Here is a 42496-nt window from a genome sequence, read left to right on the forward strand (position 1 = left end):
GGCGGGGCCGAGGGCGGCGGAGAGGCAGACGTGCCGCCCCGCGCCCAGGGCGTGGTGCAGGGCGGCGTCGAGACGCTCCAGGTCGCGGTTGTCGGCGACGACCACCACCGCGCCCCGGCCGCCGGCCACCGTGGCGGCGACGGCCTCGGCGTAGCGCGCGGGCCAGTCCTCCCCCGGCAGCGCCGAGAAGACCGCCCGGGGGCCCCGTCCGTCGGTGAGCGCCCGGAGCAGGGCCGGCCCGGCCGGGTAGTCCCGCCAGGCGTCGGGCCCCGGCCCGGCCGGTGCGGCGGGATCGCCGTCGGAGGCGGCGGGATCGCCGTCGGAGGCGGCGGCGCGGGCGGCGACGTCCTTCTCCACCCGGGCGTGCCGGGGCGGGACGGCGAGGCGGAGCACGTCGGCGAGGCTGCCGGCGTAGCGGTCCGCGACCGCCCGGGCCAGCCGGGAGATCTCCGGCGCGAGCACCGGCTCGGGCGAGACGACCTTCTCCAGGTACGCCAGCCGACCGGTGTGCCCCGAGTCGTCGGCCCGCTCGAGTAGCCAGCCGTCGACGAGCTGCCCCGCGAAGCGGACCTTCACGCGTACGCCGGGGACGGCGGCGGCGTCCAGCTCGGCCGGCACGAGGTAGTCGAAGGGACGGTCCAGGTGGGCCAGGGGGACGTCGACGCAGACACGAGCGACCGGCGACCCGTCCGCGGGTCGCCGGTCGCTGCGCCTGGTGCCGGTCAGGCTCCCGCGGCCGACTTGAGGTCGGCGGCCCGGTCGGTGCTCTCCCAGGTCAGGTCCGGCAGCTCCCGGCCGAAGTGGCCGTAGGCGGCGGTCTGCTGGTAGATCGGGCGGAGCAGGTTGAGGTCCCGGATGATGGCGGCCGGGCGCAGGTCGAAGACCTCGGAGACGGCCTTCTCGATCGAGGCCACCGGCACGGTCTCGGTGCCGAACGTCTCGACGAAGAGGCTGACTGGGTGGGCCTTGCCGATCGCGTACGCGACCTGGACCTCGCACCGCTCGGCCAGGCCGGCGGCGACCACGTTCTTGGCCACCCAACGCGTCGCGTACGCCGCCGAGCGGTCCACCTTCGACGGGTCCTTGCCCGAGAACGCGCCGCCGCCGTGGCGGGCGTAGCCGCCGTAGGTGTCGACGATGATCTTGCGACCGGTCAGGCCGGCGTCGCCCATCGGCCCGCCGATCTCGAAGCGGCCGGTCGGGTTGACCAGCAGCCGGTAGCCCTCGGTGTCGAGACCGAGGCTCTCCAGCTCGGGGGCGATGACGTGCTCGCGCACGTCGGGGGTGAGCAGCGAGTCCAGCGAGATGTCCGCGGCGTGCTGGCTGGAGACGACCACCGTGTTGAGCCGGACGGGGCGCAGGCCCTCGTACTCGATGGTGACCTGGGTCTTGCCGTCGGGGCGCAGGTACGGGATCGTGCCGTCCTTGCGGACCTGGGAGAGCCGCCGGGCCAGCCGGTGGGCCAGGGCGATCGGCAGCGGCATCAGCTCCGGCGTCTCGGAGCAGGCGAAGCCGAACATCATGCCCTGGTCGCCGGCGCCCTGCGCGTCCAGCGCGCTCTCCGACGCCCCGGTACGCAGCTCGAAGGCGTTGTCGACGCCCTGCGCGATGTCCTCCGACTGGGCGCCGATGGAGACGCTGACGCCGCAGGAGGCGCCGTCGAAGCCCTTCTTCGAGGAGTCGTAGCCGATGCCGAGGATGGTCCGGCGGACGATGGTCGGGATGTCGGCGTACGCCTTGGTGGTCACCTCGCCCGCGATGTGCACCTGGCCGGTGGTGATCAGGGTCTCCACGGCGACGCGGCTGCGCGGGTCCTCGGCGAGCAGGGCGTCGAGGATACCGTCGCTGATCTGGTCAGCGATCTTGTCCGGGTGGCCTTCCGTGACCGATTCGGAAGTGAAGAGGCGGCGTGTCACGGCACTCCTAAATTGTGGAAGTCGTTCCGCGGCAGTGTAGTCATCCACGGCAGGGCCCGGCCCTCCGGTCGTGCCCGGTTCCAGCCGTCAGGAACGGCCTGGCAACCGGGCCACCACGAGGTCCCAGACGTCGTCGGCGAGATCCTCCTTGGACCGCTCGGGCATCCGGCTGACCGAGCCGTCCGCGCCGATGACCGTCGCGGCGTTGGTGTCGGCGCCGAAGACCTTGTCGGGCCCGACCTCGTTGATCACGATGAGGTCCGCCCGCTTGCGGGCGAGCTTGGCCCGGCCGTTGGCCTCGGCGTCGCCCGTCTCCGCGGCGAACACCACCAACACCTGCTCCGGGCGACGGCGCCGGCCCAGCTCGGCCGCGATGTCCGGGTTGGTGACGAGCTCGATGGTGGGCGCGCTGCCGTCGTCCGACTTCTTGATTTTGCCAGGCGCGTAGGTCGCGGGACGGAAATCGGCCGGAGCCGCCGCCATCACCACCGCGTCGGCCTCGTCCGCCGCCGTCAGTGTGGCGTCGCGCAGCTCGCCCGTGGTGCCGACCCGGACCACGTCGACGCCTGCCGGATCGGGCAGCGAGACGTTGGCCGAGATCAGGGTGACGCGGGCGCCGCGGGCCACCGCGCAGCGGGCGAAGGCGTAGCCCTGCTTGCCCGACGAGCGATTGCCGAGGAAGCGGACGGGGTCGAGCGGCTCGCGGGTGCCGCCGGCGGTCACCACCACGTGCCGTCCGGCGAGGTCGGCGGGGGCCGCGACGCCCCTCGCCAGGGCCCGGCGGGCGACCGCGAAGATCTCCGCCGGATCGGGCAGCCGGCCCTTGCCGGTGTCGGCGCCGGTGAGCCGGCCGACGGCGGGCTCGACGACGCGCACGCCCCGGGAGCGCAGCGTCGCGACGTTGGCGACGGTGGCCGGGTGCTCCCACATCTCGGTGTGCATGGCCGGGGCCAGCACGACCGGGCAGCGGGCGGTCAGCAGCGTGTTGGTGAGCAGGTCGTCGGCGAGGCCGTGGGCGGCCTTGGCCAGCAGGTCGGCGGTGGCCGGAGCGACCACCACCAGGTCGGCCTGCTGACCGAGCCGGACGTGCGGCACCTCGTGCACGTCCGACCAGACGTCGTCGGCGACGGGCTGGCCGGAGAGCGCGGCCCAGGTCGGGGCCCCGACGAAGCGCAACGCCGACGCGGTCGGCACGACCCGGACCTGGTGGCCCGACTCGGTGAGGAGTCGCAGCAGCTCACACGCCTTGTAGGCGGCGATGCCGCCGCCTACCCCGAGGACGATCCGGGGGGACATCGACGCGCGGCGGATTACGGCTGGTCGGTCGGCTCGGCGGTGAGCAGGCCCGCGTTGATCTCGCGCATGGCGATGGAGAGCGGCTTCTCCTGCGGGGTGGTCTCGACCAGGGGGCCCACGTATTCCAGCAGGCCCTCACCGAGCTGGCTGTAGTAGGCGTTGACCTGGCGTGCACGCTTGGCGGCGAAGATCACCAGCGCGTACTTCGAGGTCGTCTTCTCGAGAAGCTCGTCGATCGGCGGGTTGGTGATGCCTTCGGGGTTTGCGATGGATCCCACGAATTAACCTCTGCGTCTATCGCACCACGCGTGGCGGTGCTGGCGCTCAACCGCGCATGTGCGGCGGCGCCGAAGCCAGGAAAGAAGAACCGGACAAGCCTACCAGCTCGTCGACGACCCGCCCGGTCAGGTCGTGCGCGAGGGTGTGTTCGAAGGCGGCCAGCGTGACCTGCCGGGGGACGGTCCCCGGCGGGTGCAGCAGCACCAGCCGGGCGTCGGGCAGCACCGCGGAGACCCGCAGCGCGCCGGCGAGGTCGAGGCCGATCAGCACCGGCTGGCCGGCGGCGAGCCGGGACCGCAGCGGCGCGAGGGGGGTGCCCCGCCGGTGGGGGCCGGCCTTGCTCCACTCCAGCAGCTCCCCGGCGGCGACCATCCGGTCGAACTCGGCGGGGGCCAGGAAGAGCCGGTCGACGCCGTCCAGCTCGCGCTCCCGGCGCGGGCGCGTGGTGGCCGGCACCGGGATCCAGACGGATGGAGAACGCGCCCGGACGCGCTCGACGACACTCTCCGTGCCGGAGCCCGAAGGCCCCGTCAGGACAGTGAGCCGAGCCGCCGGGCGCGCCTCGTCATCCGTGCTCACTGCTTGTTTCTACACGCAGCCAGGCTCAGTTGGCGGCGAACTCTCCAAGCAGTGCCTTGCGCTGCTGCTCGCCGAGGCCACGCAGGCGACGGCTGTCGGCGATCTTGAGCTTCTCCATGATCTGGGTGGCCCGGATCTTGCCGATACCCGGCATCGCCTGCAGCACGGCGGAGACCTTGAGCTTGCCGACGACGTCGTCGGACTCGGCACGCTCGAGGACGGCTCCGAGGGTGGTCTTGCCCTGCTTGAGCTGCTCCTTCAGCTCAGCACGGGCCTTGCGGATCTCCGCGGCCTTCTCCAGCGCGGCAGCGCGCTGTTCCGGGGTCAGTGACGGGAGCGGCACCAGTTCTCCTCAGGTCCCTATCGCGACGGGCGGGACGCACCGCCGCATCTGTGAAACGTGGTGTCGCTGTGAACCAAGGGGTCCGTGGTTCCCAGCGCCGGGAAAACTAGCGGTAGACGGCGCATTCGGCAACGTGGGCGCGCGATGATCTTTACAAAGGTGACCGAGCCGTCAGTCAGTCACCAGCGGCGAGGGCGGCCCGGCAGTCGGTCAGGGCACGGTCGGCGGCGGCCCGCAGGGCGTCCGGATCAGGACCCGCGCCCAGCACCTCGCGCGAGTACGAGGGCAGCACGGCGGGCAGGGCGGAGCCGAAGACGACGCGCAGATCCGCCGCGGTGGCGCCCTGCGCGCCGAGCCCCGGGGCGAGCAGCGGACCGTTCACGGCGGAGAGGTCGTGGCCGGTGTCGCCGATCGTGGCGCCGACCACCAGCCCGACGCTGCCGAGCGGCTGCGCACCGGCGTTGAGCTGGGAAATCTCGTCGATGACGGCCTGCGCGACGGTGCGTCCGTCGGCGGTGCGGGCGCGCTGCACGGCGGCGCCCTCGGGGTTGGAGGTGAGGGCCAGCACGAAGACCCCGCCACCGTGCTCGGCGGCCAGTTCGAACATCGGCGCCAGCGCGCCGACACCGAGGTACGGGCTCGCGGTCACCGCGTCCACATGGACCGGGCTGGATGGGTCGAGGTACGCCGAGGCGTACGCGGCGACGGTCGAGCCGATGTCGCCGCGCTTGACGTCCAGTAGAACGAGCGAGCCGGCTTCGCGTAACTGTCGGATAGTTGACTCAAGAATCGCCACACCTTTCGAGCCGAACCGCTCGAAAAAGGCCGACTGCGGCTTGATCACCGCGACCCGGTCACCGAGGGCTTCCGCGACCGTCCGGGCGAACCGGTCAAGCCCCCGCACGTCGTCGTCGAGCCCCCAGCGGGCCAGCAGGCCCGGGTGCGGGTCGATGCCGACGCAGAGCGGTCCGCGCTCGGTCACCGCCCGGTGCAGTCGGGCGCCGAAGCTCTCCATCCGGTTCTCTCCCTCTCCTCGGCGCCCCGGGGCGGCCACCGCCCGGGAACGCTCCCGCGCGGGCGGCGCGCGCCGCCCGCGTACTCCCGCCGGAGCGTGACCGACCGCTCAGCCGGCCCGCACCGCGGCGGCGACCCCCGCGGCGATCCGGGCCACGTCGGCGTCGTCGGTGACGTACGGCGGCATGGTGTAGACCAGGTCGCGGAACGGCCGCAGCCAGACCCCCTCGGCCACGGCGGCGGCGGTCGCGGCGGGCAGGTCCACCTCGTGGTCCAGCTGGACCACGCCGATCGCGCCGAGCACCCGCACGTCGGTCACCCCCGGCGCGTCGCGCAACGGCTCCAGGCCGGCCCGCAGGCCCGCCTGCACCCTCGCCACCTGCCCCGCCCAGTCCCCGGCCCGCAGCAGGCCGAGGGAGGCGTTGGCGACCGCGCACGCCAACGGATTGCCCATGAACGTCGGGCCGTGCGCCAGCACCCCGCCGGCGGAGATGCCCCGGGCGACCTGCGCCGTGCAGAGCGTGGCGGCCAACGTCAGGTAGCCGCCGGTGAGCGCCTTGCCCACGCACATCACGTCGGGCGCCACCCCGGCGTGCTCGGCGGCGAACATGGCGCCCGTGCGGCCGAAGCCGGTGGCGATCTCGTCGAAGATCAGCAGCACCCCGTGGGCCCGGGTCACCTCGCGCAGCACCCGCAGGTAGTGCGGGTGGTGGAAGCGCATCCCGCCGGCGCCCTGGACCACCGGCTCCACGACGACCGCGGCCAGCTCCTGGGCGTGCCGCTCGACCGCCTCGACCAGGGCCGCCTCGTAGGCCGGGTCGGGCGGGGTGTCGAAACCGGCGGGCGGCACGGGGGCGAAGACCTGCCGGGGCAGCACGTCGCCCCAGAGGTGGTGCATGCCGCCCTCGGGGTCGCAGACGCTCATCGGGTGGAACGTGTCGCCGTGGTAGCCACCCCGCCAGGTGCCCAGCCGGCGGCGCTGCGGCCGGCCGGTGGCCCGCTGGTACTGCAGGCACATCTTGATCGCGACCTCGACGCCGACCGAGCCGGAGTCGGCCAGGAAGACGTGCTCCAGCCCGTCCGGGGCCAGCTCGACCAGGGTGGCCGCCAGGCGGACCGCCGGGGCGTGGGTGAGCCCGCCGAACATCACGTGGCTCATCCGGCCGAGCTGCTCGGTCACCGCCGCGTCGAGCGCCGGGTGCCGGTAGCCGTGGATCGCCGCCCACCACGACGACATCCCGTCGACCAGCTCCCGGCCGTCGGCCAGCCGCAGCCGTACGCCCTGGGCGCCCTCGACCACGTGGGGCGCGCTGGCCGGCGGCAGGGCCGCGTACGGGTGCCAGACGTGCGCCCGGTCGGCCGCCAGGATCTCCTCGGGGGTCACCCGCGCCTCCCCGTGGCGCGCACGGCGGCGCGGACCAGGGCCGGGCCCCGGTAGATGAAGCCGGTGTAGAGCTGCACCAGGGCGGCGCCGGCGTCGGACATCCGGGCCGCGGCGTCCGGGTCCACGATGCCCCCGACGCCGATCACCGGCAGCCGGCCGCCGGTCTCGCGGTGCACGAACGCGACCACCTCGCGGGCCCGGTCGGCGAGCGGCCGGCCCGACAGGCCGCCCGTCTGCGCGCCGCGCTCCCGGTCCGCCGGGGCGAGACCGTCGCGGGCCAGCGTGGTGTTGGTGGCGATCACCCCGGCGGCGCCCCGGGCCAGGCAGACCTCCAGCAGCTCGGCGATCGCCGGCTCGGTGAGGTCCGGGGCGATCTTCACCAGCACCGGCTTCTCCCCCACCAGCGCCGCCAGGATGGCGTCCAGGTGCGCCCGGTCCTGCAGCGAGCGCAGGCCCGGGGTGTTCGGCGAGGAGACGTTGACCGCGAAGTAGTCACCGTGCTCGCGCAACGCCCGGTACGAGGCGAGGTAGTCCGCCACCGCCCCGTCGAGCGGGGTCACCTTCGACTTGCCCAGCGAGATGCCCAGCGGCACCCCGATCGGACGGGGCAGCGCCGCGAGCCGGGCCGCGAGGGCCTCGGCGCCGGCGTTGTTGAAGCCCATCCGGTTCACCACGGCCTCGCTGTCGCGCAACCGGAACAGCCGGGGCCGGGGGTTGCCCGGCTGCGCGTGCGCGGTGACCGTGCCGACCTCGACGAAGCCGAAGCCCAGCGCCGGCCAGGCCGGCAGCGCCACGCCGTCCTTGTCCATGCCGGCCGCGAGCCCGACCGGATTGGGGAACTCGACGCCGAACACGGTGCGCGGCGCCCGGACGGCGTAGCGGGCCCGCAGCACGGCCAACGCCGCCGGCCGCCCGGACAGCCGCGCCAGCCGCCGCAGCGTCCACTCGTGCGCCGCCTCGGCGTCCCCGCCCCCGATCCGGAACAGTCCCGGCCGGACGACCCGCTCGAACATCACCGCGCGCTCGCCGGGGCGGTCACTCGGCGGCCCGCAGGGCGGCGTGCAGCTCCTGCAGCGGACGGACCTGCATGTCGCCCCGGATCCGCGCCTCGATGCCCATCACCGCCGCCGCCGCGCCCGGCACCGTGGTGATGCACGGGATGTCCGCCGTGACGGCGGCGCTGCGGATCTCGTAGCCGTCCGAGCGGGCGCTCGCGCCCGAGCCCTGCGGAGTGTTGATCACCAGCGCCACGTCGCCGCCGAGGATCAGCGACACGGCGTCCTCGCCCCCGCCGGACTCGTAGTGCTTGCGGATCTGCTCGCAGGCGATGCCGTGCCGGCGCAGCACCTCGGCGGTGCCGGTGGTGGCGACGATCTCGAACCCCAGGTCGGCCAGGCGCTTGATCGGGAAGATCATGCCGCGCTTGTCCCGGTTGGCGACCGAGACGAAGATCTTCCCGGCGGTCGGCAGCGAGCCGTACGCGGCCGACTGCGACTTGGCGAAGGCGTGCCCGAAGGCGATGTCGATGCCCATCACCTCGCCGGTGGACTTCATCTCCGGCCCGAGCAGCGAGTCCACGCCCTTGCCGGTGCGGGTGCGGAACCGCTTGAACGGCAGCACCGCCTCCTTGACCGCGATCGGGGCGCCGGCCGGCAGCGAGCCGCCGTCCCCGGTCGCCGGGAGCAGCCCCTCGGCGCGCAGCTCGGCGATGGTGGCGCCCAGCGCGATGCGGGCCGCCGCCTTCGCCAGCGGGACCGCCGTCGCCTTGGAGACGAAGGGCACCGTCCGGGACGCGCGGGGGTTCGCCTCCAGCACGTAGAGCATGTCGTCCTTCAGCGCGTACTGCACGTTGAGCAGGCCGCGCACGCCGACGCCGCGGGCGATCGCCTCGGTGTAGCGGCGCACCTGGGCCACGTGCGAGCTCGCCAGCGTGATCGGCGGCAGGGAGCAGGACGAGTCGCCGGAGTGGATGCCGGCCTCCTCGATGTGCTCCATCACCCCGCCGAGGTAGACCTCCCCGTCGGCGTCGCAGAGGGCGTCCACGTCGATCTCGATGGCGTCGTCGAGGAAGCGGTCGACCAGCACCGGGTGGTCCGGGGAGATCTCGGTGGCCCGCCCGATGTAGTCACGCAGCGTGGCGTCGTCGTAGACGATCTCCATGCCCCGCCCGCCCAGCACGTACGACGGCCGGACCAGCACCGGGTAGCCGATCTCGTCGGCGATCGCCTTCGCCTCGTCGTACGAGGTGGCCATGCCGTGCGCCGGGGCGCGCAGCCCGGCCCGGGCCAGCACCGCCCCGAACGCGCCCCGCTCCTCGGCCAGGTGGATCGACTCCGGCGAGGTGCCGACGACCGGCACGCCGGCGTCCTTCAGCCGCTGCGCCAGCCCCAGCGGCGTCTGCCCGCCGAGCTGGACGATCACCCCGACCACGCCCGGCCCGCCGGCCGCCCGCCCGGAGGAGTCCTCGGCGTGCCAGACCTCCAGCACGTCCTCGAACGTGAGCGGCTCGAAGTAGAGCCGGTCGGCGGTGTCGTAGTCGGTGGAGACGGTCTCCGGGTTGCAGTTGACCATCACGGTCTCGTAGCCGGAGCCCGCCGCCCCGCCGATCGGCGCGCTGCGCAGCGCCTGAACCGCGTGCACGCAGGAGTAGTCGAACTCGATGCCCTGACCGATCCGGTTCGGCCCGGAACCCAGGATCATCACCTTCGGCCGGGCCGACGGCACGACCTCCGTCTCCTGGTCGTACGTCGAGTAGTGGTAGGGCGTGGTCGCCTCGAACTCGGCGGCGCAGGTGTCCACCGTCTTGTAGACGGGGCGGACGTCGAGGCGGTGCCGCAGCGTGCGTACGCCGTCCTCGGCGGCCAGCTCCGGGCGCAGCGCGGCGAGCTGCCGGTCCGACAGGCCGGCCCGCTTCGCCCGGCGCAGCAGCTCCGCGTCGAGCACCGGGGCGTCCACGATCTCCGCGCGCAGCTCGACCAGCGCGGCGATCTGGTCCAGGAACCAGGGGTCGATCCCGCCGGACGCGGCGGTGACCTCCGCGATCGACGCGCCGAGGCGCAGCGCCCGCTCGACGGTGTAGAGCCGGCCGTCGTGCGGCACCCGCAGCGCGGCGAGGGTGTTCTCCCTCGTCGCGCCGGCCGGGTCCGGCAGCGTCCAGAAGCCGCCCGCCTTGGTCTCCAGCGAGCGCATCGCCTTGTTCAGCGCCTCGCTGAAGTTGCGGCCCAGGCTCATCGCCTCGCCGACGGACTTCATCGTGGTGGTCAGCTCCGGGTCGGCGCCCGGGAACTTCTCGAACGCGAACCGGGGGATCTTCACCACCACGTAGTCCAGGGTCGGCTCGAACGCCGCCGGGGTCTTGCGGGTGATGTCGTTGGGGATCTCGTCGAGGGTGTAGCCGATGGCCAGCTTCGCGGCGATCTTCGCGATCGGGAAGCCGGTCGCCTTGGAGGCCAGCGCCGACGACCGGGACACCCGGGGGTTCATCTCGATGACCACGATCCGGCCGTCGGCCGGGTTGACGGCGAACTGGATGTTGCAGCCGCCGGTGTCCACCCCGACCTCGCGCAGCACCGCGATGCCCAGGTCGCGCAGCTGCTGGTACTCGCGGTCGGTCAGCGTCATGGCCGGGGCGACCGTGACGCTGTCGCCGGTGTGCACGCCCATCGGGTCGATGTTCTCGATCGAGCACACCACCACGACGTTGTCGTGCCGGTCGCGCATGAGTTCGAGCTCGTACTCCTTCCAGCCGAGCACGCTCTCCTCGATGAGCACCTCGTGCACGGGGCTGGCGGCGAGCCCGTCGCCGGCGATGCGGGCGAGGTCCTCCGGGGTGTGCGCCATGCCGGAGCCGAGGCCGCCCATGGTGAACGACGGCCGGATCACCACCGGCAGGCCCAGCTCGGCGACGGTCGCCTCGACCTCCGCCATCGAGTGGCAGACCCGGGAGCGGGGCACCAGGCCCGTGGGGTCGTCGAGACCCAGGCGTACGCCGGCCTTGGCGACGATGTCCTTGAACAGCTGCCGGTCCTCGCCGCGGTTGATCGCCTCGATGTTGGCGCCGATCAGCTCCACGCCGTACTTGTCCAGCACGCCGGCCTCGTGCAGGGCGACGGCGGTGTTGAGGGCGGTCTGCCCGCCGAGGGTGGGCAGGATCGCGTCGGGGCGTTCCTTGGCGATCACCAGCTCGACGAACTCGGGGGTGATCGGCTCGACGTACGTGGCGTCGGCGAACTCCGGGTCCGTCATGATCGTCGCCGGGTTCGAGTTGACCAGGCTGACCCGGATCCCCTCGCTGCGCAGCACCCGGCAGGCCTGGGTGCCGGAGTAGTCGAACTCGCAGGCCTGCCCGATCACGATCGGCCCGGAGCCGATCACCAGGATGTGCTTGAGATCGGTCCGCTTAGGCATCTGTGCGCCCCTCGCTCTGGGTCCGGCCCTCGATGAGCTCGGCGAAGCGGTCGAAGAGGTAGTCCGCGTCGTGCGGACCGGCCGCCGCCTCCGGGTGATACTGGACGGTGAAGGCGGGCACGTCCCTGGCCCGCAGCCCCTCGACCACGTTGTCGTTGAGGCAGACGTGACTGACCTGGACGCCACCGAACTCGGTCTCGATCACCGCATCGGGTACGACCGCGCCGTGGCCCGCGCCGGGGACCTCGACGGCGAAGCCGTGGTTGTGGCTGGTCACCTCGACCTTGCCGGTGACCCGGTCGAGCACGGGCTGGTTGATCCCGCGGTGGCCGTAGCCGAGCTTGTACGTGCCGAAGCCCAGCGCCCGGCCGAGGATCTGGCTGCCGAAGCAGATCCCGAACAGCGGCACCCGCCGGCGCAGCACCTCCCGCGCCAGGGCCACCGGCCCGTCGGCGGTGGCCGGGTCGCCCGGACCGGGCGAGAGGAAGACCGCGTCGGCGCCGGTGGCGAGCAGGTCGTCGATGGTGGAGCCGGCCGGCAGCACGTGGGTAGTGACCCCGCGGGCGGCGAGCCGGCGCGCGACGTTGCGCTTGATGCCCAGGTCCAGCGCGGCGACCGTGAACCGGTGCTCGCCGGAGGCCGTCACCACGTACGGCTTGTCCGTGGTGACCTCGGCGGACAGGTCCGCCCCGACCATCTCCGGGGCCTGCCGCACCCGGGCCAGCAGCGCCCGGGGGTCGGTCTCGACGCTGGAGATGCCGACGCGCATCGCGCCGCGCTCGCGCAGGTGCCGGGTCAGCGCCCGGGTGTCGACGCCGCTGATGCCGACCACGCCCTCGGCAACCAGCCGCTCCTCCAGCCCGCCGGTGGCCCGCCAGTTCGAGCCGATGCGGGCCGGGTCGCGCACCACGTAGCCCGCGACCCAGATCCGGCCGGACTCGTCGTCCTCGTCGTTGACGCCGGTGTTGCCGATGTGCGGGGCGGTCTGCACCACCACCTGACGGTGGTAGGACGGGTCGGTCAGCGTCTCCTGGTAGCCGGTCATGCCGGTGCTGAAGACCGCCTCACCGAAGGTCTCCCCGACGCTGCCGTACGCCTCGCCGTGGAACGTCCGCCCGTCCTCCAGGACGAGGATCGCCGATCGTCTGCGGGTCATGCCGCGTCTCCTTCGATCCGGACTGCGGGGCTCCGCTCCGCTGCACTCCTCGCTCGGATCACTTGAGGGCCTTTCCGTCCAGGACCGTCGCCTCGCCGCGCAGGAAGGTCGCCACGATGCGACCTGGCAGCGTCATGCGGGCGTACGGGGTGTTGCGGCTACGGCTGGCCAGCTCCGCCAGCTCGATGGTGCGCCGGGCGGCCGGGTCGACCAGGGTCAGGTTCGCCGGCACGCCGGGTGCCGGGTCGAGGCCGTGCCCCTCCAGCCCGGCGATCCGGGCCGGGGTGCGCGACATCCGCTCGGCGATCAGGTCCCACTGCGGGCCGAGCACGTCGAGGGCGATCGACAGCGCCGTCTCCAGGCCGAGCATGCCCGGCCGGGCGTACGCCCACTCGCACTCCTTGTCCTCCACCGCGTGCGGGGCGTGATCGGTGGCGACGACGTCGATCACGCCGTCGACCAGAGCCGCCCGCAGCGCGGCGATGTCGGTCGCGGTACGCAGCGGCGGGTTGACCTTGTAGACCGGGTCGTAGGTCTCGGCACGCTCGTCGGTGAGCAGCAGGTGGTGCGGCGTGACCTCCGCCGTGACCCGGACGCCCCGGGCCTTCGCCTGGCGCAGCACCTCGACGCTGCCGGCGGTGGAGACGTGGCACACGTGCAGGCGGCTGCCGACGTGCTCGGCGAGCAGCACGTCCCGGGCGATGATCGCCTCCTCGGCGACCGCCGGCCAGCCGGTCAGGCCGAGGCGGGTCGACACCTCGCCCTCGTGCATCTGCGCGCCCTCGGTGAGCCGGGGCTCCTCGGCGTGCTGGGCGATGATCCCGTCGAACGCCTTCACGTACTCCAGCGCCCGGCGCATCAGCCTCGGGTCGGCGACGCAGTGCCCGTCGTCGGAGAAGATCCGCACCCGCGCCGCCGAGTCCGCCATCGCGCCCAGCTCGGCGAGGTGCTCACCGGCCAGGCCGACCGTGACCGCGCCGATCGGCTGCACGTCCACCAGCCCGGCCTCCCGGCCCAGCCGCCAGACCTGCTCGACGACGCCGGCGGTGTCGGCCACCGGCGAGGTGTTGGCCATCGCGCAGACCGCGGTGTAGCCGCCGAGCGCCGCCGCCCGGGACCCGGACTCGACGGTCTCGGCGTCCTCCCGGCCGGGCTCGCGCAGGTGGGTGTGCAGGTCGACCAGGCCGGGCAGGGCCACCAGCCCGGTGCCGTCGACGACGGTCGCCTCCGGCGCGTCCAGTCCGGCGCCGACGGCCGCGACGACGCCGTCGCGGATCAGCACGTCGGTCGGCGCGGCGCCGACGACGCTGACGTTGGAGATCAGGTACGAGCTCACCGGTTGTTCCCCCCGAGCAGCAGGTAGAGGACGGCCATCCGCACGGAGACCCCGTTGGCGACCTGTTCGACGATGGTGGAGCGGGGCGAGTCGGCGACCTCGGGCGTGATCTCCATCCCCCGGTTCATCGGTCCGGGGTGCATGACGATCGCGTGCTCGGGCAGCCGACGCATCCGCGGGCCGTCCAGCCCGTAGCGGCGGGCGTACTCGCGGGCGGACGGGAAGTAGGAGGCGTTCATCCGCTCGCGCTGCACCCGCAACATCATCACCACGTCCGACTGCGGCAGCACCGCGTCGAGGTCGTAGGAGACGTCGGTGCCGGGCGCGAGCGCCTGCGCGATGTGCACGGGGATCAGCGTCGGCGGCCCGACCAGGGTCACCTTGGCGCCGAGCGTGGACAGCAGCAGGACGTTGGAGCGGGCCACCCGGCTGTGCAGGACGTCCCCGACCACCGCGACCGACAGGCCGGCCAGCCGCCCCAGCCGGGAGCGCATCGTGTACGCGTCGAGCAGCGCCTGGGTGGGATGCTCGTGGGTGCCGTCGCCGGCGTTGACCACCGAACCGTCGACCCAGCCGGCGAGCCGGTGCGGGGCGCCGGAGGCGGGATGCCGGACGACCACGGCGTCGGCCCCCATCGCCTGCAGGGTCAGCGCGGTGTCCTTCAGGCTCTCGCCCTTGGTCACGCTGGAGCCCTTGGCCGAGAAGTTGATCACGTCGGCGCTGAGCCGCTTCGCCGCAGCCTCGAAGGAGATCCGGGTACGGGTGGAGTCCTCGTAGAAGAGGTTCACCACGGTGCGTCCCCGCAGCGCGGGCAGCTTCTTGACCTCCCGGCCGGCGACGGTGGCCATCTCGGCGGCCGTGTCCAGGATCTCGGTGGCGGTGGCGGCGTCCAGGTCGGCGCCCGAGAGCAGGTGGCGGATCACTGGCTCTGCCGCCTTTCGTTCGCGACGGGGCTCCGCTGCGCTGCACTCCTCGCGCTCACCGGGGCCTGCCTTTCGCTCGCGGCTGCGGGGCTCCGCTGCGCTGCAGTCCTCGCGCTCACCGGTTCCCCCCGTACAGCTTGACCTCGTCGACGCCGTCGATCTCGGCGAGGGTGACCTTCACGCTCTCCGCCAGCGAGGTCGGGATGTTCTTGCCGACGTAGTCGGCGCGGATCGGCAGCTCGCGGTGGCCGCGGTCGACCAGCACGGCGAGCTGGACCGACGCCGGCCGCCCGACGTCGTTGAGCGCGTCGAGCGCGGCCCGCACCGTGCGGCCGGAGAAGAGCACGTCGTCGACGAGGACGACCCGCTTGCCGTCGATGCCGCCGGGCGGCACCTGGGTCGGCCCGACCGCGCGGGTGGCGTGCCGGCGCAGGTCGTCGCGGTAGAGGGTGATGTCGAGCACGCCGACCGGGACGGTCACGTCCTCGAAGGTGCTGATCCGGGCGGCGAGCCGCCTCGCGAGCGGGGCGCCCCGGGTGGGGATGCCCAGCAGGACCGTGTTCTCGGCCCCCTGGGTCTTCTCCAGGATCTGGTGGGCGATGCGGTCGACCACGCGCTGGACGTCGGCGCTGGCGAGGATCACCTTCACCGAGGGTTGTCGCGGCGGCGACGACGGGGCAGTCGGTGGGTAGGCCACGGCGGACCTCCTTCCCCGCCTCACGGGACGGGTCGTTAAAGGACGTCGGATGCCGGTAGCGGGACGCGAGCGGCCCGTACCGGGGCTTCACGCCACGTTACCAGTGGTCACCGCCCTGACCGTCGCCGGCCACTGACCCATTGGTCAGCCCGGCGAAATGGGGACAACTCCCCCGGTGATCCCAACGGTAAGGTCACGACCACTTGACCAGTTGTGCCAATCCCCGTACCGTCACGCTCCGTAGCGATCGCTGGGAGAACCCCGAGCAGCACTGGGAGTGTTTAATGCCCTCTGAATACGCCAAGTCTCTGGGCGCCCGCCTGCGCTCCATCCGCCAGCAGCAGGGCCTCTCCCTGCAGGGTGTGGAGGAGAAGTCGAACGGGCGGTGGAAGGCGGTGGTGGTCGGCTCCTACGAGCGCGGCGACCGCGCCGTCACGGTGTCACGCCTGGCGGAGCTGGCCGACTTCTACCGCGTACCCGTCTCGGAGCTGCTGCCCGACGGCAGCGGGGTTCGCCACGAGCCCACCAGCAAGATCGTCCTCGACCTGGAGCGGCTCTACGACGAGGCCTCCGAGGACCTGGCCTACGTCGCCCGGTACGCACGCGCCATCCAACAGCAGCGCGGCGACTACAACGGCCGCGTGCTCTCCATCCGCGCCGACGACCTGCGCGCGCTCGCGATCGTCTACGACGCCTCGCCGTCCGGCCTGATCGAGCGGCTCACCGAGCACGGTGTGCTGGTCGCCGACCCGCGGGCGTTCTTCGCCAGCTGACCGCGACCGGAAGAAGGGGCCCGTGCCGACGGCACGGGCCCCTTCTCGTGATCGTTCGTGTCGCGTCCCCGCCGGTGTGACGCGGCTCGGGTGTGACGTGCGCCGCGTCAGCGGGTGGCGTACTCGGCGATGCGGCCGAGGATGCCGTTGAGGAAGCGCGGCGAGTCGTCGGTCGACATCTGCCGGGCCAGCTCGACGGCCTCGCTGATGGCCACCGCGTCGTCGATCTCGTCGACGTAGAGCAGCTCGTAGACCGCGATGCGGGCGAGGTTGCGGTCGACCGCCGGCATCCGGTCCAGCGTCCACCCCTCGGCGTAGCTGGCGATCACCTCGTCGATCCGGTCGAGGTGGGCGGCGACGCCCTCGACGAGGCTCACCGCGTATCCCAGGTGCTCGGGTCGGGGCTTCTCGATCCGCTCGATGTAGCCGGCGAGCACCTCGACCGGCGGACGATCCCGCAGGTCGGCCTCGAAGAGCACGTCCAGCGCCCGCTTGCGCGCCTTGCGGCGCGCCGGCATCTGCTGCTTGGGACCCTCGGCCATCAGGCGCGGCCGAGGTAACGGCCGTCGCGGGTGTCGACCTTGATCTTCTCGCCGGTGGTGATGAAGAGCGGCACCTGCACGGTCGCGCCGGTCTCGACGGTGGCCGGCTTGTTGCCGCCGGTCGACCGGTCGCCCTGCAGACCCGGCTCGGTGTAGGTGACCTCCAGCACGACGCTGGTCGGCAGCTCGATGTAGAGCGGGACGCTCTCGTGGATGGCCACGGTCGCCTCGGCCTCGGGGAGCAGGTAGTTCGCCGCGTCGCCGACCGTGGCACCCAGCACGTTGATCTGGTCGAACGTCTCCAGGTCCATGAAGACGTAGTCCTCGCCGTCGGCGTAGAGGTACTGCATGGTGCGCTTGTCCACGGTCGCGGTCTCGACCTTGGTGCCCGCGTTGAAGGTCTTGTCGACCACCTTGCCGGACAGCACGTTCTTCAGCGTGGTACGCACGAACGCACCACCCTTACCGGGCTTGACGTGCTGGAACTCCACGACGGCCCAGAGCTCTCCGTCGAGGTTGAGTACCAGGCCGTTCTTCAGGTCGTTGGTGGTGGCCATTTCCTGCCTTGATCATCAATTGGCGGACAGACCTGGCAAGTCTACTAGTTACGTCGAGCGCCGCTGCCCGCCGCTGCCCGCCGCTGCCCGCCGCTGTCCGCGCTGCCCGCCGTCGCCCGCCCCGGCGGTCCGGCGCGCGTCCCGCCGTCCGCCACCCGCCACCCGCCACCGCCTGCGACGCTGCCGCACTCCCTCGGGGGACGCTGCCACTTCCCGCGGCCACCCGCCGCTTCGCCGGGATTTCCCACCAATGCCTCGCCGGAACTCCCACCCGCGCTTCACCGGGATTCCCCACCCCACCCGCGACTGCTCCGCACCACTGTCCCGCCGCCGACGCCCTCGCGGGCGCCCGGATGACACCTCACGCAATGCGGTCACTCTCCGCACGCGCCCGCGCCGCCGGACCGGACGACCCACGCTCACTTTGCTCTGCAGCCACGGACGCACCGGTTACCATGAGTAACCTTTCGGCTCAGGCAGCGATCGACTGCGGAAGGCAGAACCGCAGGTCAAGGCTCTGGTGCGGATGTGGCTGCAGAGCAAAGCGCCCGAGAGGCACGCAGCACCCGGCGCAGCTTCAGTTACTGACAGCAACAGAGGGATGTGTGACCCTGTGTCACGTCACCCACGGATCGCGCCGATCGCGGGGCCGCTCGGCCGCGCCGGAGACGCTGAGCACACCGGCCCTTTCGGATCACGGACGCGCAGAGGCGGGCCCCCGACGTCAGCCGGCCCGGGCGGCCAGATGGTGCAGGGCCAGGCGGTAGCCGTCGACACCGAGGCCACAGATCACCCCGGTCGCCACCGCCGACACCACGGAGTGGCGCCGGAACTCCTCGCGGGCGTGGATGTTGGAGATGTGCACCTCGATCAGCGACCCGCGCAGCATGGCGCAGGCGTCCCGGACCGCGTACGAGTAGTGCGACCAGGCGGCGGGGTTGAGCACCACGGCCGCGCCCTCGTCGGCGGCGGTGTGCAGCCAGCCCAGCAGCTCGTGCTCGGCGTCGGTCTGCCGCACGGTCACCTCGAGGCCGAGTTCCCGCCCGGTCGACTCGCAGAGCGTCACCAGGTCCGCGTAGCTGGTGACGCCGTAGACGTCCGGCTGCCGGGTGCCGAGCCGGCCGAGGTTCGGTCCGTTCAGCACGTAGACCTTCACGCCGCCACCTCCCGGTAGGCCGCCTCCAGCAGCTCGTCGTCCGGGCCCTCCAGGATCGCGGGCCGGGCCAGCCCGTCGAGCACCACGAAACGCAGTTGGCTGCCCCGGGCCTTCTTGTCCACCCGCATCGTGGCCAGCAGCCCCGGCCACGCCTCGGCCGGGTAGCTGGTGGGCAGGCCGAGCGCCGACATCGCCGTGCGGTGCCGCTCGGCGGTGGGGGCGTCCAACCGGCCGGCCAACCGGGCCAACTCACCGGCGTAGACGACGCCGACCGAAACCGCGTGGCCGTGCCGCCAGCGGTAGTCCTCCGCCTTCTCGATCGCGTGGGCCAGGGTGTGGCCGTAGTTGAGCACCTCCCGCACGCCCGACTCCCGCAGGTCGCCCGAGACCACGTCGGACTTCACCCGGATCGCCCGCTCGATCAGCTCCCGCGTCACCGGCCCCGTCGGATCGGTGGCCGCCGCCCGGTCCCGCTCCACCAGGTCGAGGATCGCCGGGTCGGCGATGAAGCCGCACTTGACCACCTCGGCGAGGCCGGCGGCCAGGTCGGCCTGCGGGAGGCTGTCCAGCGTCGCCAGGTCGGCGAGGACGCCGACCGGCGGATGGAACGCCCCGACCAGGTTCTTGCCGACGCCGGTGTTGATCCCGGTCTTGCCACCCACCGCCGCGTCGACCATGCCCAGCAGCGAGGTCGCCACCGGAACCCAGCGCACCCCCCGCAGCCAGCAGGCCGCGACGAAGCCGGCCAAGTCCGTCACGGCGCCGCCGCCGACGCCCACCACCGCGTCGGTACGGGTGAAACCCGCCTCGCCCAGCCGGTCCCAGCAGGTCGCCGCGACGTCGATGCGCTTGCCCGCCTCGGCGTCCGGCACCTCGATGAGCAGCGGTGCGACGCCGACGGCGCGCAGCCGGCCGCCGATCGCGTCGGCCAGTTCCTTCAGCGGGTGCGCGTGCAGCACCGCCACCCGGGTCGCGTCCGGCAGCAGCCCGGGCAGCGCGTCGAGCAGGTCGCGTCCCACCAGCACGTCGTACGGGCGCTCGCCGCCGACCGGGATCCGGGTCACCTCGTCCATCGCGGGCAGCCTAGTCCAGCCGGCCGATGCGAGGTGGGAACTGTCCACTTCGTGGCCGCCGGTTCGAAGCGGGCGGGAAGTGTCCGGATTCGATCGGTGGCCGGGCGGCGGACCGCGTCGGAGAGCGGGCCGCCCGGGTGGGCCACCTCGAGAGCGGGCCGCCCGGGTGGGCCACGTCGAGAGCCGGCCGATGCCGGACGGCACGCGCCGGGCGAGCGGGCCACGGGGCCGCAGCTGGTGGCTCAGCGCTTGAGCTGCGCGGCGATCTCGGCGGCGATCTCGGCCGGGGACCGCCCGTCGGTGACGACCGTGGTGGTGGCCACCTCCGCGTAGAGCGGTCGGCGCTGGTCCAGCAGGTACTTCAGCGTCGCCCGCGGGTTGATCGCCAGCAGCGGGCGGCCCGCGCCGAGCCCGACCCGCTTGACCGCATCGGACAACTCGACGGAGAGGTACACCACCGGGTGCCCGACCAGGGCGGCCCGGTTCTCCTCGGCCAGGACCGCGCCGCCGCCGAGGGCGAGCACGCCGTCGCACGAGGCCAGCGCCGCCGCCACCGCCGCCCGTTCGAGGGTACGGAAGTGGTCCTCACCCTCGTCGATGAAGATCTCGGGGATCGGCTTGCCGGCCAGCCGCACGATGTCGAGGTCGGTGTCGCGAAACCCCGCCCCCAGCAGCTCGGCCAAGGCCAACCCGACGGTGGTCTTGCCGGAGCCGGGCGCCCCGACCAGCACGCAGACCGGCGCCATCAGCGGCACCGCCGGCCGGCCGCCAGCCCCGCCCGCCGCCCCGCGCTCACCGGATCACCAGCGCGTCGAGGTAGCCGGCCAGGTTGCGGCGGATCTCGGCGACGGAGTCGCCGCCGAACTTCTCGGTGGCCGCCTCGGCCAGCACCAGCGCCACCATCGCCTCGGCGACGACGGCCGCGGCGGGTACGGCGCAGACGTCCGAGCGCTGGTTGATCGCGGTGGCGGGCTCGCCGGTGGTGACGTCCACCGTGGCCAGCGCCCGGTTCAGCGACGAGATCGGCTTCATGGCGGCCTTCACCCGGAGCGGCTCGCCGGTGGTGATGCCGCCCTCCAGCCCGCCGGCCCGGTCGGTGACCCGGCGCACACCGGTGGCGGTGGGAATGATCTCGTCGTGCGCCTCGGAGCCACGGGAGCGCGCCTGCTCCCAACCGTCACCGATCTCCACGCCCTTGATGGCCTGGATCGACATCAGGGCGGTGGCGAGCCGGGCGTCGAGCTTGCGGTCCCACTGCACGTGGCTGCCCAGGCCCGGTGGCACCCCGTACGCCAGCACCTCGACCACGCCGCCCAGGGTGTCGGCGGCCTTCTTCGCGGCATCGACCTCGGCGACCATCCGGGCGCTGGCCTCCGGATCGAGGCAGCGCAGCGGGTCGGCGTCGATGCGGGCGGCGTCGGCGGGCGTCGGGCGCAGGCCGGGCTTGGCGGCGACCGGGCCCAACTCCACCACGTGCGAGACGATCTCGACGCCGAGGGCCTGCCGGAGCAGCGCCTTGGCGACCGTGCCGACGGCGACCCGGGCGGCGGTCTCCCGCGCGCTGGCCCGTTCCAGGATCGGCCGGGCGTCGGTGTGGCCGTACTTCTGCATGCCGGCCAGGTCGGCGTGGCCCGGACGCGGGCGGGTGAGCGGCGCGTTGCGGGCCTGACTGGCGAGTTCCTCCGGGTCGACCGGGTCGGCGGCCATGACGGTGCGCCACTTGGGCCACTCGGAGTTGCCGACGCGGATCGCGACCGGGCTGCCGATGCTCACCCCGTGCCGGAGCCCGCCGATGATCTCGACCTCGTCCTGCTCGAACGACATCCGCGCGCCCCGGCCGTAGCCGAGCCGGCGCCGGGCCAGCTCACCGGCGATCTCCCCGGTGGTCACCTCGATGCCGGCGGGTACGCCCTCCAGCATCGCGACGAGGGCGGGACCGTGCGATTCCCCTGCAGTCAACCAGCGCAACACAGCGGTCAGTCTGTCACGCCCGGTGGCCGCCGGCGTGCGGTGCCCGCCGCGTCCCGCCCTGCGGACGCCGCCCGGGGCCGGGACGCGCGGCCGGCGCGCCCGCACGACCGCGCCCACCAACGGGTGAACTCAGATGCCCCGGCCGCGCTTGTGCAGGGTGCGCAGCACCGCGTCGGCGCGGACCATCCGCCCGGCCACCGCGAGCGCCAGGTACGCCCGTGGCTCCCGGGGGTTGCGCCGGATGGTCTGCCGGGCCCAGCGCAGCGCGCCCCGCCGGTCGCCGGACGCGGCGCGGGCGAAGGCGATCTGCCCGGTGACCCGCGCCTCCCCGGCCGGCTGGGTGCCGAACTCGGGGTAGCGCTCCAGCAGCCACTGCAACGCCTCGGAGATGGTGTCCCAGCGCTGCGCGAAGTAGGACCGCTTGTGCCAGCGCACCAGCACGTACGGCGTGCGCAGGTTGACCAGCGGCGCGCTGCGGGCGGCCCGGAGCAGGAACTCGTAGTCCTCGGCGTAGCTGCCCGGGATCTCCTCGTCGACCAGCCCGAACCCGTCGCGTAGCGCGGCGGCCCGGATCAGGAAGGTCGACGGGTGCAGCTCCGTCATCCGGTCGCGCAGCAGGTCGGCCAGGCTGACCGAGTCCTTCGGCAGCACCCGGTCGACGGTGTGCCCGTCGTAGCTGACGCGGATGCCGCAGCTGACGAACTCGGCGGCGGGGTGGGCGGCGAGCGCCTCGACCTGGGCCCGCAGCTTGCCGGGCAGCCACTCGTCGTCGTCGTCGCAGAACGCGACGAGCTCACCGGTGGCGGCGAGGACGCCGCAGTTGCGCGCGCCGGCCAGGCCGGGCGCGCGACCGTTGCGGATCACCCGGACCAGCCGGTCCGGGCGGGACAGCTCGGCCAGCGAGGCGTCGGGCTCGGACTGGTCGTAGACCACCACCACCTCGATCGGGCCGGGGTGGTCCTGGTCGAGGATGGCGCGTACGGCGACCCGCAGCAGCTCCGGGCGGTCCCGGGTGGGCACCACCGCGCTCACGCTCGGGTGTTCGGTCATCGCCGCTCTCCGTTCCGGTCCGGCCGTGCCCATGGCCGCCACCTCGTCCGCTGCCGCCGTCCGGTCGACGCGGCCACCAGGTCCTCCACGATCCGTCCCACCTGCTCGACCGCCGCGCGGCGTGCCTCGGACGCGTCCGGGTCGGCCGCGACGGCGAACCGGGACGGGTCGGCGAGGCCGGCGGTGAGCGCCTCGAACAGCGCCTCCCGGGTCTCGGCCAGCGCCACCATGCCGGCGGCGCCGAGGCGCCGGGCGAACAACTGCTGGTGGTCGTCGACGTGCTCGCCCCGGGTGGGGTCCCGGGGTACGACGATCGGCAGGTGACCGTGGCGGCGGGCCTCCAGGATGGTGGCCGGGCCGCCGTGGCAGACCACGAGGTCGGCCTCGGCCATCGCGCTCTGGAGCTCGTCGTGGCCGAGGAAGGGCACCGAACCGGGCACCGCGGGGGGCCGGGTGTGTCCGTGCTGGACGGTCAGCCCGACCTCCGCGGCGACGGCGGGGTGCCATTCCTCCAGCCAGCCGACCAGGCGGTCGAAGGGGTGCTTGTCGGTGCCGACCGCGACCAGCAGCCGGGCGCGGGCGAGGTCGGCGGACTCGCGCGGTCGGGGCACCCGGTTGGCGGGCGCCGGGCGGGGACGGCCGGGGGCGACCCGGTGCGCGGGGGCGGTTCCGGTGCTCTCGGCGTTCACAGCAGGGTCCCCACGACGGTGGCCTCCGGGTACTGCCGGCGCTGCTCGTCCCACTGCACGAGCATCGCGGAGAGGAACGGGCGGCAGAGCCGGGCGGTCAGGGTCGGGGTGTCGATGCGGTCGTACACCTCGATGTAGACGGTCGGCACGCGCCGGAGCCGGGCCAGCACCACGAACGGGACAGCCACCCCGGCGCCGGTGGTCACCACGGCGGCGACCCGGCGCGAGCGCAGCACCCGCCAGGCGAGGACGGCGTTGCGCAGCAGGTTCGGCACGTTGCGGGTGGTCGGGTGGTGCGCCGGGACGAGTTCCTCGCCGGCCAGCAGCGAGAGCGCCTCGGGTGTGTCGAAGGTGACCCAGCACCGCCGCCAGCGTTCGTACCACGGGCGCAGGGCGAGCAGTTGGGCCAGGTGGCCGCCGCTGGAGCCCACCAGGAGCAGGATCCCGGGCTCGCCGGCACCCTCTGTTGTCGTTTCCACGCGACTCCCCACAAGTTCGCTTGGACGTTCGGTGGTCGCCACGCGACAGCAGATCACACGTCCCCAGCCTGGTGAAATAGGGCGACCGGGCGACAAGTCGATCTCCGCGGGTGGCGGATCGGGCATGTCGTGCCGACCATCGACATCGACAATCGTCACGACCTGGAGTTTTCTCGTCACGGTGCGGAGCCGGCGGTGAGCCGCCGGCTCCGGCGTTTTCGGCGGATCAACCGCTTTGTCGTTTCTCGACGACGTCCAGCAGGGCGGGATGCAGCGCGGCGTTCCAGCCGGCGCCGGCGTCGGCGAGCCGCCAGGTGCGCAGCCACATCTCCAGCAGGTAGGCGTCGGCCACCAGCCGCCGGGCGGCGGGGGCGAGCCCGAGGTCGTCGCCGTGGCGGTCGAGCTGGGCGTCGACGGCCCGCGCCGCCGCCGCGGCCGGCTCGCCCCGCAGCACCAGCGCCCGCTGGAACGCGTCGTGCACAAGGTCGAAGCCGAGCGGCACGTCCGGGCCGCTGTGCTCCCAGTCCCAGGCGACGAGGTGCCCGTCGTGCACGCCGAGGTTCCAGGGCACCCAGTCGCCGTGCCAGTGCCCGAACTCGACGGCCGTGTCGCCGTGCCGGTCGGCAAGGGCCGCCACGGCGGCGACCGCCCGGGCCCCGTCCGGCGTGTCGGCGGCGGCGCGGGCGGCCTCGGCGGCGAGCCGGCGGGCGAACGACGACCCGGCCAGCGGACGCGGCGGTGCCGGCGGGCGGCCCCGGCGGGCCACCGCGAGCAGCGCCGCCAGCCGCGGCGGGTCGTCGACCGGCACCCCCCGCACGGCCGGCGGCAGCGGCTCGACCAGGGCGACGACCCGACCCGCCTCGGTCGACTCGGCGAGCAGCCGGGGCGCCGCTGGGTGATCGGGCACGCCGGTCACCGCCGGCAGCTCGCGCAGCGCCGCCGCCTCGGCGGTCACCAGCGCCCGGGTGGCCCCGTTCCAGCCGATCTTCGCGTAGCCCAGGGCCCGGCCGTCCGCGCCGAACAGCTGCAGGGTGGGCTTGTGGTTCGGGTCGGGCGGGCGGACCCCGCAGGCCGCGTGGACCGACGGCACACCGAGCGCGGCGCCCAGCCGCCCGGCCAGCAGCGCCTCCTCGGGCGCGACCCGGTCGGGCAGCGACACCGTCAGCCGGGGGAACGGCGCCAGGTCCACCGCGCCGACCCGCGCCAGCACGCCGAGCGCGGCCCGCACCGCCCGCACCTTCGGCGGGCGCAGCGCGTTGTACGCCAGCAGCGAGGCGGCCGTGGCCCGGGGCGCGCCCAGCGGCAGCAGGAACCGGGCCCGGGCGAGCGACGGGACGACCGCGTACCGGGCGACGGCGCGGTGCCCCGGTGGCGGCGGAGCACCGACGGTCAGGGCGATCCGCTCGTCGCCGAACACGGCCCGGGTGACCCAGCCCAGCCCGTCGGTGCGCGACCGGGGATCGGTGGCGATCGTGACCCGCGCCGTCACGGGGCGCGGTCCGGCCAGTCGAGCGCCAGCCCCAGCCGCTGCCGCAAGGCGTCGTTGTACGGGCGGTAGTACTCGGTCAGCTCGGCGCGCACGGCCGGCTCGAGCGGCGCCGAGCGGCGGTCGTTGTAGACCTTGAAGTCGGGCAGGTCGTGCGGGGGCAGCCCGAGGAAGTCCAGCGTCCGGCGGTAGGTCGACCGGGCGTCGCGGTAGAGGTCCTCGCTGGGCAGGAAGAGGATCTGCTCCCGGTCGAAGCGCTCCAGCCAGGGCTCCAGGTGCTCCAGGTAGCGCCCCCGGGCCCGGTAGGTGTACCAGTCGTACGGCTCGCTGAAGTACTCCGGCTCGGCGATCAGCCGTTCCCGCTCCCCCGCCGTACGCTCCTGCTCGGCGGCCAGCGCGGCGGCGAAGTCGAGCGGCTCGATGCCGTGCGTGCGCCGCTCCTTCCAGTGCGAGTACGCCCGCTCCACCGGGTCGCGCAGCAGCACGATCAGCCGCACCGACGGCATCAGCGCGGCGACCCGCTGCGCCGCCAGGGGGTGGAACATGTACAGCGGGGCCGCCTCGCCCACGCGCACCGGCCCGCCGTGCCGCTTCTCCAGCGCCTCCCGGTGACGCCGGGTCGGGAAGTGCGAGCGGTACCAGGCCTCGCCGCGCCCCCAGTGCTCCTCGAAGTAGTGCGAGGACTTGGTGTTCCACGCCGGGAAGAGCCGGGGCACCAGCGGATGCTGGATGAGGTAGTTCCACAGCGAGGTGGTGCCGCCCCGCTTGGTGCCGATGATGAGGAAGTCCGGCAGCGGCCGCCGGTCGCTGGTCCGTACCCCGTAGTCGACGAGCGACTCCCGCACCCGCTCCGTCACCTGGGTCGGTACGAGCTGCTTCACCCGGTCTCGGATGGACGGCACGACGAACCTCACCTGCCCTTCGATTCCTCCGGGACGGGCCCGGTGGCGGCCGGGGCCGCCTCCTGCCGCCCACGGACCTGCACCATGGTCACCCGGATGCGGTGCCGCACCCGGGGCAACGTCAACAAGCCGACGCAGCCGGCGGCCAGCACGCCCAGGGCCACGGCCAGGCCGCCGATCCCCCGGCCGCCGGCCAGCACCCCGATCCCCGCCGCGGCCCCGACCCCGGTCACGGTGGCCGCTCCGGCCCGCAGCATCGCCGCGTCGACCAGCGGCTGGCCGACCACGACCCGGGCGCACCCGACCGCCGTGAGATTCTCGGTGGCGATGCCGAGCGCCCAGGCCAGCGCCGCTCCGGTGGCACCGTGCGCCGGGATCAGCCACAGGCCGAGGGAGACCGTGACCAGCAGCCCGGCCAGCGTGGCGGCCAGGTGCAACCCGCTGCGCCCGCCCATCAGCAGCAGGCTCTGCACGTTGCCGACCCCGGTGTTGATCAGCATGGCCAACGCGAGCACGGTCATCGCGGGGACGCCGGCGGTGAACTCCGGCCCGAAGAGCTGGAGGAAGGCCAGCCCGAAGACGGCGAGCAGCAGGTAGACCGGCCACGAGAGCACCAGTCCCCAGGTGGTCAGTTGCCGGTGCACCGCCGCCGCCGCGGCCCGGTCCCCGCGCCCCAACAGGCGGGACAGTTGCGGCGACACCGCCACCCGCAGCCCCTGCATGGCCAACTGCCCGGCGAGGATGTAACGCCCGACGGCGCCGAACACACCGGCGTCGGCCGGCCCCGCGAGCACCGACGTGAGCAGCACGCCCACCCACATGTTGCCGGCGTCGATGGCGGCCGACGCGGCCCGGGGCAGCGCGAAGCGCCAGAACGCAGCCCAGTCCCCTCGCTGCGGTCGCAGCGCCGCTCCCCGGCCGACGCCGAGCGGGCCGGCCACCAGCGTCAGGCAGGCCAGCAGGGCCAGCGCCGCCGGCACGAGCCAGCCGCTCATGCCGGCCAGCAGGCCCCCGCCGGCCACGGCCGCCGCGCCGACGAGCACGGGCCGGGCCACCGGGAGCAGGAAGAACTGCACCCCGACGTACGCCCGGATCGGGCGTACGCAGCGCAGCGCGGCGAGCAGCAGCGTCATCGCCACCACCACCGGCACCGCGGCGAAACTGACCGTCAGCAGGGCCGTGGCGTCGACGCCGGAGCCGCCGAGCAGGCGCGGGGCGAGCGCGTCGGCGGCGAGCACCCCGCCCGCGGCGACGGCGACGGCGACCAGCAGCGGCGGGAGCAGCGCCACCGGCAGCATCCGGGCGGCGTCGCCCCGCGCGCCGAGGCGCCGGCGCGGCAGCGCCCACATCAGCCCCGTCTCCGCGCCGAGGGTGCACACGGCGGTGGCGACGGTGACCACCCCGATCGCGGCGAAGAACGCCCCGGAGCCGACCGTGCCGTAGCCGCGGGTGATGACGACCGCGAGCAGGAAGCCGAAGAGCCCGCTGGTGGCCGCACCGATGAGCCCGGCGACGCCGCTGCGGACGCTGCGCCGCGTCTCCGTGTCGGCGGCGCCGGCCGGCGAACCGCCCGCCCCGTCGGGTGCGCCGGCGTGGGCCTGCCCGTCCGGTGTGCGGGCCGGGCGGGGACCGGACGGCGGGCGGGTGGCGGCGGTCATACGGGCACCGCTTCCGGGCGCACGGGGCGGGGGCGTGGAAGGCGCGCGGAGGTCTCCCGTTCGGTGAGCGCCATCGCGAAGGCGACCGCGAAGAAGGCGACCGCGAGATTCTGGTTGGCCATGCCGTAGAAGGGGATCTGCACCAGGCAGACCACCGGCACCACGGCCAGCCACTGCCCGGCGGCGGACGTGGCGCGGGCGCAGATCAGCGCGGCGGCCACGAACCAGGCGAGGAAGCACAGCAGCGCCGGGACGCCGTGGCTGAACAGCACCATCCACAGCTGTCCCTGGGTGCCGATCGGCGCCTGGGCGCTGACGGTGTCGACGTTCACCGGCGCGCCGTAGCCGAGCCAGGGCGACTCCCGTACCCGTCGGATCACCTCGACGTAGAGGGAGAGCCGGTCGGTGTTGGTGTCGCTGGACTCGACCCGGTTGCCGATCAGCTGGGTGACCGGGATGAACAGGGTGGTGAGGCCCCCGGTGACCACCACTGCGACGATCGACGCGGCCACCCGGACGTTGCCACGCAGGGCGGCCCGCACGCCGAGCACCGCCAGCCCGACGCCGAGGCTGAGGAACATCGCCCGGTTGAGCGTGAGGAAGGCCGGGACCAGCGACAGCGGCAGCGACGCCAGCAGCGCCCAGCGCAGCACGCCGCGCCGGCGAAGCATGGTGAAGGCGACCACGCAGGGCAGCGTCATGGCGTACGCGCTGCCGTAGTTGTTGGTGTACGCGAACGGCGCGGCCGGCCGGTAGATCGGGTTCAGCGACCGGGCGCTGTATTCCGCGGTGGTGAGGTGGACCATGTCCTGGATGAACGGGGTGTTGGCCACGCCGCCGGGAAGCAGCACCTCCACCGGGGTGGTCAGCGCGAACCGGGGGGCCAGCACGCCCAGCCAGCCGAGCGCGACGAGCGCGAACCAGAAGGCGCACAGCGGTACGAGCACCGCGGCCTGGTCGGGGCGTTCCCGGGCGACCGCGTAGACGTAGACGCCGACCACGAGCGCGGTGAGGTAGAAGGCGAGCCGCAGGGCGAACGTCAGCACCGAGGCCGGCGTCTGCAGCTGGGTGGCGCTGACCACCACGACGGCCAGGAACAGCAGCCAGATCCCGGCCGCCGGGGGCAGCGGGATCCGTCCCCGGATGACCAGCAGCGCGAACAGCAGCGCCCCGAGCAGGGGCCACCCGAGGTAGAAGGCGCCGGCCGCCCACCACACCGGCACCATGCCGAACATCAACACCAGCGGCCAGAGCGGCAACCGCGGCGGGGTCGGCGGCGGCAGCGACACGACGCCGCCCGGGCCGCCGGCCGGCTCGGTCGTCGCCGGGGCGCGGGTGACCGGCACGGATCAGCCCCGGCCGCTGCTGGTCAACACGAAGCCGAGCGGGGTGACCCCGGCGGCGCGCAGCCGCTCCACGAGCCGGCGCAGGTCGCCCTGCCGGGTGCGGTCCTGCTCGACCACGACGACCGCCGTGCCCTGCCGGGCGACGGCGACCCCACGCTCGTCGGACTCGGCCGGCGGGGCGTTGAACAACACCAGGCTGTGGTCGGCGCCCTGCCGCCAGGTGCCGAACCGGACGCTGCCCGCGCCCACGGAGACCGGGTCGGTGCTCGGCACCTTGCTCGCGGCGCCGGTCACCGTCGAGGTGACCCGGGGCAGGGTGAGCGTGGCGTCCGGGTCGGTGGACGGGCGGGCGCCGACCGGGTGCGGCGACGGGCGACGGGCGGCGGGCGGTTCCGCCGGGGCACCGCTCTTGCCGTCCGTCGCCGACCCGCCCGGCCGGGGCTTCGGAACGACCGGGCGCGACGGGTCGGCGGTGGCGGGCAGCCGCTCCCGGTCGGCGAGCACGGTCGTGCGCAGCCGGTCGGCACGCCCGCTGTCGTCGGCGACGAAGACCTCCCGGCCGACGGCCGCCAGCGCCACCGCCAGGCCGGCGGTGATGGCCGTGGGGTCCTCCTCCCGGGAGGTCAGCAGCGACACCCGCGCCGGCTGGCGCACCCGCTCCGCGATGGCCATGGCCACGTACCGGATGTCGGCGTCGACCGCCTCCTTGCGGCCGCGCCACCGGCGGCTGCGGACCGTGCCGAGCAGCGGCAGCCCGGTGGCGTCCCGGCCGTCGTCGACCGACCGGATCCGCCGGTCCATCGACTCCCAGGCGTACGCGAGCACCACGCCGAGCAGCGTCCCGCCGAGCAGGCCGGCGAGCACGTAGAGCGGGCCGTTGCCGGCGGAGGAGGCCAGGGCCCGCTCGGCGGTCTGGGTGACCCAGCCGGGGTTGACGTCGACGGCGGCGATCTCGGTCCGTGCGGCGTTGAGCTGGGTGAGCTGGTTGTTGATGCCGGTGAGCTCGGTCACCGCGGCGTCGACGGTGCCCTCCCGGGCGTTGTTGACCCGCTTCTGCAGGGCGGCCTGCTGGGCGGCGACCTTGGCGATGCTCTCGTCGTACGAGCGCAGCATCTCCTCGCGCTGCTTCTCGTACATCGCCCGGCGCACGTCCAGGTAGGCCCGGGCGGCGAGGTTGACGCCCTCGACGGCCTGCTCGGCGGTGGGGGCCTGGTAGACGAAGCGCAGGATCTGCCCGCCGGTGGGCACCTCGACCTCGAGGGCGTCGCGCACCTCGCGCGGATCCAGCCCGCCCGAGTCGGCGAGCCGCTGCACCACGTCGGTGCCCGTGGCGATGCCGCTCTCCACGTTCATGTTCACCGCCCGGTCGGCGGCGGCCCCGCTGGGCGTGAACGCGTCGGTGACGACGGGACGGACCGCCACGACCGCGCTGGCGGTCACGGCACCGGGGACGAGCACCACGTAGCCGAGCGCGGCGAGCAGGCCGACCGCGGCGACGGCTCCGACCAGCCGGATGCGGTGCAGCGGTACGCGCAGCAGATCGGTCAGCGTGACGGTGCGGCCCGGTGTGCCGCCCCCGGCGGGGACGTCCGTGGGCCAGGAACCGGGGGAAGCGTCAGTCATGGAACTTCTTCACCGTCTGTTGTGGATTTCCGGCGACCACGACCCGCGGCGGCACGTCCGTACGGACCACCGTGGCGGCGCCCACGACACTGTCCCGGCCGATCCGCACGCCCTTCATCACCAGGGCGTGCGCCCCGATCCACACGTTGTCCTCGATCGTGATCGGGGCGCGGGTGGCCGGGACGGGCGGGTCGTGCCGCTGCTCGGGAGGCAGGTTGTGGAAGTCGTTGTCCAGCAGCTCGCAGTCCGAGAGCAGGCAACGGTCGCCGATCGTGACCGACGTCCAGGTGCCGATCCAGGTGGCGTTCAACAGGCAGTCGGCGCCGACCCGCACCTCGCCGGGCCCGGCGAAGCGGACCAGCTTGTTGATCCTGGTGCGGTCGCCGATGCTGACCCGTACGCCCCGGCGCAGCCGGATCCGGCCGCGGATCTCCACGCCCCGACCCAACGTCAGCCGGGGATAGCGCAGCGTGTACCAGCCGCGCTTGACCGCGAAGACGGCCCGCACCGCGAGGCCCCTGCGGTTGCCACCCGCGCCGACCAACGACCCTCCCCACGTGGTGCGGGCCGGCGACGGCTGATCCGTCGCCGGCCCAACGTGAACAATCTACCGATGTTCCGTTACGAACAGTCGACCGTCACTGCACGGAGAAGAAGGTCGACGGCGTCGACCACGTCACACCGGCGGTCGCGGGGACCACCGTCGCCGCCGTTCCGTCCACCGCCGGGGCGGCCGTCGGGTCGAACGGCACGCTGCGCAGCGTTCCGTCGGTGGCACCGTACACGATCCGGCCGGCCACCCAGGCCATGCCCCGCACGGCCGACCAGGTCACCCCGGTGGTGGGCAGCGCGAACTCGGTGGCGCCGAGGTAGTTGCCGTCGATCTCGAAGTAGCGGTAGTAGAGGCCGCTGGCGCCCGTACGGGTGTAGTAGAGACGACCGTCGAGGTAGAAGGCGCCGGTCATCAGCGCCGGGTTGAACCAGTCGTTGTAGCCGGACGCCTCCCACGGGGCGCCGATCGCGCCGCCGTTGAACAGCGAGATGTCGATCCGGCTGCCCGTGGGGGTGCCGGCGACGCTGTGCGACCAGTAGATCCGGTCGGCCACCCGCCAGGTCGCGCCGGCCGCCGTGTAGTTGGGCTGGCTGACCGTGGTCGGGGTGCCCAGGCTGGTGCCGTCGAACGGCACCTTGGCCAGCTCGCCCGCGGCGGTGCCGACGTAGAGGTTGCCGGTGGCGGCGGTCGGGGCGTTCTTCGGGGTGATGGTGCGCCCGCCGGTCAGCGGGAACATCCCGAGCCGGCCGTGGTACTCGTTGCCCATGCCGTCGGAGTTGTGGCCGAAGTAGAGGCCGTCGCTGCCGCGCCAGAGCACCGGCACCGACGAGCCCCAGGTGCTGGTGCCGGGCGGCATCGACGCGCTGCCGCTGCGGCGGGGGTTCCAGTTGACCGGCATCCCGGTGGCCGGGGTGACGGCGGCGATGCCGAGCCGGTCGATCGCGCCCTTGCCGGCGGTGTCGCTGGCGTTCGGGTTGTTCAGCCAGCGGAAGTGCCCGCCCAGGTAGATGACGTTGTCGGCGACCTCGACGGAGGTGATGGTGTCGTTGCCGGTGTAGTCGACCCAGGTGCCGAGCTGCCCGGCGCCGCGGGCCGCGGTCTCGAAGCGCACCAGCGCGTCGCAGTATGCGGCCGGCCAGCCCGCGCCGCCGTTGGTGCCGACGACGAACCAGCTGCCGTCGGCGCCGAACTTGACGTCCTGCACGTAGTGCACGAAGGTCGCCGGCGCCGCGCAGGGTGCCACGAACTTCTCCGTGCTCCAGTCGAGCACCGTCGGGGTGCCCGAGAGGTCGACCAACGCCATCTGGTTGCGCGGCAGGTCGTTGACGAACATGAAGTTGCCGCCGACGGCCAGGGTGCCGCCGTCCGGGGAGACGTCGAGCGTCCACACGTACGAGGTGGTCTGGTGGCGCCCGACGGTGGCGTTGACGTTGAACGTCGGGTCGATGGCGCCGGTCGTGGCGTTGAGCCGGCCGAGGCCGGCGTGGGCGGTGCCGTTGAGCCAGTTGAACGCGCCGGCCACGTAGAGCCAGTTGCCGTGCAGCGCCAGGTCACGCACCGTGCCGCCGTCGGAGCGGCCGACCCAGCTGTCGACGATCGCGCCCGTGCCGGGGTTGAGCGCCACCAGGTTCTTGCGGGGGACGCCGTTGACGTTCTTGAAGGTGCCGCCGACGATCAGCGTGCCGCCGGGCCCGGCGACCAGCGTGTTGACCGCGCCGTCCAGCACCGGCAGGAAGCTGGTCGAGATCGTGCCGGTCGCCCGGTCGTACGCGAAGAGGTAGCGCTGGGTGGTCCACGCCGCGCTGGCGGTCTGCCGGATCTGGGTGAAGCTGCCGCCGACGAACACGGTGGAGCCGACCTGCGCGAAGGCGCGGGTCTCGCCGTCCCTGGCGTGCGGTGTGGCGTCGGCCGGGTTGGCCGAGACCAGGGTCGCCGGTTCGGGAGCCGGCACCACGGCGGCGGATGTCCCGGAGGGGACGGCCAGCACGGCGGCGGCGGTCACGAGTGCGATCACCGCCGCCCGGGTGCGGAGTCCGGCGGATCGCCGAGAGAGCGGGATTTCGGGCACGCTACGCCTCCATGTCGGGAGAGAACCCGCGTAGCGTGCCTGGTCGACCGTGGGTGGCGATATCCACCGATTGGGCGGTCACTGCATCAGCAACATGACACCGCACACAGCATGTCGGATGTCCGACTCGTCAATGACGGCGTCAGATTGTGAACGTGGTGTGTCAGCGGGCGCCCCCGGTGGGCTGACGCAGATAGCTGTCCCGCCCGGCCCGGGCGAACCCTGCCACCGACGAGGCGTCGTGGTTCATGGTCATGTCGCAGGTGCTCGACCGGCGGGTCATCCCCGGCGAGTTGAAGTAGATGGCCGCCTTGATCTTCGGGTGCGCCTTCAGCGCCGCCGGGAACTCCTCGAACCAGCGCCGCTTGGCGTCCGGGTCGGCCGCGTCGAAGTTGGTGCCGAACTCCGCGAGCATCCGCGGCTTGCCGACCCCGAGACGATTGTCGTCCAGCCACCGGTAGAAGCCGCCGACGGTGGTGGCCGGGCTCTTCCAGACCTTGCTGCCGTTGCAGACGTGGAAGTTGTACGGGTCGTAGCCCACCCAGTCGACGTACCGGTCGCCGGGATAGAGACCGGCGTACCGGTCGTGGTGACCCGACCAGCCCATCATCGTCCACACCCACACCGCGTTGTCGGCGCCCGCCGCGGCGAACCGGTCGTGCACGTGCCGCCAGGCGCGGACGAAGTCGGCGTCACTGCCCTTGGCCGGCTCGTCCTCCGGCTCGTGGTCGAAGCCCATGAACACCGGCACGCCGGTGTCGCGGATCCGGCCGGCGACCGCGTCGATGGTGGCGTCGTACCGGCCGCTGTAGACGTCCTGCCAGGTCAGCACGGTGCCAGAGGAGAAGATCCGCGACTCCCAGGCGAAGAACATCAGCCGTCCCTCGCGCATCTGCTGCCGCTGGTAGGCGTCGGGGAAGGCGCCGTTGCTGCCGGCGTTCGAGAAGTCGTGGTAGCGGTGCACGACGTCGAACTTCCGCCCGACCTGCGCCTCCACCTTCGCGACCGCGGCGCCGTGGTCCCACCCGTCGCCGGCGCTGGACGGGGAGTACATCCCCCACCAGGCCCCGCAGGAGGGCACCAGCCGGCTCGACACCGCGCCGCACCGGTCCGTACCGGTCGAGGCGCTCGCCGACGGGCTCGGGGTGGGGCGGGTGGGGCTCACGCTGGGCGTCGGCCTCGGCGTGGGGCTCGGCGCGACCGTCCGGCTCGGCGACGGCGCCGCGCTGGTCACCACCGGGGTGGGCCGGGTGCCGACGTCGTAGGTGATCTCCAGTCGCGGGCGCAGGTCGGGATTGCGGTTCTCCGTCGACGCCCAGTAGATCCGGCTCTCCAGACCCGTCTGCGCCAGCGACACCGTCCAGGTGCCGTTGCCCTTCACCAGGGCCGAGACGTCCCACTCGTTGAAGCCCTTCGCCACACCCGAGACGGTGTCCAGCACCGCCCCCGGCAGCGCCGGCGTCGGCCGTGCCGCGCGGGCGTCCACGGCGCTGGAGTGCGCGGTCACCGTCGCCGGGAACTCCTGCCACGCGTGCACCCGCAGCGTGGCCCGCACGTCCACGGCCGTCGCCGGCAGGGTGGTCACGGCGAACTGGACGATCGCCTCCCGGCCGCCCCGGGGGTTGCCGTCGCAGCGGACCGCGCAGGTCGCCAGCGTCGTCTTCGCCCCGTTGTCCCCGTCCTGCGCGACCATGGTCGCCGTCGTGTCCGCGATCGCCGGGATCGACAGGTCGTCGGCGGCCAGCAGCGGCATGGTGGTGGCCACGATGCCGGCCACCACCGTGGCGCCGGCCACGCCGAGGACGACGGCCTTGCGTCGGGGGCCGGGGTGCCGGGTGAGGCGGTGCAGTCCGTGCCGAGCCAAGGTGAACTCCCTGTGTGTCGGGCGGTGACGGTCAGCAGCGTAACCACGGCCACGGCGTGACGTGGGGACGACAGCCGCACCTAAGCGCGTCTTAACCGTCGCCTAAGGATGCACCGGATGGGCACAGAGGACACTGCCGCCCCGCGCCCGACGGTCAGGCGGCGCGGGCGGCGGCCAGCGCGGCGGCCATCGCGGCCCGGGGCGCGGCGACGCCCGTGAAGTGCTCGAACTGGCCCACCGCCTGGGCCAGGAGCAGGTCGAGGCCGGAGACGATCCGGCAGCTGGCTGCCTCGGCCGAGGCAGCCAGCTGCGTCGGCCACGGGTCGTAGAGCGCGTCGAAGAGCACCGTGCCGGGCCGCCAGTCCGCCGCGACGGCCATCGGGTCGGCGACCCCCTTCGGCACGGTCGAGATCACCACGTCGGCGGCGAGGTGGGTCGCCGCGTCGTCGTCCCAGGCTGCCGCGCGCATCTCCACGTCGACCGCGCGGGCCACGGAACGCAGTTCCTCGACCGCCGCCGGGCGGCGGGCCACCACGGTCACCGCAGCGGCGTCGAGCCGCCCCGCCGCAGCCACCGCCGCGCGGGCCGTACCGCCCGCGCCCAGCACGGTCACCGTCGCGCCCGGGCGCACCCCGGCGTCGGTGAGCACCTCGACCATGCCGACCACGTCGGTGTTGTCGGCGTACCAGGAGCCGTCCGGACGGCGTACCAGCGTGTTGGCGGCGCCGACGGCGGCGGCGACCGGCGAGACCTCGGCGGCCACCGCGAGCGCCGCCTCCTTGCCGGGCATGGTCACCGACAGCCCGGCCCACTCCGGGCCCAGGCCGGCGACCACGGCCGGCAGCTCCGCGGCGGCGCACTCGATCCGGGTGTACGACCACCCGGTCAGCCCCGCCGCCGCGTAGCCGGCGTTGTGGATCACCGGAGAGAGTGAGTGCGCGATCGGCGTGCCGAGCACCCCCGCCCGCCGTGCGGCCGTCATCAGATGACGCCGTTCTCCCGGGCCTTCGCCTCGTTCTTCAACTGTTCGTCGTAGGTCTCGGCGAACTCCGTGGTCCCCTTCTTGTCGACCGCCACGAACCAGAGCCATTTCCCCACGGGCGGGTCCATCGCTCCCGCCATGGCGTCCTTGCCCGGGTTGTTGATCGGAGTGGGGATCATCCCCCGCAGCTTGCGGCTGTACGGGTTCTTCGTGTCGAGAAGCTCTTCCTTGGTCATCTCGGCGGAGGTCTTGGTGTCCTGGCCGGTCAACTCCAGGTAGTAGTTGACCGTGACATCCATCTCCAGGCAGTTGCACGGGAACTCGCCGTAGGCCCGGTTGTAGGCGACCCGGGCCACCTTGCCCAGGTCCTCCTTGCGGCCGGCCTCGGCCTGCGCCAGCGACGCGACGATCAGCGCCTCGTACGGGCTGATGCCGCCGCGCTCCTTCTGCACCCGGTCGGCGAACTCCATCTCACCGGTCACGCTGAGGAAGTTCTCGACCATCTGCTCGATGATCGTCTCGGCGGTCGCCTTCGGCGGGATCTCGTAGGTGTCCGGGTAGAGGAAGCCCTCGATCGACGGCTTGACCTTCTTGTTGTCGGTGCGCTTGAACCACCAGTCCGGTACGCCCCGCGCGATCGGGTCCTTCGCCGCCGCCTCGAATTCCTTCACCGGGATCTTGGTCTTCTCGGAGAGCAGCTTGTAGACGCTCTTCGCCGTCCGGCCCTCCGGGACGGTGATCCCGTTGACGATCCGGTTCTTCAGGTCGAGCATCGCGGCGACGGCGCTCTCGCCGCTCATCTGCTTGCGCAGCTTGTAGGTGCCCGGCTGGATGTTCTTGCTGCGGGCGTTCTCCTCGGCGGCCTCGACGAACGCCTTGGCGCTCTTCACCACGCCGGCGGTGACCAGCGCGTTGGCCATGTCGGCGATCAACGCGCCCTGCTTGATCTCGACCGTCACCTCGCCGGTGCCCGCGCCGTCGTAGTCGGGCGTCACGAAGTAGCTCTGGACGCGGTCGAAGCCGTAGAAGGCGCCGCCGCCGATCGTGCCCAGCAGGACGAAGGCGAGCAGCAGGGCCAGGACGGTCTTGCCCCGGCCGCCACCACCGCCGGAGCCGCCCTTGCGCTTGCGCACCGCGCCGCGCCGGTGCTTGCCCTTCTCCCCCCGGTCCTGTTCGTCGAACCCGAGATCAAGATCGTCCATCATCGCGTCCGCCTCCGCTGCGCGTCCAGCCAGCTCTGCAGAATCTCCACCGCGGCGGCCTGGTCGACCACCGCCCGTTGCCGTTTTCCTCGGACCCCACGCTCGGCAAGCCTACGAGACGCCACGACCGTGGACATCCTCTCGTCGGTGAGCGCCACCGGAACGGGCGCTATTACATCGGCCAGTCGGTCAGCGTACGCCTTCACGTGTACGGCGGCGGGACCGTGCTTCCCGGCGAGATTGACCGGTAGGCCGACGACGACCTCCACCGCCTCGTGCTCGGCCACCAGCGCGCCGAGCGCGGCGATGTCGGCCGGCACCGCGTCCGGGGCGGCGGTGAGGTCGCGGGCGAGGGTCACCAGCGGGGTGGCCAGCACCCCGTGCGGGTCCGAGCGGGAGACCCCCACCCGGACCTGCCCGACGTCGACGCCGAGCCGGACGCCCCGGGACAACTCACTCACGGCCGGTGACTCCCCTGAGACGGCGAACCAGGGCGGACCACGCGGGTCCGCCCTGGCCGCTGCGAGCACGTATCACGCGTCGGCGATCGCCTTCTCGACCGTGCGGAGCAGGTTCGGCGCCTCGGCGGCCGGCAGGCCGCCGCCCTGGGCGAGGTCGGGGCTGCCGCCGCCGCGGCCGGAGAAGGCCGCCTTGACCAGGGCGGACGCGGCCAGGCCCCGGCTGCGCGCGGCCGGGTTCACCGCGACGACCAGCGACGCCTTGCCTCCTGCCCGGGCCGCCACGGCGACGACCGCCGGCCGCGCCGGGTCGATCCTGCCCCGGATCTCCTGGGCGAGGGTCCGCACGTCGTTGCCGGCCGCGCCCTCCGGCGCCTCGGTGCCCACGTACGCCACACCGTGCACGTCCTTCGCCTGCGCCGCGAGCGCCGCCGCGCCGCCGAGCACCAGTTGGGCCCGCAGCTTCTCCAACTCCTTCTCGGCGTCGCGCAGCTGCGTCACGGTCTGCTCGACCCGGTCGGCGACCTGGTCGTTGGGCACCCGGTACAGCTCGGCGAGGCGGGACACGAGCAGGTGCTCCCGGGCCAGGAAGTTGAAGGCGTCCATGCCGACCAGGGCCTCGACCCGGCGCACCCCGGAGCCGATCGACGACTCGGAGAGGATCTTCACCAGGCCGAGCTGGCCGGAACGGGAGACGTGGGTGCCGCCGCACAGCTCCCGGGCGTAGTCGCCGACCTCGACGACCCGCACCTCCTCGCCGTACTTCTCGCCGAACAGCGCCATCGCGCCGATGCGCCGCGCCTCGTCCAGCGAGGTGATGAAGGCGTGCACCTCCAGGTCGGCGAGGAGCACCTCGTTGACCTGCTGCTCGACGTCGCGCAGCACGCTCGGCGCCACGCCCGTCGGGGTGTTGAAGTCGAAGCGCAGCCGCCCCGGGGCGTTCAGCGAGCCGGCCTGGGTGGCGGACTCGCCGAGGAAGTTGCGCATCGTCTGGTGCACCAGGTGCGTCGCGGTGTGCGACCGGGAGATGGCCCGCCGGCGGGTGGTGTCGATCTCGGCGTAGCCGGTCTCCCCCGCCCGCACCTCGCCCCGCAGCACCCGGGCGCGGTGCACGATCAGGCCGGGCACCGGCTGCTGCACGTCGAGCACCTCGACCTGGCCGCCGCCGACGGTGATCATGCCCAGGTCGGGCTGCTGGCCGCCGCCCTCGGCGTAGAACGGGGTGGCGTCGAGCACCAGCTCGATCGTGTCGCCCTCGACCGCCGCCTGGCGGGGGCCGTCGACGCCGAGCACCGCCCGCACCGTCGACTCCCGGGACACCTCGCCGTAGCCGGTGAACCGCACTGGGCCGCCCGAGTCGAGCACCGACCGGTACGCCGACAGGTCGGTGTGCCCGGTCTTGCGCGCCTGGGCGTCGGCCTTGGCGCGGGCCCGCTGGTCGGCCATCAGCCGACGGAAGCCCTCCGCGTCGACCGCCAGGCCCTGCTCGGCCGCGATCTCCAGGGTCAGGTCGATCGGGAAGCCGTACGTGTCGTGCAGCTGGAACGCCTTCTCACCCGACAGCGCCGGCTTGCCGGCGGTGCGGGTCTCGGCGATCGCCGTGTCCAGGATCGTGGTGCCGGCGCGCAGGGTGGACAGGAAGGCGTCCTCCTCCGCGTACGCGTAGTCGGCGATCCGGTCGAAGTCGGCGGCCAGCTCCGGGTACGACGGGGCCATGCAGTCCCGGGCCACCGGCAGCAGCTCGGGCAGCGCCCGCTCCTGCCAGCCCAGCAGCCGCACCGACCGGATCGCCCGGCGCATGATGCGGCGCAGCACGTAGCCGCGCCCCTCGTTGCTCGGCGTGACCCCGTCGCCGATCAGCATCAGCGCGGTGCGCACGTGGTCGGCGATCACCCGCAGCCGTACGTCGTCCGGGTGCGACTCGCTGGCCACCTGCCCGGAATGCGCGCCGTAGCGCTTGCCGGTCAGCTCGGCGGCCCTGTCGAGGATCGGCCGGACCTCGTCGATCTCGTAGAGGTTGTCGACACCCTGGAGGATCGAGGCCATCCGCTCCAGGCCCATGCCGGTGTCGATGTTCTTCGCCGGCAGGTCACCCAGGATCGGGTAGTCCTCCTTGCCGGTGCCCGGGCCGCGCTCGAACTGCATGAAGACGAGGTTCCAGAACTCCATGTAGCGGTCCTCGTCGACCGCCGGTCCGCCCTCGCGGCCGTACTCCGGACCACGGTCGTAGAACAGCTCGGAGCACGGGCCGCAGGGGCCGGGAATGCCCATCGACCAGAAGTTGTCCGCCTTGCCCCGGCGCACGATCCGCTCGGTCGGCACCCCGACCGAACGCCAGATCTCGAACGCCTCGTCGTCGTCGAGGTAGACCGTCGGCCAGACCCGCTCCGGGTCGAGGCCGAAGCCGCCCTGCGCCTGGGACCTGGTGACCAGGTCCCAGGCGAGCGGGATCGCCCCGTCCTTGAAGTAGTCACCGAAGGAGAAGTTGCCGTTCATCTGGAAGAACGTGCCGTGCCGGCTGGTCTTGCCGACCTCGTCGATGTCGGGCGTGCGGATACACTTCTGCACGCTGACCGCCCGCCGGTACGGCGCGGCCTGCTGCCCCAGGAAGTAGGGCACGAACTGCACCATGCCGGCGTTGACGAACAGCAGGTTCGGGTCGCTGATGGCGGGCAGCGGAGCGGACGGCACCACGGTGTGCCCGTTCGCCTCGAAGTGGGCGAGGTACCGCCGCTTGATCTCCGCCGTCTTCATCGCTGGTGGTCCTCCGGAAAGATCTCTCGGTCGCCGATGCGCGGGTCCTCCCGCAGCTCGGCGAACTGGTCGTCGAACGCCTCGCCCTGGGCGAACGCCTCGTGGATCTCCTGCTCGCGCTCGGCCATCGCGATCCGGACGTCCTCCACGAAGCTACGCAGCGACTCCGCCAGCCCGCCTGCGGATTCGGTCACCGTGCTGGCGATGCCGGCCGGGGTGTACGCCTGCGCGGTGCGGGTGGCCTTGCGGACCACCACCACCCCCACGGCCAGCCCGATGCCGAGCCAGAACAACCGCCTCATCTCCGAGCTCCTCCTGGTCGTGCCGGGTCAGCGGTTGCCGCGCTTGGCGGCCCGCCGCTGCTGCTTGATGGTGTCGCGCACCTCACGCTCGGTCTCGGCGTGCCGCCGCGCGGAGGCGGCCTTGCGGACGCCGTAGCCGAACGCGGCCACCTTCACCAGCGGGTTGGCGGCGGCGGCGGAGACGACGGTCGCCAGGTTCGCGACGTTGGCGGTGACGTTCTGCGCGTGGCTGGTCATGGTGTCGACCTTGGCGAGCTGCAGGTTGACCCCGTCCAGGGAGGTCTGCACCTGCTCCAGGGCGGTGTTGACGTTCTTCACGGTGGTGTTCACGTCACCGAGCAGCGGCGCGGTGCGGTCGTTGAGGTCGTTGATCATCCGGGTGGTGGCGTCCACGGTGTGCCGCAGACGCAGGATGGGCAGCGTCAGGATCAACACCAGCATCGCGAACGCGATCGCCGCGATCAGCGCCGCGACCTCGAAAAAGCCCACGCCTGTCCTCCTCAAGCAGAGTTCCGGGAACCCGACGTCCCCGCAACGCGCGACCGTCCTACCCACATCGCCGCTCGGCGACCCGCGAGGGGCCGGCGGGGGCTGGCGGTCCGCCAGCCCCAGACCCTACCGTCCGTGATGGAAACCGGCTCAGGACGGTGAGGGTGTCGGCGTCGCGAGCGGGTCCTCGGTGAGCGTCGGGAAGGGATCCTCCCCGGTGAGTGACGGGTCAATGGTGGGTTGGGGCCGGGTCCGCTCGTCGTCGATCGCGTTGCGGACCTTCACCGACACCAACGAGCCGGAGCACTGCTCCGCAGCGGTCTTCGGGTCGGGCGACGGCACGACGGCCGGCTCCCCGTCCACCGGCGGCGGCACGCAGGCGGGCTCGCGTACCCACAGGTCGAGGGTCAGCTCGTCCCGGCGCCAGCACGTGTAGCTCCCCTTCGCCGGTTGCTCGGGGCAGCGGGTCACCTTCCAGGGGCGCCAGCCGTCGTCGGTCAGCGCCCGCTCGTAGACCTGTGCCGTCTCCGCGGGCGGCCGCTCGGACGTGGCCGTGCGTTCGCGCAGCCGGCAGTCGAGCAGGCACCAGCGGCTGCCGCTCACGTCGTCGACGGTCTGCACCGCCGCCCAGCCCGGCACGTCCAGCTCGTCGAGGGTGTCGAAGACCGGATCGCGGCTGAGCGTACGGATGCCGAAGTAGAGCGGGATCGCGCCGAGCAGCACCACGCTGACCAGGGCCAGGATGCCCATCCGCAGCCGCCGCCGCTCGCGCATCCGGCGGCGCAGCTCGGAGCGCGCGCCGCGCAGCCCGCCGGGACCGGTCGCGTCCTCGTCCGGCGACTCCGGCTCCGCGGGCCGGCGCAGCGCCGGTCCGTCGGCCGGCTCGACGGACGGTACGACCGCCGCCGCCCGCGCCACCACCGGCTCACCGACGACCCCCGGCGTCGGCACGGGCGAGGCGCCAGACGGCTCCGGCCGCCCGGGCTCGCGGTGGGGTGGAAGGGCGCGCCCGGCGGCCCGGTCCTCGGGCCCGGGGCGGGGCGCCGGGGCGGCCGCGCGGGCCACCCCGGTCGGGCCGCCGGGGCCCGGTCGATGGCCTTCGCCGGACGGTCGGGGGGCTTCGCCGGACGTCGGCCCGGACCGGGCCTCCCGTCCGGCGGCCGGCGGGCGGAAAGCACCGGAACCGGCA

General features: G+C 73.4%; 39 protein-coding genes (1 of these 39 running past the window's edge). 1 reads left to right on the forward strand and 38 read right to left on the reverse strand.

What is annotated here, in order from left to right:
* The 14 genes from V6U77_RS13360 to pyrR all read right to left on the reverse strand — a co-directional run.
* A protein-coding gene (locus V6U77_RS13360) for a primosomal protein N' (protein ID WP_334606655.1) crosses the window boundary here: on the reverse strand, nt 1–726 show its beginning. The gene continues 1281 nt to the left of window position 1, outside the view; the window shows 726 of its 2007 coding nt (coding positions 1–726); the start codon lies at nt 724–726; the stop codon falls past the left edge of the window.
* Complete coding sequence (metK, locus tag V6U77_RS13365) at nt 723–1916, reverse strand: methionine adenosyltransferase (RefSeq protein ID WP_334606612.1); 1194 nt, start codon at nt 1914–1916, stop codon at nt 723–725. The genes V6U77_RS13360 and metK overlap by 4 nt, the downstream gene beginning before the upstream one ends.
* A gap of 87 nt (nt 1917–2003) precedes the next feature.
* On the reverse strand, nt 2004–3212 hold the full coding sequence (coaBC, locus tag V6U77_RS13370; RefSeq protein WP_334606613.1) for a bifunctional phosphopantothenoylcysteine decarboxylase/phosphopantothenate--cysteine ligase CoaBC: 1209 nt from the start codon (nt 3210–3212) through the stop codon (nt 2004–2006).
* A 14-nt stretch (nt 3213–3226) separates the two neighbouring features.
* Nucleotides 3227–3490 (reverse strand): DNA-directed RNA polymerase subunit omega, encoded by a 264-nt coding sequence (gene rpoZ, locus V6U77_RS13375; RefSeq protein ID WP_007075826.1) that lies wholly within the window; start codon nt 3488–3490, stop codon nt 3227–3229.
* A gap of 46 nt (nt 3491–3536) precedes the next feature.
* On the reverse strand, nt 3537–4070 hold the full coding sequence (locus V6U77_RS13380; protein ID WP_334606615.1) for a guanylate kinase: 534 nt from the start codon (nt 4068–4070) through the stop codon (nt 3537–3539).
* A 25-nt stretch (nt 4071–4095) separates the two neighbouring features.
* On the reverse strand, nt 4096–4413 hold the full coding sequence (gene mihF / locus V6U77_RS13385) for an integration host factor, actinobacterial type (RefSeq protein ID WP_007458370.1): 318 nt from the start codon (nt 4411–4413) through the stop codon (nt 4096–4098).
* Between the two features lie 175 nt (nt 4414–4588).
* Nucleotides 4589–5428, reverse strand: a complete 840-nt coding sequence (gene pyrF, locus V6U77_RS13390) for an orotidine-5'-phosphate decarboxylase (protein ID WP_334606617.1) — start codon at nt 5426–5428, stop codon at nt 4589–4591.
* A gap of 108 nt (nt 5429–5536) precedes the next feature.
* Entirely contained in the window at nt 5537–6811 is a 1275-nt protein-coding gene (locus V6U77_RS13395) for an adenosylmethionine--8-amino-7-oxononanoate transaminase (protein WP_334606619.1), read from the reverse strand.
* The gene (locus V6U77_RS13400) at nt 6808–7827 is read right to left on the reverse strand and encodes a quinone-dependent dihydroorotate dehydrogenase (RefSeq protein WP_334606621.1); all 1020 of its coding nucleotides are present in this window, start codon (nt 7825–7827) and stop codon (nt 6808–6810) included. The genes V6U77_RS13395 and V6U77_RS13400 overlap by 4 nt, the downstream gene beginning before the upstream one ends.
* A 19-nt stretch (nt 7828–7846) precedes the next feature.
* The gene (carB, locus tag V6U77_RS13405) at nt 7847–11218 is read right to left on the reverse strand and encodes a carbamoyl-phosphate synthase large subunit (protein ID WP_334606623.1); all 3372 of its coding nucleotides are present in this window, start codon (nt 11216–11218) and stop codon (nt 7847–7849) included.
* Nucleotides 11211–12374: a glutamine-hydrolyzing carbamoyl-phosphate synthase small subunit gene (carA, locus tag V6U77_RS13410; protein WP_334606625.1), complete on the reverse strand. Its 1164-nt coding sequence runs from the start codon at nt 12372–12374 to the stop codon at nt 11211–11213. Before carA ends, carB begins: the two co-directional genes overlap by 8 nt.
* Before the next feature lie 58 nt (nt 12375–12432).
* Nucleotides 12433–13710, reverse strand: a complete 1278-nt coding sequence (locus V6U77_RS13415; RefSeq protein WP_334606629.1) for a dihydroorotase — start codon at nt 13708–13710, stop codon at nt 12433–12435.
* Nucleotides 13707–14633 carry an aspartate carbamoyltransferase catalytic subunit gene (locus V6U77_RS13420; protein ID WP_334606630.1) on the reverse strand — a complete coding sequence of 309 codons (927 nt, stop codon included), beginning with the start codon at nt 14631–14633 and terminating at the stop codon, nt 13707–13709. Before V6U77_RS13420 ends, V6U77_RS13415 begins: the two co-directional genes overlap by 4 nt.
* 115 nt (nt 14634–14748) lie before the next feature.
* Nucleotides 14749–15330: a bifunctional pyr operon transcriptional regulator/uracil phosphoribosyltransferase PyrR gene (pyrR, locus tag V6U77_RS13425; RefSeq protein ID WP_334606631.1), complete on the reverse strand. Its 582-nt coding sequence runs from the start codon at nt 15328–15330 to the stop codon at nt 14749–14751.
* A 284-nt stretch (nt 15331–15614) separates the two neighbouring features.
* Between pyrR and bldD the strand changes: the two genes are divergently transcribed.
* Nucleotides 15615–16103, forward strand: a complete 489-nt coding sequence (bldD, locus tag V6U77_RS13430) for a transcriptional regulator BldD (RefSeq protein ID WP_013285505.1) — start codon at nt 15615–15617, stop codon at nt 16101–16103.
* A gap of 107 nt (nt 16104–16210) precedes the next feature.
* Here bldD and nusB read toward each other — a convergent pair whose 3' ends face one another.
* From nusB to V6U77_RS13550, 24 genes are all read right to left on the reverse strand, one after another.
* On the reverse strand, nt 16211–16621 hold the full coding sequence (gene nusB / locus V6U77_RS13435; protein WP_172896683.1) for a transcription antitermination factor NusB: 411 nt from the start codon (nt 16619–16621) through the stop codon (nt 16211–16213).
* Between the two features lie 23 nt (nt 16622–16644).
* Complete coding sequence (efp, locus tag V6U77_RS13440; protein ID WP_210834602.1) at nt 16645–17202, reverse strand: elongation factor P; 558 nt, start codon at nt 17200–17202, stop codon at nt 16645–16647.
* A gap of 724 nt (nt 17203–17926) precedes the next feature.
* A complete protein-coding gene (gene aroQ, locus V6U77_RS13445; RefSeq protein ID WP_334606632.1) occupies nt 17927–18358 on the reverse strand; it encodes a type II 3-dehydroquinate dehydratase in 432 nt (143 codons plus the stop codon).
* Nucleotides 18355–19431, reverse strand: a complete 1077-nt coding sequence (aroB, locus tag V6U77_RS13450) for a 3-dehydroquinate synthase (RefSeq protein ID WP_334606633.1) — start codon at nt 19429–19431, stop codon at nt 18355–18357. Before aroB ends, aroQ begins: the two co-directional genes overlap by 4 nt.
* Before the next feature lie 242 nt (nt 19432–19673).
* Entirely contained in the window at nt 19674–20177 is a 504-nt protein-coding gene (locus V6U77_RS13455) for a shikimate kinase (protein WP_334606634.1), read from the reverse strand.
* A gap of 46 nt (nt 20178–20223) precedes the next feature.
* A complete protein-coding gene (gene aroC / locus V6U77_RS13460; protein ID WP_334606635.1) occupies nt 20224–21402 on the reverse strand; it encodes a chorismate synthase in 1179 nt (392 codons plus the stop codon).
* A gap of 129 nt (nt 21403–21531) precedes the next feature.
* Nucleotides 21532–22452 (reverse strand): glycosyltransferase family 2 protein, encoded by a 921-nt coding sequence (locus V6U77_RS13465; protein ID WP_334606636.1) that lies wholly within the window; start codon nt 22450–22452, stop codon nt 21532–21534.
* On the reverse strand, nt 22449–23063 hold the full coding sequence (locus V6U77_RS13470; protein WP_334606656.1) for a glycosyltransferase: 615 nt from the start codon (nt 23061–23063) through the stop codon (nt 22449–22451). The genes V6U77_RS13465 and V6U77_RS13470 overlap by 4 nt, the downstream gene beginning before the upstream one ends.
* A gap of 74 nt (nt 23064–23137) precedes the next feature.
* Nucleotides 23138–23620, reverse strand: coding sequence for a UDP-N-acetylglucosamine--LPS N-acetylglucosamine transferase (locus V6U77_RS13475; protein WP_334606637.1), 483 nt, complete (start codon nt 23618–23620; stop codon nt 23138–23140).
* A 226-nt stretch (nt 23621–23846) separates the two neighbouring features.
* Nucleotides 23847–25109 (reverse strand): hypothetical protein, encoded by a 1263-nt coding sequence (locus V6U77_RS13480; protein WP_334606638.1) that lies wholly within the window; start codon nt 25107–25109, stop codon nt 23847–23849.
* A complete protein-coding gene (locus V6U77_RS13485; protein ID WP_334606639.1) occupies nt 25106–26008 on the reverse strand; it encodes a sulfotransferase domain-containing protein in 903 nt (300 codons plus the stop codon). The genes V6U77_RS13480 and V6U77_RS13485 overlap by 4 nt, the downstream gene beginning before the upstream one ends.
* An 8-nt stretch (nt 26009–26016) precedes the next feature.
* Complete coding sequence (locus tag V6U77_RS13490; protein ID WP_334606640.1) at nt 26017–27666, reverse strand: lipopolysaccharide biosynthesis protein; 1650 nt, start codon at nt 27664–27666, stop codon at nt 26017–26019.
* Nucleotides 27663–29012: an O-antigen ligase family protein gene (locus tag V6U77_RS13495; protein WP_334606641.1), complete on the reverse strand. Its 1350-nt coding sequence runs from the start codon at nt 29010–29012 to the stop codon at nt 27663–27665. Before V6U77_RS13495 ends, V6U77_RS13490 begins: the two co-directional genes overlap by 4 nt.
* 3 nt (nt 29013–29015) lie before the next feature.
* Nucleotides 29016–30635: a lipopolysaccharide biosynthesis protein gene (locus V6U77_RS13500; protein WP_334606642.1), complete on the reverse strand. Its 1620-nt coding sequence runs from the start codon at nt 30633–30635 to the stop codon at nt 29016–29018.
* On the reverse strand, nt 30628–31179 hold the full coding sequence (locus V6U77_RS13505) for an acyltransferase (RefSeq protein ID WP_334606644.1): 552 nt from the start codon (nt 31177–31179) through the stop codon (nt 30628–30630). Before V6U77_RS13505 ends, V6U77_RS13500 begins: the two co-directional genes overlap by 8 nt.
* Nucleotides 31180–31273: 94 nt before the next feature.
* On the reverse strand, nt 31274–33202 hold the full coding sequence (locus tag V6U77_RS13510; protein WP_334606645.1) for a hypothetical protein: 1929 nt from the start codon (nt 33200–33202) through the stop codon (nt 31274–31276).
* A gap of 217 nt (nt 33203–33419) precedes the next feature.
* Nucleotides 33420–35120 carry a CBM96 family carbohydrate-binding protein gene (locus V6U77_RS13515; RefSeq protein ID WP_334606646.1) on the reverse strand — a complete coding sequence of 567 codons (1701 nt, stop codon included), beginning with the start codon at nt 35118–35120 and terminating at the stop codon, nt 33420–33422.
* Between the two features lie 154 nt (nt 35121–35274).
* Nucleotides 35275–36102: a shikimate dehydrogenase gene (locus V6U77_RS13520; RefSeq protein WP_334606647.1), complete on the reverse strand. Its 828-nt coding sequence runs from the start codon at nt 36100–36102 to the stop codon at nt 35275–35277.
* Nucleotides 36102–37307 (reverse strand): endolytic transglycosylase MltG, encoded by a 1206-nt coding sequence (gene mltG / locus V6U77_RS13525; RefSeq protein ID WP_334606648.1) that lies wholly within the window; start codon nt 37305–37307, stop codon nt 36102–36104. Before mltG ends, V6U77_RS13520 begins: the two co-directional genes overlap by 1 nt.
* Nucleotides 37304–37765 (reverse strand): Holliday junction resolvase RuvX, encoded by a 462-nt coding sequence (ruvX, locus tag V6U77_RS13530; protein ID WP_334606649.1) that lies wholly within the window; start codon nt 37763–37765, stop codon nt 37304–37306. The genes mltG and ruvX overlap by 4 nt, the downstream gene beginning before the upstream one ends.
* Before the next feature lie 72 nt (nt 37766–37837).
* Complete coding sequence (alaS, locus tag V6U77_RS13535) at nt 37838–40516, reverse strand: alanine--tRNA ligase (RefSeq protein WP_334606650.1); 2679 nt, start codon at nt 40514–40516, stop codon at nt 37838–37840.
* Entirely contained in the window at nt 40513–40818 is a 306-nt protein-coding gene (locus tag V6U77_RS13540; protein WP_334606651.1) for a hypothetical protein, read from the reverse strand. Before V6U77_RS13540 ends, alaS begins: the two co-directional genes overlap by 4 nt.
* Before the next feature lie 27 nt (nt 40819–40845).
* Entirely contained in the window at nt 40846–41307 is a 462-nt protein-coding gene (locus V6U77_RS13545; RefSeq protein ID WP_089000990.1) for a DUF948 domain-containing protein, read from the reverse strand.
* Between the two features lie 150 nt (nt 41308–41457).
* The gene (locus V6U77_RS13550) at nt 41458–42081 is read right to left on the reverse strand and encodes a hypothetical protein (RefSeq protein WP_334606657.1); all 624 of its coding nucleotides are present in this window, start codon (nt 42079–42081) and stop codon (nt 41458–41460) included.
* Nucleotides 42082–42496: the final 415 nt, after the last annotated feature.

The organism is Micromonospora sp. CPCC 205546, assembly GCF_036902715.1.
GTDB lineage: Bacteria > Actinomycetota > Actinomycetes > Mycobacteriales > Micromonosporaceae > Micromonospora.

Coding starts and splice junctions, on each gene's coding strand:
- coaBC (WP_334606613.1), bottom strand. CDS start 3,212: ATGTCCCCCCGGATCGTCCTCGGGGTAGGCGGCGGCATCGCCGCCTAC.
- pyrF (WP_334606617.1), bottom strand. CDS start 5,428: ATGGAGAGCTTCGGCGCCCGACTGCACCGGGCGGTGACCGAGCGCGGA.
- carB (WP_334606623.1), bottom strand. CDS start 11,218: ATGCCTAAGCGGACCGATCTCAAGCACATCCTGGTGATCGGCTCCGGG.
- carA (WP_334606625.1), bottom strand. CDS start 12,374: ATGACCCGCAGACGATCGGCGATCCTCGTCCTGGAGGACGGGCGGACG.
- bldD (WP_013285505.1), top strand. CDS start 15,615: ATGCCCTCTGAATACGCCAAGTCTCTGGGCGCCCGCCTGCGCTCCATC.
- nusB (WP_172896683.1), bottom strand. CDS start 16,621: ATGCCGGCGCGCCGCAAGGCGCGCAAGCGGGCGCTGGACGTGCTCTTC.
- efp (WP_210834602.1), bottom strand. CDS start 17,202: ATGGCCACCACCAACGACCTGAAGAACGGCCTGGTACTCAACCTCGAC.
- aroB (WP_334606633.1), bottom strand. CDS start 19,431: ATGGACGAGGTGACCCGGATCCCGGTCGGCGGCGAGCGCCCGTACGAC.
- V6U77_RS13455 (WP_334606634.1), bottom strand. CDS start 20,177: ATGGCGCCGGTCTGCGTGCTGGTCGGGGCGCCCGGCTCCGGCAAGACC.
- V6U77_RS13465 (WP_334606636.1), bottom strand. CDS start 22,452: ATGACCGAACACCCGAGCGTGAGCGCGGTGGTGCCCACCCGGGACCGC.
- V6U77_RS13490 (WP_334606640.1), bottom strand. CDS start 27,666: ATGACCGCCGCCACCCGCCCGCCGTCCGGTCCCCGCCCGGCCCGCACA.
- V6U77_RS13500 (WP_334606642.1), bottom strand. CDS start 30,635: ATGACTGACGCTTCCCCCGGTTCCTGGCCCACGGACGTCCCCGCCGGG.
- V6U77_RS13520 (WP_334606647.1), bottom strand. CDS start 36,102: ATGACGGCCGCACGGCGGGCGGGGGTGCTCGGCACGCCGATCGCGCAC.
- mltG (WP_334606648.1), bottom strand. CDS start 37,307: ATGATGGACGATCTTGATCTCGGGTTCGACGAACAGGACCGGGGGGAG.
- alaS (WP_334606650.1), bottom strand. CDS start 40,516: ATGAAGACGGCGGAGATCAAGCGGCGGTACCTCGCCCACTTCGAGGCG.
- V6U77_RS13540 (WP_334606651.1), bottom strand. CDS start 40,818: ATGAGGCGGTTGTTCTGGCTCGGCATCGGGCTGGCCGTGGGGGTGGTG.
- V6U77_RS13550 (WP_334606657.1), bottom strand. CDS start 42,081: ATGCGCGAGCGGCGGCGGCTGCGGATGGGCATCCTGGCCCTGGTCAGC.